The organism is Pseudooceanicola aestuarii (genome assembly GCF_010614805.1).
GTDB lineage: Bacteria > Pseudomonadota > Alphaproteobacteria > Rhodobacterales > Rhodobacteraceae > Pseudooceanicola > Pseudooceanicola aestuarii.
This window is the reverse complement of sequence record NZ_JAAFZC010000001.1, coordinates 2,326,846-2,382,201: the sequence shown is the minus strand read 5'-3', so window position 1 is coordinate 2,382,201 and position 55,356 is coordinate 2,326,846. Positions and strand designations below refer to the sequence as shown.

The following is a 55,356-nucleotide window of genomic DNA, read 5'->3' as shown; positions in this document are numbered from 1 at the left end:
GCCGTTGAAGGTCAGCGCGGAATAGCGGAAGAGGACCACCGCATCGCCCCGGACATGGTGCCGTTCGGCGCCCTGCGGGGCGGGCGGCGGGTTCGGTGAACCGGCGGAGGAGCCGCGGTAAACGATGTCCTGTCGTTCCTCCACCGCCAGCCCCTGCGCATCGGAAATCCGGTGCCGCAGGGTGACAAAACACAGCGGCCCGGTTCGACCGTCCTTCAGCACCACGTCCTCGATCACCGAGTGGCGCGTGACCTCGGCGCCAAGGGTCAGATCGCGGTGAAACAGCATCTCCCCGCCCGCCCACATCCGGTTCGGCAGGGCCACCGGCGGCAGGAAACCGCCGCGCGCCGGGTGCCCGTCGGGGCCCAGCTCCGCATTGGGCACGGCCGGTGGAGACAGGCACAGGTGGATCATCTGCGGCGGCGCCTCCCCCGGCAGGGGGGCCGGCAGGTCGGTCACCGCGCGGAACCGGTCCGCCAAACCCGGTGTCAGCCAGTCCCTGGCCGTTTCCTCCCTCCCGATCCACTGGCGCAGATGGTCGATATCAATAACGTCACGCATCTTTGCCCTCCGTCGTATCGACCAATACGGCCAGCATCAGCGCCGTCTCGTCACCGATGTTTTCCCAGGCATGGCTGGTCTCCCTCTGGATGACGACGTCGAAGGGTCCGAGAATCGTTTCCTCCGCATCCAGGATCAGTTTCACGCGCCCTTGCAGGCAGACAATGTAGTCGATGGATTGCGTGCGGTGCATGTTGGGATGACGCGCGCCGGCCACATGCACGGAAGGGTCGCCCATCGCCGCAAAAGCCGCCGCCCCGTCGCCCGCCGTTGCAGTGGCGGCAGGCGGAAGCTGGAAGAACCGGAAGACGTTGCCGCCCAGAGCTGGCGACAGGACGATAGGGCGATCGGCGCCGTCGGTGGTCTGCCGGTCGGGTTGTCCGGCCATGGCCCAAAGGTCGATCAACCCCCGATCCGGCGCTGATTCGACCATATGCGGCGTCGCGGCATCGCTGAGAATGCGAGACTGCCCATCCGCGCCATTGGTGGTCACGATCCGCCTGACCTGTTGCAACATCTGCTGTACCCTCCCTTGCGGGCCAGACCGGCCCGGTTGGGCAGCAGATTGGTCCTCCGGCCGGTGGAGAGCAAGGGGCGCCGTGGCTTGACCCCCTGCATGCCGCGGCATACCAGATGATGGGGCCGCGCATCGCCCCCCCGGAGATAGGAGCGCCCCTTGCCCATGTTGCCCCGCCTCATGTCCCGCACACAGGTTCTGACCGGCCTGGCGGTGACCGGGCTGGGACTGGCGGGCGGGCTGCTGGCCCGGATGCTGGGATTGCCCCTGCCCTTCGTGCTGGGGCCATTGGTGGCCACCAGCCTGCTGGCGATCCTGCGCGCGGACCTTCTGCCGACCGGGTTCCGTTACCCCGATGCGTGGCGCGCGGCGGCGATCGCGGTGATCGGTGTCACCATCGGTGCGCGCGTCACCTGGGAGGTGCTGGCCGCCCTGCCCCAGGCGGCGTTTTCCTTCGCGGCGCTCACGCTGTTTGTGCCGTTGGTACAGGTAATGAATTACCAGATCTTTACCCGAATCGGGAAATATGACCGGGTCACCGCCTTTTTTGCCGCCGCCCCCGGGGGCCTGATCGAGGCCATGGTCATGGGCGAAGCCGCAGGCGCCGATGCGCGGTTGCTGACCGTGCAGCAATTCATGCGCATCATCTGCGTGCTGACCCTGCTGCCGGTAGGGTTGTCGCTGTGGTACGGGGCGCCGATCGGGTCCGGCGCGGGGATCAGCCTGGCCAGGGCGGATGCCGGGATCACCCACCTGCCGGAGGTGGCGTTGTTGGGCTTGCTCGGCCTGGGGCTGGGCCATGTGCTGCGATTGCCGGCAGGGCAATTGCTGGGGCCGATGCTTCTGGGTGGGGCGGCGAACCTGTCGGGCCTTGCGGTGGTGGAGATACCGCAATGGCTGATCTCCATGGCGCAGCTGATTATCGGCGCCTCGCTTGGCCTGCGCTTCGCCGGAGTCAATTTCGCGATGTTGCTGCGCGCGGTCGGCCTGGGAGTGTTGTCCGTAGCGGGGATGTTGCTGATCGGGGGGGGCCTGGCGCTGGCAATCGCGCCCCTGGCGGGGGAGCATTTCGACGTGCTGCTGATTTCATTTGCCCCCGGCGGGGTGACGGAGATGGCACTTGTCGCGCTGAGCCTGAACGCGAACCCGGCCTTCGTGACGATCCATCACCTGTACCGGATCATCCTGACGGTCGTGATGCTGGTCTGGGCCGCGCGCCGGTGGCAACCGCGGGCGTGATGGGCCGCACGCCGGTGGCGCGGCCGCAAGGGATCGCAGTGACGGACGTCCCGCACGTGCCAGTGCAAACCTGCCGGGGCGCGGCCCTGGGCCGGTGGATGCGGGCTACTCCGCCTGGGCCTTGTCTTCCAGCGTCAGCCATTCTTCTTCGGCTGCAGCAAGGGCCTGCTGACGCTCTGCCAGCGCCTCTGTCCCCTTGGTGAACTTGACCGGCTCCCGGCTGTAAAGGTCCGGCTGAGCCAGGTATTCCTCCAGCTTGGCAATCTCTGCCTCCAGCCGTTCAAGGACAGCAGGCAGCGCCTCCAGCCGATGTTTCTCCGTAAAGCTGAGCCCGGATTTCGCCGCCTTGGGGGCCGGTTTGGCCTCCCCCTTGTCGGGTTTCGCGCTGGTGGCACCGCCGGTGCGGACCTTGCCTGACGCCTCGCCATCGTCGGCCCGCTGGGCACGGTAGTCGGACCAGCCACCGGCATAGACGGTGGCGCGGCCGTTGCCCTCCATCGCGATGGTGGTGGTGGCGACGCGGTCCAGGAAGTCGCGGTCGTGGCTGACCAGCAGCACGGTGCCATCGTAATCGTCCAGCAATTCCTGCAACAGGTCCAGCGTCTCGACATCCAGGTCGTTGGTCGGTTCGTCCAGCACCAACAGGTTGCTTTCCCGCGCCATCAGCTTGGCCAGCAGCAGGCGCGCCTTTTCCCCGCCGGAAAGCGCCCGGACGGGGCCGCGCGCCTGCTGATCGTCGAACAGAAAATCCTTGAGATAGCTGACCACGTGGCGCGGCGTGCCCCGCACCATCACCTGATCGGCCTGACCAGAGACGCGCATGTCCTTGTCCCCGGTCATGTTCTCCCACAGGCTGGCGTCCGGCATCAGCGCGGCGCGGTTCTGGTCGAAGATCGCCGGCACCAGGTTGGTGCCCAGCCGGACCTGTCCCGCATCTGGTTCAACTTCACCCATCAACATCTTGATCAGCGTGGTTTTTCCCACGCCGTTGGGCCCGACAAAGGCAACCCTGTCGCCGCGATTCACCTTGATATCAAAACCCGAGACGATGGACTTCCCACCCCAGGCCTTGGCCAGGCCGGTCGCCTCGATCACCTTGCGCCCCGATTGCGGGCCGCTGTCCAGTTGCAGGGCAGCTGTGCCCTGGCGGCGGATCTGCGCGGCGCGGTCGCGGCGCATGTCCTGTAGCGCACGCAGGCGGCCCTGGTTGCGTTTGCGCCGGGCCGAGATGCCTTCGACGGCCCAGCGACCTTCGGCCATGATCTTGCGATCCAGCTTGTGCCGGGCCTGGTCTTCTTCGTCCCAGATCTTGTCGCGCCAGGCCTCGAACCCGTCGAACCCCCGTTCCTGGCGTCGCACCTGGCCCCGGTCGATCCACAGGGTGGCGCGGGTCAGGTTGCGCAGAAAGGCGCGGTCGTGGGAAATCAGCACGAAGGCGGTGCGGGTGCGGGCCAGCTCCGCCTCCAGCCAGGCGATCGCCTCGATATCCAGATGGTTGGTCGGCTCGTCCAGCAGCATCAGTTCCGGCGCCTCGGCCATCAGCTTGGCCAGCGCGGCGCGGCGGCGTTCCCCGCCCGACGCTGTGTCGACGGGCCGGGCGGGGTCCAGTTTCAGCCCCTCGGCCACCATATCCACGCGGTAGCTTTCACCCGGTTCCAGCCCGGAGGCGGCGAAATCGCCCAGGGTGGCGAAACCGGACATGTCCGGCTCCTGCTCCATGTAGCCGACGGATGTGACGGGGGCCATGACCCGCGCGCCGGCATCCGGTTCGACCAGGCCGGCCATCACCTTCATCAGGGTGGATTTGCCGGATCCGTTGCGGCCGACAAGGGCGACGCGGTCGCCCTCCTGCACCACAAGGGAGAGGTCTGCGAATACGGGATCTCCGCCAAAGGTCAGGGAGATGTCGGAAAGCTGAAGAAGGGGTACACGGGCCATCAGCGGCAGCTAATCGGCCCGGCGCCGAGCGTCAAGACAGCAGGCGGCGCCAGCCCGCCGCCACAGGCCCCAGACCCTGCCGTGCGCCTGTCCCATTCAGCCTGTCGTGGCCCGCAGCAGCCGTTTGCGCGCTGGCGGAATCGCGTTTATTTCCAAGCCGGTAAAGACATGCAGCGTGTTCATCTGCGCATCCACCACGGCGTGATCGCTGACCCAGCCGCCCATCATCAGGTAAGTGCGCAGCAGCGGCGGCATCCGCAGCATGGCCAGTTTCGCATCCGGTTTGCGCCGCAACTTGCGGGCAAAAGGGAAGACGCGCGGCGCCTTGACCCGGGGCAGCCAGCGTTTCGGCGCCAGGTGCCGCTCCTTCAGCATGGCAAAGGCGTCCAGGTATTGATCCGCGTCGATCCCCTTGAACGAGGAACAGCCGAACAGCAATTCGACCCCGTTGCGGTCCACGTAGGCGGTCATCGCCCCCCAGGCCACGCGCAGGATATCGGGGTCTTTCACGTCCGGATGGATGCAGAACCGGCCCATCTCCACCATCGGGCCTTCGAACTGCTCCAGGCTGGACAATTCGTAATAGCGGGCGGAATAGCTGCGCCCGATCTCCTGCCCCCCTGTCAGCGGCAATATGCGGAAACAGCAGACCAGCCGGCCGTCGCGCGTGTCCTCCACCAGGATATGCGCACAAATCGCATCGAATTCGTCGGCATCCCGCCGATCTCCGCCGGCATGACCCAGAAAGGCCAGAGTGCGCAGGTCCTGCGCGGCGCGGATATCTTCGGGCCCCTCGGCCAGGCGGGCGACGTAACGCCCTTTCTTCAGGTTCAACATGCGCGGCCTCCACGACCTTGCCAGGGCGTTTGAGATACGCCCTTAGATCGAAGATATGACGCGTTGATGACGCAATCCAGTGGGGAAACGCGCGGGCCAGCCCGACCGGGGATGTGGAAGCCCCCCGTTCCGCCCGCATTGGACAAGTGATTTCAGCCGGTTATATGCGGCGCCCGACGCTCGGGCCGGGCGCCGAATGGATCAGCCGCCCAGTACGTTCTCGGCGGAGAAGCGGCCCAGGTTGCCCAGCAGCTGGCGCAGGAAGCCCTTGTTCGCGGTCGAGGAGGAGGTCACGCGGCGGGCGATCGGCACGACCTTGCCGTCTTCCAGTCCGAACCGCTCGACGTTGGAGACCTGCCCCGCCGGGGTAAAGCTGACGGCGACGACTTCGCGTTCCACCACTTCCGGGCGGAAGAAGGCATAGCGTTTCACCCGGCTGCGCACGTAGTACAGGCTGCTGTCTTCCAACACGCCCGACGTCGCCGGGGTACCCAGTTTTTCCAGAACCGAGTCGCGATCTTCGCCCAGTTCCACGGTCTGAACGTCATCCTCGGGCGGCAGGTACCCGTGGTTTCGGTACTGCGCCGTGCAGGCGGTCAGCGTCAGCGCCACCAGGAGGATCAGCGCGCCCCGCGCGCCTCGAATACCCAATTGCCCCATCGTCACCCTCTTGTCTTGGCCAGTCCCGGCTTTTATCTCGCTTACAGAAGGAACGCCCGGCGTTCAAGAAAGGATGCCATGACAGCCCGACCCACGACCGCCCTGCGGATCACCGCCCTGTCGCAAAAGAAACCCACGCGGTTCCGACTGGACCCGGATGGCGCCGCCCTCGCCGCGCTGGCCGAACGGCTGGACCTGCTGGACCTGCGCAAGCTCAGCTTTCACGGTGAGATCCGGGCCCAGGGACGCAGCGACTGGCGGCTGACGGGCCATCTGGGGGCCACCGTGGTGCAGCCCTGCGCCGTCACGCTGGACCCGGTGACCACCCGGATCGAGGAAGACGTCGAACGCCGGTTCACCCCGCACATGCCGGACGCGGTGCTGGACGAGGAAGGCGCCGTGGAAATGCCGGAGGACGAGACGCTGGAGCCCTTGGGCGACGCGATCGATCCCGCCCGCGTGATGGAGGAGGCGCTGGCCCTCGCCCTGCCCCTGCATCCGCGCAAGCCCGACGCGGCATTGTCGCAGACCGCCTTTGCCGAGCCGGGGACCAGGCCATTGACCGATGCGGACGTGAAACCGTTTGCGGGGCTTGCGGATCTGAAGGCAAAGCTTGAAAAGGGCGGGGAGTGAGTCGGACGGGGCGCTGACCAAGGAATCGCTTGCACTTGGCGGTTTTGGAAGTATTTTCGCGCCCTCATCCGAATTTTGGGTTGAATGACGGCACCGGGTCCGCCTAAGAGCCGTGCATTCAATGGAAACCGGGCCCTGCGCCCCACAAGTTAAGAATAGGTTGTGACATGGCTGTCCAACAGAACAAAGTCTCCAAGTCGCGCCGCAACAATCGCCGTGCGCACGACTCGCTGAGCGCTGCCAACCCCAACGAATGCCCGTCCTGCGGCGAGCTGAAGCGCCCGCATCACGTGTGCCCGTCCTGCGGCCATTATGCGGATCGCGAAGTCATTGCCATGGCCGACGAGGTCGACCTGGACGAAGACGCGGCGTAAGTTTCGGGCGGGGTCGTCTCGGTCATGACCGCGAACAGCAGTTCCAGCCCGCAGGCCACCGCCCCCGTCTCTGACGGACGCAAGATCATTCTATCCATCGATGCCATGGGTGGCGATCGCGGGCCGGCGACGGTTGTCGCCGGCATTGCGCGCTCTGCCCGGAAGAATGCCGATCTCGGCTTTATCCTGCACGGCCCCCGGGCCGAACTGGAAAAGCTGGTCGGTCGCCGCCGCGGCCTGGCCGAGCGTTGCGAAATCCGCGATGCCGCCGATGTGGTGACGATGGAGGACAAGCCCAGCCATGTCATGCGGCATGGCAAGCAGACCTCCATGTGGTCGGCGCTGGAATCGGTTCGCAACGGGGAGGCCAGCGCCTGTGTCTCCTGCGGCAATACCGGCGCGCTGATGGCGCTGTCCATGATCCGGCTGCGCAAGATGCCCGGCGTCAACCGGCCCGCGATCTCGGTCCTGTGGCCGTCGCGCAACCCGCAGGGGTTCAACGTGCTGCTCGATGCCGGCGCCGATATCCGTGCCGATCAGGAAGACCTGCTGCAATATGCGCTGATGGGCGCCTCCTATGCCCGCAACGGGCTGGGGCTGGACCGTCCGCGCGTCGGCCTGCTGAACGTCGGGACCGAAGAACACAAGGGCCGCCCCGAATTGCGCGACGCCCATGACATGATCGAACAGGCCGCCGATGGCGCGAATTTCGATTTCGTCGGCTTCGTCGAAGGGCGCGACATCGTCGATGACACCTGCGACGTCATCGTCACCGACGGTTTTACCGGCAATGTCGCGCTGAAAACGGGTGAGGGCACCGCCGGGCTGGTGGGAGAGCTTCTGAAGGAAGCGTTCAAATACTCCCCCCTCTCCCGCTTTGCCGCTCTGCTGGCGCTGACCTCGCTGCGGCGCCTGCGCAAGAGGATCGACCCCCGGCGCGTCAATGGCGGCGTGTTCCTGGGGCTGAACGGAACAGTGGTGAAATCTCACGGTTCGGCAGATGCCACCGGCGTGTCAGCCGCGGTCAAGCTGGCCTACCGGCTGGCTCTCTCCGGCTTTGACGAGAAAATCGCCGCGCGGGTTGCATCTGCCGCAACCGTCGCACAGGATGCCGCCGAACGGGAGGCAGGGAATACATGAACTTGCGCGCAGTAGCGACCGGAATCGGGCATTATCTGCCCGAACGGATTGTCCCCAATTCCGAATTCGAAAAGACGCTGGACACTACGGACGAATGGATTCGCACCCGCTCGGGCATCGAGCGGCGCCATTTCGCCGCCGAGGGGGAGACCACCTCGCAAATGGCCGTCCACGCCGCGCATCGCGCGCTGGAAATGGCCGAATTGGGTGTTGATGACATTGACGCGGTGATTGTCGCGACCTCCACGCCCGATCTGACTTTCCCCTCTGTCGCCACGATGGTGCAGGAGGGGCTGGGGATGACCCGTGGCTTTGGATATGACGTACAGGCGGTCTGCGCCGGTTTCATCTTCGCGCTGGCCAATGCCAATGGCATGATCCTGTCCGGCCAGGCCGAAAAGGTGCTGGTCATCGGGGCCGAGACGTTTTCCCGCATCATGGACTGGACCGACCGGTCCACCTGCGTGCTGTTCGGCGACGGCGCCGGCGCGCTGGTGCTGGAGGCCCGCACCGGCAGCGGGTCGGCCGAGGATCGCGGCATCCTCGCCAGCGACCTGAATTCCGACGGCCGCTACCGCGATATGCTATATGTCGATGGCGGCGTGTCCTCCACCGGCACGACGGGCAAGCTGCGGATGCAGGGAAACCCCTTGTTCCGCCAAGCGGTTGGCAAGCTTGCCGCGACCGCTGACGCTGCGTTGGGAAAGGCGGGCCTGACCTCCGATGCGGTCGATTGGATCGTGCCCCATCAGGCCAATATCCGCATCATTCAGGGCACTGCCAAGAAGATGGGCCTGCCAATGGACAAGGTCGTCGTCACCGTCCAGGATCACGGCAACACCTCTGCCGCGTCGATTCCGCTGGCCCTGTCGGTGGGCGTGGCCCGTGGTCAGATCAAGCCGGGCGACCTGCTGGTGGCAGAGGCGATCGGCGGCGGCCTGGCCTGGGGCGCGGTGGTTCTGCGCTGGTAGAACGGCGGAAATCCCCTGCTTCCCTTCTGGGGCATGGGGAAATTAGACTTCCGAAAGAAACCCTTATATTGACTCGGAAAATTGGACCCGCCTAATGTGGACGGGCCTGCACAAGATCGGCCGTGGTGCCGGACAGCTGACAAAAAGGGGCCAGGGATGAGCGAAAAAACTCTCACGCGGATGGATCTGAGCGAAGCCGTATTCCGTGAGGTTGGCCTATCCCGCAACGATTCGGCGCAATTGGTCGAGGCGGTATTGAACCACATGTCGGATTCGCTCGTGCGTGGCGAACAGGTCAAGATTTCGTCTTTCGGCACTTTCTCCGTTCGGGACAAGGCCGCCCGCGTCGGCCGCAATCCCAAGACCGGCGAAGAGGTTCCGATCAATCCGCGCCGCGTTCTGACCTTCCGGCCCTCGCACCTGATGAAGGACCGGGTCGCCGCAGGCAACCGCAAGTAAGGAGACCGCGCGGCGATGACCAAAAGCGCCGACGCTTTCCGTACCATCAGCGAAGTGGCGGACTGGCTGGATACGCCGGCCCACGTGCTGCGGTTCTGGGAAAGCAAGTTCAGCCAGGTAAAACCGGTCAAGCGGGCCGGAGGGCGGCGCTATTACCGGCCCGCCGATATGGTTCTGCTGGGCGGGATCAAACGCCTGCTGCATGACGAGGGGCTGACCATCAAGGGTGTGCAGAAGATCCTGCGTGACAAGGGCGCTGCCCATGTCAGCAGCCTGTCGCAGCCCGTGGACCTGCCCCAGCCGGAATATCGCGAGGCGGAAATCGTCGAACTGCGCCCGGTGCAATCCCCGCCCCTCCCCCCGGCCCAGCCTGCGGCGGAGCGGGAAACGTTGGTTCCCCCCCAGGCGCCCGCCACGCCGGCACCCTCCGCACCCGAGGCGGAAGACGGGCCGCCCGCCTCCTCCGCGACGCCGGGCGGCACCGCACCGAACGGCACATTTCCCCCGGCGCCAACTCTGCCCGCGCCCTTGCCTCCGGCGACCAGCGCCCCCGAGACGCAGCACTCCGTGACCACGCACTGGGAAGAGACCCCGGCAGCCGGCGGCCCGACCCACACGCCCCGGACCGAGCCCCCCCAGGACACACCGCCCACGCCCATCTCGCCGCGTGACGTGCCAGTGACGGCCCCGCACAGGTCCGCCCGGGAGGCAGACGCCCCCCGCCAACCGGCCCAACCCGCAGCCCTGGGCCCGGAGGACAGCCCGGCGGCGGCGGGGCCCACTGTGTTGGCGCAGCTTCTTCTGCGCCCCACCGCCCTGCCCCGGCAGCAGCAGCAGCGCGCGCAGGATCTGGCCGACCGTCTGGTGGCACTGCACGGCTGATCGCCAACCCCGCGCGGGAGATCTTCGATTGCCCCAGCGTCGCCCAAAAACCTTTCCGGAGAATTACCTGGAACCCGGATTTACCCCTTGCCACCGCAGGCAAATCGAGTATTTAGGCCGGACCGTCGGGCTATAGCGCAGCCTGGTAGCGCGTCCGTCTGGGGGACGGAAGGTCGCAGGTTCGAGTCCTGCTAGCCCGACCATTGAATTCCGCACGGTACACATCAACAGGCCGCAGCCCATCGGGGCCTGCGGCCGTTGGTGTTCCCCCACCGTTCAGGCGCTGCGCGTGACGTCGCGCACCCAGCTCCAGGCGGCGTCTTCTTCGTCCAGCCGGAACAGGCGGAACTCTGCCTTGGACATGGAATTCATCAGCGCCAGCATAGGCTTGATCCACATGTGGTCCGAAACGACGGCGTAGCGGTCCATGTGTTTGGCCACTTCCCATTTCGTCCCGATCAGCGAGCGATCGAATAGCAATTCGGGATCGAATCCCCCCAAACGCGTGATCTTGGCCAGGACGTTGAACCGTCCCGGCTGGGCCATGCGGGCGCGAAACGGAGCCGAGACAGCCTCCGCCTCGTCGTCATCGACATATCCATCAACCTCGAACGCGATCAGATCGGGCGAGCCGCTGTCCAGAAACCGGATACCTGGTCCGGTCTGGCGTGGCTTCGGAACGTCGCGTGCGAATTCAACTGCTTGTGCCCTGTCAGAGGCCGCGAACCCCCGCAGTTCGGCATGCGGCAGCAGCGGGCTGACCCAGCTGGCCACCGCACGCAGGGCGCCCATGTCGGTCAGGATGGAAATTCTGGGCATCTTGTCCAGATCGTCGAGCAGCCGCAATTCCCGAGAGATGTCCGCCATCAGCGCCTCGCCGCTGATATCCTCGAACCCGGTCATGTCGACCAGCAGCCCGGCGGGGGCATGGGCCTCAAGTGCAGGGCGGAAGCTCTTGTAGAACTTCACGATTTCCGCGCGATCCAGATGCCCCTTGATGGTGACGCGCAGCAGCGGCGCGTCGTCGGTCGAAAAGGTGATCATGGCAACCTCCTGTCTCTGGGGGCCTCGGATGCCCCCCATTCGACATGGGAAGCGCGCACCCCCCGCGCAAGGTTCCCGCCCCGCGACGAATCCGCGTCAGATCAGCTTCAGATCAGCGTCGCAAAGAGCATTCGCGCCCCGCCCTGCACCGGGTCGAAGACGATGCGGGCGCGTTTTCCGATGGCCAGCCCGGCATGGTCTTCCGGTCGGAAACAGACGTAGACGCGCGGCCCCTCGTCCAGGGTCAGGTAGCCCAGGGCAAAGGGGCCCTTCGGCGATTTGCGCATTACCGTCCAGGTGTAGATCTCTCCCTCGCCGGGGCTTTCGACCCAGTCGGTTTCGGCCTGATGGCAGATCGGGCACAGGCTGCGCGGGTAGAAATGCGCCGTACCGCAGGCGGGACAGCGGCGGATCAGGAAAGTGCCGCGGGCCGCGGCCTCCCAGAATGGTCGGGATTCGGGAGTGATGTCGGGGGCGGGGAAATCGTCATGCATCGGCACGCTCCAGAATGCAGGTGGCGGCGGAATGGCGCAGGCCCAGCATGCCGCCGATTCCGGTGACCAGGGCCAGGTCGCAATCCGGGACCTGGACCTTGGGATGCGCGGCGCCGCGCAACTGGCGGACGGCTTCGATGACCTTCGTCATGCCGCCCCGATTGATCGGGTGGTTGTTGCACAGCCCGCCGCCATCGGTGTTCCAGGGCAGCCGGCCCTGGCCGGAAATCAGGCCACCGTCGCGAACGAACTGTCCGCCCTGCCCCTTTTCGCAAAAGCCGAGATCTTCGAGCTGCATGATCACGGTGATGGTGAAACTGTCGTAGATCGAGGCATATTTGATATCCCGCACGGTAACGCCGGCTTCCTCCAGCGCGCGCGGACCGCTGAGCGCGGCGGCGGACCACGTCAGGTCCACGCGGCCGCCCATCTGGCCCTTGAACGCATGGGCCGCACCCCGCACCATCACCGGGGTGACATTCAGCTCCCGGGCGATTTCCGGCGTGGTGATGACAAAGGCGCCACCGCCATCGGTTACCACGCAGCAATCCAGCCGATGCAGCGGATCAGCCACCATGGGGCTGTCGAGGACGTCCTCCACTGTCACCACGTCGCGCAGCAGCGCGTTTTCATTCCATTGCGCATGGTGGCTGGCCGCGACCTTCACCCAGGCCAGGTCTTCGGCGGTGGTGCCGAATTCATGCATGTGCCGCTGCGCCACCATGGCATAGCTGTTGGGCGGAGAGCCGCCATAGGGCAGTTCGAACCCACCCTCCGCCCCATTGGGGCGAGGTTGCGGTTTCTCTTGCCGGGGCCGCCCGGCCAGCGTGACCAGCGCGACACGGCATTTGCCCAGGGCGATGGCCTGCGCGGCCTTGTCCACCGCGGCAATATAGGAAGCGCCGCCCATCTCGCTGCCATCCATGACGGACAGATCCCCCAGGCCAAGGTAATCCACCATGCCCATCAGTGACGGCGCGTCGCCGGCACAGAAATATCCGTCCACATCCGCAAAGCCGAGCCCCGCATCTGCCAATGCGCCCCTTGCGACCTCCGCATGAAGCTGCGGAGTGGAGTGATCCGGTGCCTTGCGCAACGGATGCTCGTAAATCCCTACGATTGCAGCCTTATTTCTGATGCTCACCGATGTGCCTCCTCTATGGCAGCAAATGCTTAGCGAACGGTAAATGGATGTCCAGAGAAGTAAGTTGCTTTTCCGCGTCCCAACCGGCACCTATCGGCCTGAAGTCGGAGAGCAGAATGACCGGAATCCTTGCCAGCCAACACATCACGCACCTGATCACCCAGGGCGCGATCACCGCCACGCCCGAGGTGCGCCCAGAACAGGTGCAGCCGGCCAGCCTGGACCTGCGGCTGGGCACGCGGGCCTGGCGGGTGCGGGCGTCGTTCCTGGCCGGTGAGGGCCGCAGCGTCGCCGAACGGCTTGCGGAATTCGAGATGCACCAGGTCGATCTGACCCAGGGCGCCGTGCTGGAAAAGGGCTGCGTCTACGTCGTGCCGCTGATGGAGGGGCTGGACCTGCCCGCCGACATCGCCGCCATGGCCAACGCCAAGAGCAGCACCGGCAGGCTGGATCTGCTGACCCGCACGATCACCGATGGCGGTACCGAGTTCGACCGGATTCCCGCCGGCTATTCCGGGCCGCTCTATGCGGAGATCTGCCCGCGCAGTTTCTCTGTCCTGGTGCGTCCGGGTATGCGCCTGAACCAGATCCGGTTCCGGCGCGGCCAGGCGGTCCTGCCCGATGACGAATTGCGTGCCCTGAACGACCGCACGCCGCTGGTCAGCGGCCCGGCGGTGATCGAACAGGGCCTGGGCTTTTCCGTCGACCTGAAGCCGGGCACGGACCGGCTGGTCGGCTACCGGGCCAAGCCGCATACCGGCGTGATCGACCTTGACCGGATCGGCCAGTACGACGCCCAGGAGTTCTGGGAAAAGGTGCGCACCGACCAGCGCCGGATCATCCTGGATCCCGGCGCTTTCTACATCCTGGTCAGCCGGGAGGCGGTGACCATCCCGCCCGATTTCGCGGCCGAGATGGCGCCCTATCTGGCCATGGTGGGGGAGTTCCGGGTGCATTACGCGGGCTTCTTCGATCCCGGTTTCGGTCATGCCGAGGCCGGCGGCGCAGGCTCGCGCGGGGTGCTGGAGGTACGCTGCCACGAGGCGCCCTTCGTCTTGGAGCATGGCCAGATCGTCGGCCGCCTGATATTCGAGCGGATGGCGGCCCGACCAGAGATGCTGTACGGCGCGGGGATTGCCTCCAACTACCAGGGGCAGGGTCTGAAACTGTCCAAGCATTTCAAATAACTGAACAGCATCCTTCATCCATCACATGAAAGCTATTCAATGATCACCCGTCCTGTTGCCCTTTTGACGCTGGCAATCGGCATCGTGGGTGCGAATTCCATGGTGCTGGCCCCCATCACAGCCGCCGTGGCCCGCGACCTGGGCGGCGCGCCTGCCGAGATCGTGCAGGCCGCCGCCGCCTTCGGACTGGCGACTGCGCTGTCGGCGCTGTTGCTGGCGCCGCGCGGCGATGCAATCGGGCCGGACCGCGCCCTGCGGCAGGCGTTGGTGATCCTGCTGGCCTCGCTGCTGGCCTCGGTGCTGGCGCCCAGCAAATGGGCGCTGATCGGGGCCCAGGCCCTGGGTGGGATCGGCGCGGGCATGGCCCTTCCGGCGATCTATTCGCTGGCCCCGCAACTGGCCCCCAAGGGTGAGGAAAAGCGCACGATGGGCATCGTCCTGTCGGGCTGGACACTGGCCTTGGTCGGCGGGGTCGCGGGGTCGGGGTTCCTGGCGGAATGGGCGGGCTGGCGGTCCGTCTACATGGTGCTGGGCGGCGCGATGGCGTTGATCTACCTGTTGATCCTGCGCATGGACCTGCGGGTCGAACGGCTGGCGCAGCGCCCGACATCGCCGGTCACTGCCTTGCGGGTGCCGGGGATCTGGCGCGGATTGTTCGCCGCCGGAGCGCTGATGCTGGGCTTCTACGGCACCTACGCCTTTGTCGGGGCGCATGTGGCGGACCGGATCGGGCTGGGCGCGGCGGGCGCCGCCTATGTGACGCTGTTCTACGGCACCGGGTTCGGCCTATCGACATTTCTGGACAAATACCTGGACCGCCTGCCGCAGAACCGCGCCGGGGCGCTGGCGTTCTCCGGGTTGGCGCTGGTCTATCTGGCGCAGGCAATCTGGGGCGCGGACCTGGCGATGCTGATGGGGATCGCGCTGGCCTGGGGCATCGTGCAGCACCTGGGGCTGAACTTCGTCGTCTCCCGCCTGGCAGAGCTGGACCCGGCGCAGCGTGGCGCGGTGCTGGGGCTGAACTCCGCCGTGACCTACCTGGCGGTCACCGGCGGCGCGCTGCTGTTCCGCCTGCCCTACGAGGCCGGCGGGCTGATGGCCTGCAACCTGGCCTCCGCTGTTTGCGTGGCGTTGGCGGCGATCGAATGCCTGCTGCCGGACCGTCGCACCGGCACGGCCTGAGCGGCGGTCAGAACCGGCCCAGGCGCCGGGCGATACGCTGCGCCTGGTTGGCGCGTTTGCCCATCTGCTGGGCCTGTTTCACGCGCTCCCGCTCCTCGCGGGTTTTCGGCTTTCCGGCAACGCGGTCGATCCCGGCGTTGACGCCACGGTTGACGGCCTTGCGAAAGACCATGCGGAAAACCATGCGCAGCATCTGGTCGATATTCATGAAACGCTCCTTTCGGGGGCGGGAATGGCTCGGCTCCGGGACGAGGGCGTAGCTGACGAAGGCGGCGATTTTACGGCGTCTCGTCCCCTGCCCCGGACGTTGCGCCAGACGTTGCTCCGGCGCCGCGCGATGGCGTGGGGCCATCCGCCTCGAACATCTCCGCCTGGCCCTCGTCCTCGGCCGCATCCTCCGCCGGATCGCCAAGCGCGCCCAACGGCGGACGATTGTCCAGCAACCCGGCGGCGCGCAGCTCTTTCAGCCCCGGCAGATCGCGCGGCGATTCCAACCCGAAATGATCGAGAAAAGCCGGCGTCACCACAAAGGTCACCGGGCGGCCCGGTGTCATCTTGCGACGGCCAAAGCGGATCCACTCCAGGTCCAGCAACAGATCCACCGTCCCCCGAGAGACCGAGACACCGCGTATTTCCTCGATCTCGGCGCGGGTGACGGGCTGGTGGTAGGCGATGATGGCCAGCGTCTCGATCGCCGCCCGCGACAGTTTGCGGGTCTCCACCGTTTCCTTCTGCATCAGGAAGCTCAGGTCCGCCGCCGTACGGATCGCCCAGGCGTCGGCCACGCGCACCACCCGCACTCCGCGTCCCTCGTAGCGTTTGCGCAGCAACTCCACCGCCGCCTTCCCATCGCACCCATGTGGCATCCGAGCGTTCAGATCCGCCACGGTCACCGGCTCTGTCGAGGCAAAGAGAATGGCCTCTACCATGCGTTCCTGTTCGCCCATGGGGGGGGCTTCGAACAGGGTGTCGCGGGGCGGGTTCGGGCCTGGGCGCGCCGGGTCGAAGCCTTCGGACGGTTCTGTCGCTTCAGGCGGATCTGACACGGCCGAGGTGTCAGTCTGACTGGACAGGTCCGATTTTTCGGGCGTTTCACTCATCTCTGCTCTCCTTGCGGCGCAGCTGGATATCGCCGAAGGTCTCCGCCTGGCGCAGCTCCAACCGGCCTTCTTTGGCCAGTTCGAGAGAGGCGGCAAAGGTCGCCGCCGTCACCGACCGGCGCCGCACCGGATCATTGTCCCAGCCGGGCGGCATGTAGGAGACGATATCGGTCCAGCTTCCGGCGAAACCGATCATGCCGCGCATGTGATCCAGCGCCTGCTCCATGGTAAAGACGTTCTCCCGGTCCATGACGAAGGGGCGGAATTCGTCGCGGGTGCGGATGCGCGCATAGGCCTGCATCAGGTCCAGCAGCGTCGCGGAATAACGCAGGCTGCGCGAGCGCGTGACCTGTTCGGGCAGCCCCCGCACGAAGAAATCGCGGCCCTTGCGGTCGCGTGCCATCAGCCGCGCGGCGGCGCTGCGCATCGCCTCCAGTCGTTCGAGTTGAAAGGCCAGGTGGGCGGCCAGTTCCTCCCCCGAGGGGCCATCCTCCGTCGGGTCGGGAGGCAGCAGAAGGCGGGATTTCAGAAAGGCCAGCCAGGCCGCCATGACCAGGTAATCGGCGGCCAGCTCGATCCGCAATTCCCGCGCCTTTTCGACAAAGACCAGGTATTGCTCCGCCAGTTGCAGGATGGAGACGCGGCGCAGATCGACCTTCTGCGTGCGCGACAGCGTCAACAGCAGGTCCAACGGCCCTTCGAACCCGTCGACATCGACGATCAGCGCCTCTGCCGCCAGACGGTCCGAGACCGATTGCGCATCTTCCTGAAAATCATCGGACATGGGGTCAGGCGGTTCGGCCGCGTTCCAGCAAAGCCGAAAGTTTGGCCTGCATGGCCTGAATGTCAACCTCTGCCCGCTGCGGCCGCCGCGCCAGCGCCTGCTCGGCGCGGACCTGGGCGGTGGCGGTCATGCGCCCGGCCGTCTCTGCAACAGCGCGGCGATCGTCGAGCGTGGCATTGCACAACAATACCACGTCGCAGCCCGCCGCCAGCGCACCGGTGGCGGTTTCCGTCAGCGGCGCATCCAGCGCCTTCATGGAAATGTCGTCGGTCATCAGCAGGTTGTCAAAGCCGATGTCGTTGCGGATCACCTGAACCATGCGCGGCGACAGGGTGGCCGGCAGCTCCGGGTCATAGGCGTCGTAGACGATATGCGCCGTCATCGCCATCGGCAGATCGTTGAGCACCTGGAACGGCGCGAAATCCACCTGCAACGCCTCGACGCTGGCGCGCACGCGGGGCAATTCGTGATGGCTGTCGGCCTGGGCGCGGCCATGGCCGGGGATGTGTTTGACCACCGGCAGGCAGCCCCCCGCGGCCAGGCCCGATGCGGCGGCGCGGCCCAGCCGGGCGACGGTGGCGGCCTCGGTCCCGTAGCAGCGTGACCGCAGGAAGGGATGCGTGCCGGCGCCGGCCACGTCGACCAGCGGTGCGCAATCGGTGTCGATGCCAAGGGCGCGCATCTCGGCGGCAATCAGCGCATAGCGCAGGAACATCGCCTCTTCCGCCGCGTCCCCGGCGCGGGCAATGAACGCCTGCGGGTCATCCCAATCCAGGAAATCGCCGCCACGCAGACGCTGCACGCGTCCGCCCTCCTGATCGATCAGGATCGGGGCGTCGCGGCCGACGGCCTCCCGCATGTCCTGACATAGGGCACGAACCTGGTCGGGCGTGTCGATATTGCGGGCAAAGAGGATAAAGCCATAGGGATCGGCCTGCGCGAACAGGGCGCGCTCCTCCGGTGTCAGGCGCAGACCGGACGCGTCCAGGATTGTGGCGCCGAAGGCTGTCACCGGGTCACGACCGGAATGCAATCCGCCTTTTCCGCCTGGAGCGTGGCACAGAACCGCCGCGCATCGGAAAGGTCGGCAAACCCCATGACCCGCAGCCGGTAGAACGTTCGGCCGCCGGAATTGGCCTTTTCGATCACCCGTTGCTTGCCCTCCATGAAATCGCCGAACCGGCCCATGGCGCGGTCCCATTCGGAGCGGGCGACCGCCTCGCTGTCATAGGCGCCGATCTGCGCCAGCCGGGTGCCCGAGGGCACGGCATCGGCGGCGACGTCGATCCCCGGTTGCAATGGGGCGGGCGCGTCGATGGGGCCGCTGGTCACGGCGCCGGCGCGGGGCAGCGCGCCGGTGGTGGCGCTGCTGTTGGAGGCACTGCGGGAAGGGGCGGACAGGCTGGCGGGGCGGATGCGTGGCCGCAGCGACCGACCGATTCCGCCCGATACGGTTTGCACCGCATCCGGACTACGCGTTGCGTCCTGCGCCACCGTCTCCCGCTTGGGCTGGATGCCGGTCAGGGGGGCAACGCCATCCGTCAGTTGGGCGGCCAGTTCCTCGATCCCATCGACCTGCATGGGGGCCTGAACCGGCGCGGGGCTGGCGGTGCGCGGACGCGCACCCTGCCCGTCCCCCTGCCGCGCGGCCAGGGCGACGGCGGGTTGATCTTCGTCCGTCAGCGCAACGGGACGCGGCGCCAGGATCAGCCGGTCGGCGGGCTTTTCCGCCCCGCGATCGGCGGCGACGTTGTTGACCGCCAGGCCCTGGTGATCAGCGAGCTGCCCGCCCGGATCCTCCGGGGCGATCCGCATTTCGCCCTGCATCGCCCGAACCACCGGCACGCCGGAGACGTCGCGCATGACCATGCGATACCCCCAGACCCCGATGGCCACGATCAGCGCCAAAGACGACAGCCCGCCGGCCCAGGTCATGAGTCTGGAAAAGGAAAAATCGCCGGACGGCTCTGAATAGCCGTCAACCTGTCTTGCTGCCATTCGCCTCTCGCCCGCCCGGATGAACCGGGTCTGCCTGCTCTCCCGAGCGGCGGCGCGTTATCGCATCTCTTCCGCCGGGGTTACGCCCAGAATAGCAAGACCTGCGGAAATGACAACGGCTGTGGCACGGACCAGCGCCAGTTTGGACTGGCTCAGCGCGGGGTTGTCCTCCTGAACGAAGCGCAATTGCGTCTCCTCGTTGCCGCGATTGTAGAGCGCGTGCAACTCCGAGGCGAGCTCGTAGAGGTAGAACGCCACCCGGTGCGGTTCGTGGGTGCGGGCCGCGATCTCCACCAGTCGGGGCCATTCGGCCAGTTTCCGCGCCAGCGTCAGCTCTGCCTCGTGGGTGATGGACGACAGGTCGACCCCTTGCAAGGTGGCGTCGTCACAGGCGATCCCCGCCTCTGCCGCCTTGCGCTGCGCAGAGCAGATCCGGGCATGGGCATATTGCACGTAGAAGACGGGATTGTCCTTGGATTGCTCCATCACGCGGTCGAAATCGAAATCCAGCGGCGCATCATTCTTGCGCGTCAGCATGACGAAGCGGGTGACATCGGCACCCACCTGTTCCACCACGTCGCGCAGGGTGATGAAGGTGCCGGCGCGTTTCGACATCTTGAACGGTTCGCCGTTCTTGTACAGCTTCACCAATTGGCACAGCTTGATATCCAGGGGCACGCGGCCGTCGGACAGGGCGGAAACCGCGGCCTTCATCCGTTTGACATAGCCGCCATGATCGGCGCCGAAAATGTCGATCAGCGCGTCGAACCCGCGCGTGACCTTGTCGTGGTGATAGGCGATATCCGGGGCGAAATAGGTCCAGGCGCCGTCGGATTTCATGATCGGCCGGTCCACGTCATCGCCATGTTCGGTGGATTTGAACAGCGTCTGTTCGCGCGGCTCCCAATCCTCGGGCAGCTTGCCCTTGGGCGGCTCCAGCGTGCCGCGATAGATCAGACCCTTGTCGCGCAGCGCCTCGATCGCGGATTCGATCCGACCGGTGCCGTACAGAGACTTCTCGGAGTAGAAGACATCCATCTTCACCCCCAGCAGGGCCAAGTCCTCGCGGATCAGGTCCATCATCTTCGCGGTGGCAAAGCTCCGCACCTCGGCCAGCCAGACATCTTCGGGCTGATCGACATAGGCGTCGCCCACCTTGTCCCTGAGCGCGGCACCGACGGCGATCAGGTAATCGCCGGGATAGGTGCCATCGGCGAATTCGACGTCCCGGCCATGCGCTTCAAGATACCGCAGATAGACCGACCGGGCCAGGACATCGACCTGCGCCCCGCCGTCGTTGATGTAGTATTCCCGCGTCACGTCGTGGCCGGCATATTCCAGCAACGCCGCCAGCGCATCGCCGAAGACCGCGCCGCGCGTATGACCAACATGCAGCGGCCCCGTCGGATTGGCCGAGACGTATTCCACATTGACCTTGCGCCCCTGCCCCAGGGCGGAGCGGCCGTAATCCGCCCCCCGGCCCAACGCGGTGCGCAGCACGTCCTGCCAGCAGGACGGCGCCAGCCGCAGGTTCAAAAAGCCGGGGCCTGCCACCTCGGCCGTGTCGATGCGGTCATCGGCGGCCAGCTTCGTCGCCAGCACATCGGCGATGGCGCGGGGTTTCAGACCGGCGGGTTTCGCCAGGACCATCGCGGCATTGGTCGCCATGTCCCCGTGGGCCGCGTCGCGCGGCGGCTCCACCGTGACATTGGCCATGTCCAGCCCGCCGGGCAGCGCCCCCTCGACCTGCATGGCGGAAAGAGCGTCGAGCACGGTGGCGCGGATATCGGAAAACAGGTTCATCGGACGGTCCTTTGCATCTGCGGCGGGTTTATCACGGGGGCAAGGCGCGTCAACGGGGTCAGGGGTGACGCGGCGCTCCGCTCGCGGCGCTTCCGCCGACGCCCGGCTTGGGGGTGCGCCGGTTCCGCGCGCCCTGGTTCCGGAGGGTTCGCGACCGCCCGCACCGGTTCCGCCGCCCTGCCCCGCGCTGCGCGCAACCACTTACATTCCACCACGGATCAGGTATGACGGTTGCATGACATCCCCGGTCCTCAGAGCGTTCTCCGTCCATTTTCTGACCGCCACAGGCGCCGTTTTTGCGATGCTGGCCCTGCTGGCCGCCGTCGAACAAAGCTGGGGCCGCATGTTCCTGTGGCTGGTTGTCGCCTTCGCCGTCGACGGAATCGACGGACCGCTGGCGCGCCGCTACGACGTGCGCACCCATGCGCCGCATATCGACGGCGCGCTGCTGGACCTGATCATCGACTACCTGACTTACGTGTTCATCCCGGCCTATGCGCTGTTCCAGTCCGGCATCCTGCCCGGCGTCTGGGCCTGGGTCGCGCTGATCGGCATCACCTTTACCAGCGGGCTCTATTTCGCCGGATCCTGGATGAAAACGGATGACAATTCCTTCTTGGGCTTTCCCGGCTGCTGGAACATGCTGGCGCTGGTGCTGTTCGCGCTGACCCCGCCGACCGGGGTGATCATGGTGCTGATCGCGCTGCTGGCGGCGGCCATGTTCGCACCGCTGAAGTTCATCCACCCCGTCCGCACCGCGCGCTGGCGCTGGCTGTCGCTGCCCATGGCGGTAGCCTGGACATGTCTTGCCGCCTGGGCCGCCATGGCCCATTTCGCGCCCGGCCCCGGTGTCAGCCTTGGCCTGATCGTGACCAGCCTCTACCTGCTGGGCGCGGGGATCTGCCAACAGGCGCTGGACCGCCGCGCGGGGTGATCCCGGACGGGTCGGCGCGGGCTGAGGCCTCCTCTTTCGGCTGATCCTTTCCAGAATCGCCGGACTTTGGACGACCTCGAGGCGGGAAGCAGGGCGGGCCTGACGATGGCACGGCCTGATCCGCCCAACCACCGCCCGAATGTCATCGGGGGGGGGGCGAAAGGTTGCAGGGGGCCCAGCTTTGCCGCTATTTGCAGCGCCCCGGGCGCGACGCTGCGGCAGCGTGATCCGTCGAACCTTCGACTCGAATGTCATCGAGGATTGAAACGTGACAGGGGGCGCTGCCCCCTCTTGAGCGCGCCGCGCTCAATTCACCCCCGCGGTATTTCGGCCCGAAGGGGGCCGGGGCTGGGCGCCGGATGGGCCTGCGGCGGCACGGGCGCGCGCGGCCAATGGGGGCATCCGGCGCCTCTGCGGGTCAGACGGCCGAGGTTCCGGCGTCCTTGGGATCGTCCTTGCGGGCCTCCTGCGAGTTCTGTCGCGCCTCGGCGGCGTCCTGGGCGGGAGCGATGTGGATCAGGCGCATGTCGGGCACGCCTTTCAGGTTCTCGCCTGTATGCAGCAGCCGCAGGATCTGGCCGGGACGCTGGGCCCCGACCAGCAGGCTGGCAGGGTTCTCGGCGCGCCAGTCCTCCATCGTGAATTCCTCCGTCAGGCGGGAGAAATGGAAGTGCCAGCCTTCGTAGAGCTTGGTCTCCAACTGGTCATGGGTCAGATCCTGCACCACTGGCTTGCCGCCCAACGTGGCGGGCAGGGCGTGGCGGGTGGTGTTGTCCTTGCTGCGCGCCAGCTGGAACACCGCGTCGCGGCCGAAGTGATGTGCCAGGTCGGTCGCCACCAGGGTGTTGTAGGCATCGTTGTCCGTCGCGGCGAACAGGGTGGCGTAGCTGACCAGATCCAGCCGATGTTCGGCTGCTTCGGCCAGGATGTCACCGTAATAATTGGGCAGGCCCTGCCGCCGCGCGGCGCGCAGCTTGCCATGGTTGGGATCGGCCAGCAGAACGGGAATGTCGTTTTCCTTGAGACAGGCCGCCAGCGCGGTGGTAAAGCGCGAGCCGCCGACGATCAGCAGCCCCGGCGTTTCGGCACCTGTCAGGCCCAGGGCACGGGCCATCGGCCGCAGCGCAAAGCCGTGCACCACGACCGTGACCGCCACCAATGCGAAGGCCAGCGGGCCGACCAGCGCGCCGTCCTCCACCCCCAGGGAGACCAGCCTCTCACCGAACAGCCCCGCCACCGCCACCAGTACCACGCCCCGCGGCCCGGTAAACGCCACCAGCGCGCGTTCGCGCCAGGGCACGCCCGATCCGATCAGCGAGACCAGCACCGTCACCGGTCGGGCGACCAGCATGATCACCCCGACGAAGATCGCCGCGCGCCAGTTCAGCGCCGACAATTCCCCGAAATCGAGGCCCGCGGCCAGCAGGATGAACACCCCCGAGACCAGAAGGATGGTCGCGTGTTCCTTGAACCGGCGCATTTCCTCGAACGAGGGCAGGCCCGCATTGGCGATCACGATGCCCATCACGGTGACGGCCAGCAGGCCGCTTTCGTGCAGAAGCGCATCGCAGAAGGCGAAGACCGCCAGCAGCAGCGCAAAGAGCACCGGCACCTTCATGTATTCCGGCACCCGTCCGCGCCGGAACGCCCAGGCCAATCCGGCCCCGGCCAGGAACCCGGCGACCACGGCGACCACGATGCCCAGGGCCGTTTCCCCGATGGCATGGGCCATGTCCTGCGAAGCGCGGACCACGCTGACCACCTCGAACGCCAGAACGGCGGCAAGGGCACCGATCGGATCGTTGACGATCGCCTCCCATTGCAGGATCTGCGCCGGGCGACGCGACAACCGGGCCGAGCGCAGCAGGGGCGCGATCACCGTCGGGCCGGTGACGATCATGATGCCGCCGAAGACCGCCGCCGTCTCCCAGCCCAGCCCGGCCGCGTAATGCAAGGTCAGCGCCGACAGCAGCCAGCCCAGCGGCGCCCCGACGATGACCAGCCGGCGCACCCCCTTGGCGGCGTCCTGCAAGGATTTGACGTTCAGGGTCAGACCGCCTTCGAACAGGATGATGGCCACGGCCATGGCGATCATCGGTTCCCGCAGCGCGCCGAATTCGCGCGCCGGGTCCAGCAATCCGGTGACCGGGCCGGCCACCACTCCCGCCACCAGCATCAGCACGATGGCGGGCATCCGCAGGCGCCAGGCGATCAGCTGCGCGCCCACCCCCAGCACGCCCACAAGGGCAAAGGCGGTGACGGGGTGCAGGGCCTCGGGGGGAATGGCCATGGAAATCCTTTCAAAGGCTCGGCCGGATCGCGCCGTTCACGCGGGCCGTTCCAGCGGAAATAGCGCAGGCGTGGCGCGGTGCAAATACCCCCGGCCCATTCGGGGGCCGGGTGTGACGGAACTGGGACCAGGAGGGCCAGCGGACGGGCCATGCCATCCGGTCGGGCGATGCGGGCACGGGGCGCGACATCCGCACAGACGGAGGTACAGAGCCGAGGCGGCGGCAGCCGCGCCGAATGGGTGGCCGTGGGGGGGGAAGGACATGCAGGGCCGGCGACCATGGGACGCCGGCGGCAGGGAGTGGCGGCGCGCCAGACGGCAGCGCGCGCGCGCCCTGCCCCGACCCGCTCAGAACGTGCCGGGAGCGGAGCGCAGATGCCCCGGCCCCTGGGCGCGCAGGGCGGGGGCGGGTTCCACACCGGTCAGACGGGCATGTTCGACGATGGCAAAGCGGTCGGTCATCCCGGAGATGTAATCGCACACGATCCGCGCCAGCGCGGTTTCGTCGCCTTCGACATCGGCGACATCCTTGCGCCATTGCCGGGGCAGCAGGCTGGTGTCGGCCATGAACATCGGGAACAGCTCGTGCACGATGGCCGTGACCTTTGCGCGCATCTCCACAACCTCCGGGGCGCGGTACATGCGGTGGAACAGGAATTCGCGGATCACCTTGAGCTTGGTCCAGATATCGGGGGAGAATTGCACCATCATCCGCCCGGCGCCGCGGATATCGGCCACCGATTGCGGGTCCAGCGCGGCCAGGTTGGCGCGGGAAACGGCGATCACGTCCTCCACCAGAATGCCGAAGAACCGGCGCAGCGCCTCGTGGCGGCGACGGTAGTAGTTCAGATCGGGATAGGCGGCGTCCACTTCGGCAAAGCAGCCGCCCAACAGCGGAAGTTCCGCCAGCTCATCGGTCGAGAAGAGTTCCGCCCGCAGGCCATCATGCAGGTCATGGTTGTTATAGGCGATGTCGTCCGACAGCGCCGCCACCTGCGCCTCGGCCGAGGCATGGCTGGACAGTTCAAGATCGTGCTGCGCATCATAGCGGGCCAGCGCATGCGGGATCTCCCCGGTGACCGGGCCGTTGTGCTTGGCAATGCCTTCCAGCGTTTCCCAGGTCAGGTTCAGCCCGTCCCATTCGGCGTAATGCCGTTCCAGAGAGGTGACGATGCGGATCGCCTGCGCGTTGTGATCGAACCCGCCATAGGGCCGCATCAGCGCCTCCAGCGCGTCCTCCCCGGTATGGCCGAAGGGCGGATGGCCCAGGTCATGGGCCAGGGCTACCGCCTCGGTCAGTTCCGCATTCAGGCCAAGCGCCCCTGAAATGGTCCGCGCGACCTGCGCCACCTCGATCGAATGGGTCAGCCGGGTGCGGAAATAATCGCCTTCGTGTTCGATGAAGACCTGTGTCTTGTGCTTCAACCGGCGGAATGCGGAGGCATGGATGATCCGGTCGCGGTCGCGTTGAAAGGGGGAGCGGAAGGTGCTTTCCACCTCCGGATGAAGTCGGCCCCGCGTCGCGGCGGGGTCCGAGGCATAGATCGCGCGCATGTGTCTGGTCCCTTGGGTGGCTTGTCGCCTGTTCTCCCGGCCCCTATATATCACCCGACAGGCTTGGAAAACGTCCGGAGGCCGCAATATGAACCTGCCCCCCAAAGTCACCGATCGCGCATTCGACCGGCTGTCCGAAATCGGCGCCATGGCCCAGGGCCAGGCGCTGCGCATCGCCGTCGAAGGCGGCGGCTGCTCCGGCTTTCAATATGACATCCGGCTGGATGGCGTGGCCGAAGATGACCTGGTCCTTGAAGGCCAGGGGGAGAAAGTCGTGGTGGACAGCACTTCCCTGCCGTTCCTGGCCGGGGCGACGATCGACTTCTCCGAAGAACTGATCGGCGCGCGGTTCGTGATCGAGAACCCGAACGCGTCGTCCTCCTGCGGGTGTGGTACGTCGTTCTCGCTGTAGCAGGCACCCGCAAGGCCGGGCCTATCGCCCTATCGCCCTATCGTCCGGGAAATCCGGCTGAACCGGGCGAGCCGCCAGCCCGCAGGCCGGACCGCCCTCGTCCCTCTGCCGTCACTCGCCGGCGGAGACCACCCGGCGATCCCCGGTCACCAGCCCCGCCATCGGCCGTTCGGCACCGCGCGGCATCACCGATTTTCGCCCCAGCTGGTCACGCACCAGGTACATGCCCGACCCGATCACGATGGCCACGCCCAGGTAGATCTGTACCGGCGGCCATTCCCCGAAGAACAGCGCACCGAAGATCACCATCCACACGAACTGGAAGTTCAGCAGCGGCGTCACGACATAGGCGGCCAGGTTGCGCAGCGCGATCACCAGCACCCAGCGGGCAGAGAACAAGAACCCGGCATAGGCCCCGACCCAGGCCATGTCGATCAGCGGCATGGGTTTGTAGACAAAGGGCAAAATCGCCCCCATCACCAGCATGATCGCCAAGTTGGGATAGAAGACCTGCGCCAGCGAATTGGTGTCATGCCGGCTGATATAGCGGGCCATAACCATGGACAGGGTGCCCGACAGCGTGGCGCCCAGGGCGATGGCATGACCCCATGTGATCGTGTGCAGGCCCTGAGGAAACAGGCAGATCACCCCGATGGCGCAGGCCGCCAGCGCGATCCAGACCGGCAAGCCGATCTTTTCCTTCAGGATCGGACCGGACATCAGCCCTGCCATCACCGGCATCAACCCGATGAAGATGAAGACCTCGGCAAAGGGCAGGAGGCGGAAGGCGTAGAAATAGCAGGTCGCGGCGATCACCGTGGCCCCGGACCGCACCGCCATCGCCACCGGGCGCGACGTCGCCATCCCCTGCCGCTGCCGCCCCGGCGCCCGGTCCATCAACAGGCACAGCGCCGACACCAGCGCCCCGGAGATCGCATAAAGCTGCGGCGCGGCATAGCCGCCGGCGATGAACTTGGTGATTGCGTCGGCCGATGAAATCAGCGCCGTGTAAACCAGCACAAGGAGCACCCCGACAAGGGTCGCCTGGCGAACCGTTTGTGAACTCACGCCAATCTCCTTAGCCCTGTTCTGGCGAACCCGGCAAAAAACGTTTCGAAATCATCACAGGCCACTTCCGCGCTCAGCAATTGCGGGCGGGATTCCTCGGGCAGGTCGTTGATCATCCGGTCGCGCATCCGCGCCCAGTCATCGCTGCGCGCGGCGCCCAGATTCAGCAAGGTCTCGGACATCGGGCGCAGCGGCGCCTGGAACCGGGGGCGCGCGACGAAGCGGGCGTAACCATCGGGGACGCTATGGGGGAACGGCGTTTCGCCACGGGCCGCAAGGGACCAATTGCCCACGAGGTATTCGTGGTAATCGTCCTGGGCCATGTCCCCGTCTCCCTTTTGAACGGTGAACCCGTTCGTCTCTCCGGTCAGCCAATCCTCCCAGGCGACGGGGGGCGGAAAACCTGCAAAGCGCATGGCGACACAGATCTCCGCCAGCAAATCGGCATTTCCGTCAAGGTAGGCGAGAGTTCCGGCAAAGTTAAGGCATTCCTTTGTCCGGCCGGTCAATTCCGGGGATTTGCGTCCATACTCGGACAGGTAGAAAACGGTATGTGTCAATTCGTAAGCCGCCTTCTTGTTCGGCATGACGAATGTGGCGGGGCGTTCGACAAAGGCACGCAGCCGGTCGTCCAGCCCCGGATCATGCGACATCGGATCGATGCCGCGCCGCAGCATGAGGCGCCGGGCCTCGCCGCGTTGCAGGTCCGACAGCTCCGCATCGGCCAGGCCCTGGCGCGCGGCCCAGGCGACCAGCGCGGCGCCCTTGCTGCCCGGCAGGCCCAGGTCTTCGAGGTCCAGACAGATCGACAGGAAGAAGCGGTAATATTGCGGAAAGAACTCGAAACGCTCTTCGATGGTGGCGTAGAATTCCTCATGAGGGGTCAGGGCGCCCTCGGCGACCTCCTGGCCCGAACATTCCAGGATATTCAGGATCTCGGCGTTTTCCTTCATCCAGAACACATCGTCCTGGCTGCGCCGATGGCTGGCAAAAAGGTGGAGCAAGGCCGCCTGCGTGGCGGCCTTGCTTTGAGAGCGGGGGGGGAAAGAGAGTTGAACGACGTTCGACATGGCTGGTCCTCCGGGAATTGTGCAAAGAGGATCGCCCTCTTTCCCTGCCGGTCGCCCGGCGTGACCCGAAGTTTGGCGGATCAGGAGCCGGAGGAAAAGGCGTGACAGGCATCGCCTGCGGCCGTGTCGCTGTCCATCGTGGGCGCGGAGCCGGAGGAGAACGCCTCCACCGCGTCACCCGTCAGGGCGGAAGTCGCAACAGGGGCGGAGCCGGAGGAGAACGCCTCCACCGCGTCACCCGTCAGGGCGGAGGTCGCAACCGGCGCGGAGCCGGAGGAGAACGCCTCCACCGCGTCACCCGTCAGGGCGGAAGTCGCAACCGGCGCGGAGCCGGAGGAGAACGCTTCGACTGCATCACCCGTCAGGGCGGAAGTCGCAACCGGCGCGGAGCCGGAGGAGAACGCTTCGACTGCATCACCCGTCAGGGCGGAGGTCATCATCGGCGCGGAGCCGGAGGAAAACATTTCGACCGCATCGCCCAACAATGCGGAGGACGAAACCGGCGCCGAACCGGAAGAGAACATTTCAAGCGCATCGCCGCTCATCATGTCGTTTTTCGGAGTATTGATTTCGGCGAACGTGGCGGATTTACGCAGTGCAGTCATTTGGCAGTCTCCCAAGGTGTGTCGATAATGTTTGAACGAGTGACCCCCAAACGGTTACACGCATGTCGTTAGCCGCAAACTCTCATTTCGTGTTAAACGTGCGGACTATTGTGTAGGGGAGTCAGGGAGGTGCCATGACATTGTTTACATTATAGAAACTCTCGACTGAGAATCGTAAACAAACTTTTTGCATGACCGCCTTCGCGATAACGAAGACGCGGAATAGGATCATGTGTCGCCGAATCGCAGCGGCCCCAAAGTGGTGTTTCCGGACGCTATTTATGCTTTACCGAACGCTGCGCTGGACCCCGTGACACAGCACCGGTAGCGTGCCCGTCTCGGGTACGTGACAGGAAAGACGCCAATGAAACTGGCCACATTCAATATCAATGGAATCAAGGCGCGGGCAGAATCGCTTCTCAATTGGCTCGACACTGCACAGCCGGATGTCGCCGTTTTGCAGGAAATCAAATCCGTCGACGAGAATTTCCCCCGCGATCTATTCGAAGATCGCGGCTACCAGGTGGAAACGCACGGCCAGAAAAGCTTCAATGGCGTGGCTATCCTGTCGAAACTTCCGCTGGAAGATGTCAGCCGTGGCCTGCCCGGCGATCCGCAGGACGAACAGGCCCGCTGGATCGAGGCGACAGTGGTCGGCAAGACGGCGCTGCGGGTCTGCGGGCTGTACCTGCCCAACGGCAACCCGGTGCCGGGGCCGAAATACGACTACAAGCTTGCCTGGATGGACCGCCTGCACGCCCGCGCGACAGAACTGATGGCGGCGGAGGAACCAGCTGTCATGCTGGGCGATTACAACGTCATTCCCCAGCCGCAGGACGCCGCCCACCCCGAGAAATGGACGCAGGACGCGCTGTTCCTGCCGCAAAGCCGCGCCGCCTGGCAGCGGATCGTCAACCTCGGCTTTACCGAGATCTTCGGCACCCGCCATCCCGAACCGGGGCATTATACCTTCTGGGATTATCAGGCCGGCGCCTGGCAGCGGAACAACGGCATCCGCATCGATCACATGTTGATGACCCCGCAATGCGCCGACCTGGTGACCGATACCGGCATCGACAAGGAGGTGCGCGGCGGGAACAAACCCTCCGATCACGTGCCGCTATGGGCGGTTCTCGACCTCTGAAGGGCAGCGCGGTGCGGGCAGTTGCGTCCCTCCGGTGACATCCAGATCATAGAGCCAACCATAGGGGTTGCCCAGTTGCCGGGGCGCCAGCCGTTGTCCGGCGCGCAGGGCCAGATGCGCGGCCAGCTGCATCGGTGCGCTGCGCAGGTGGTATTTCCACGCGTTGCGATTGGCGGCCGTGATAGCCCGCCGGGCGCGCGGCAGGCGGGCGGCCTCGTACCGGGCCAATGCGGCGGCGGGATCAGGCCCGAGGTGCAACGCCTCCGCCAGAACCCAGGCATCTTCCAGCGCCAGGTTGGCCCCCTGCGCCAGGAAGGGCAGCGTGGGATGCGCGGCATCGCCCAGCAGGGCGGTACGGGCCGTCACCCATCGGCGCGCCACCGGATGGCGGTGCAGCCCCCAGAGGTTCACCGCCTCCACCCTCTCTAGCAGGGCGCGCACCGGCGCGGCAGATCCCCAGAACGCCTGCCGCAGCAGTTGCGGATCCCCGGCCAGGGTCCAGCTGTCGGCGGCCCATTCGCTGCGTTCCTCGACCGCCACGATATTGCGCAACGTTCCCTCGCGCAGCGGATAGGTTACCAGATGACGCCCCGGCCCCATGTAAAGATGCGCCTCCGCCGGGTCGGCCGGATCGCCCGGCACCACGGCGCGCCATGCCACCTGCCCGGTGAACCGGGGCTGCGCCGCTTCAACCAGCGCCGCGCGCAGACGCGAATGCAGCCCATCGGCCCCGATCACCAGGTCGGGGCGCATCTGCGCGCCGGTGCGCAGGTGGATTACCGGGCGATCCTCGGCGGTGCCGGGCGCGATCCGGTCCACCTGCTGCAACAGGCGGATGCGCACCCCGGCCTCACGCGCGCCGGCGGCCAGCAGCGCGATCAGATCGGCACGATGCACGAAGTGGTACCCCTGCCCCGCCGGCAGGTCTGACAGGTTCAGGCACAGGGATTCGGGACCACGATGGGAAAACAGCCGCACCGCCTGCGCCCGTGGCCCGCGCAGCCGATCCGCCAGCCCCAGCCCGCGCAGCACCGCCAGCCCGTTGGGGGTGATCTGCACCCCGGCGCCGACCTCGGTGATGGCCTGCGCCTGTTCCAGCACCGTCACCTCGGCGCCCCGCAGCCGCAGGGCACGGGCCACGGACAGGCCGCCGACGCCCGCGCCGATCACCGCAATCCTCACCCCCGCCAGAGCCATGGCCGGTCCCTTTCGTTCCAAAGCAGACGCCGGAGCCCAGGGGGCCCCGGCGTCAAGTCTTGCACGGCGATGTGTCGCTTAGTCGTCCCGATGCACTTTTTCGCGGCGTTCGTGACGTTCCTGGGCTTCCAGGCTCATGGTGGCGATCGGGCGTGCGTCAAGGCGGCGCAGGCTGATCGGCTCTCCGGTGACTTCGCAATAGCCGTATTCGCCCTCGTCGATGCGCCGCAGGGCGGCGTCGATCTTGGCGACCAGCTTGCGCTGGCGGTCGCGGGTCCGCAATTCCAGTGCCCGGTCCGTCTCTTCGCTCGCGCGATCGGCGGAATCCGGGATATTGCGGGTATTCTCCTGCAGTCCCTCGACGGTGTCGCGACTGTCCGCCAGAAGATCCTGTTTCCATTGCAACAACTTGCGCCGGAAATATTCGACCTGCCGCTCGTTCATGAACGGCTCGTCCTCGGCGGGACGATAATCGTCATCCAGGAAGGTTTCAGCTTTCATATTAGGCTCCCAATCAAGGCCGCCGCCTGACCGGTCTGTCCAACGGTCCATGCGCCGGTTTCCCCTCGGGCCGCTCTTACGCCCTTCGGTCCGTCTTGTCACTACACATTTGCCAATGCGCAACCTGCGTTGCAGTCGATTGCGGAAAACCCTATCGTCCTGCGGAACAAGAAATGACAGGGCACTTCTCTATGAAATTCGAAGGCACGAAGGATTATGTGGCCACCGACGATCTGACGATTGCCGTCAACGCGGCAGTGACGCTGGAACGGCCATTGCTGGTCAAGGGCGAGCCGGGCACTGGCAAGACCGAACTGGCCCGCCAGGTGGCCCAGGCCCTGGGCCTGCCGATGATCGAATGGAACATCAAATCCACCACCAAGGCCCAACAGGGTCTCTATGAGTACGACGCCGTCAGCCGCCTGCGCGACAGCCAGCTGGGCGAGGAACGCGTGCATGACGTCAAGAACTACATCCGCAAGGGCAAGCTGTGGACCGCGTTCGAGGCGGATCAGAAAGTCGTCCTGCTGATCGACGAGATCGACAAGGCCGATATCGAGTTTCCCAACGACCTGTTGCAGGAACTCGACCGGATGGATTTCCACGTCTACGAGACCGGAGAGACGATCAAGGCGCGCCAGCGGCCGATCGTGATCATCACCTCCAACAACGAGAAGGAGCTGCCGGACGCCTTCCTGCGGCGCTGCTTCTTCCATTACATCCGCTTTCCGGACATGGACACGATGCGAAAGATCGTCGAGGTTCACCACCCCGGCATCAAGGCAGAGCTGCTGACCGCCGCACTGACCCAGTTCTTCGAGCTGCGCGAAACCAACGGGCTGAAGAAGAAACCGTCGACCTCCGAAGTGCTCGACTGGTTGAAGCTGCTGCTGGCGGAGGATCTGAGCGCCGAGGATCTGAAACGCGACGGCGCCAATGCGCTGCCCAAGCTGCATGGCGCCCTGCTGAAGAACGAACAGGACGTGCACCTGTTCGAACGCCTGGCCTTTCTGGCACGCGGCCAACGCTGACCACGCGGAGACCCGTGCGCCGACCGTTCCTCCGGCCCTCAGACAGGGGCATCTGGCGGTCGGCGTCAGAATACGGGGAGGGCGCCGGGCCGGTCCCGCGGGACGGCCCGCCCTCTTCCCCCGCCTGCGACTTTGGGGCAGACTTGGCCTGAAACGCGCCGCAGTGCGCGACAGGCAGCCACAGGACAGCCCCATGACCAGCCCCGTCACCATCCGCCCGCTGGAGCCGCGCGACCGCGCCTCCTGGCAAACCCTCTGGACCGCATATCTGGACTTCTACAAGACTTCCGTCCCGGATCAGGTCTATGACGTCTATTTCCAGCGGCTTCTGGGAGACGATCCACGCGATTTCAACGGATTGCTGGCCGAAGTTGATGGACATCCCGTCGGGCTCACCCATTACCTGTTCCACCGCCATGGTCAGCGGGTCGAAGATGTCTGCTACCTTCAGGATCTCTATGCCGACCCGTCGGTTCGGGGTCAGGGTATCGGCCGGGCGTTGATCCAGGCGGTCTATGACCGCGCCGATGCCGCCGGGGCGCCGACCGTCTACTGGCTGACCCAACAGGACAACGCCACCGCGCGGCAATTGTACGACCGGATCGCCGGGGTGACGGATTTCATCAAGTATCAGCGGATCAGCGGGTGACATCGCGCCCCCGCCCCGGCGCCGCGCGATTGCTGGCCGTGCTGGGCCTGGCCCTGCTGGCCGCCTGTGCGCCCGGCCCGCAAGGCGGGTCCATCGCCACGCGCGCCGCGCGCCCGGCTGCCGTCTCGGACCTGCCTCCGATGAAGGTCTTTGCCCAGGCCCGTCCGGCTCCCGTCACGCGGTCCAACAGCGCGCTGGCGCGCGATTTCCTCGACCTCAGCTTCGCGCTGGAATCGGGCCGTGCGCTGGAGACCTTCACCCGGTTCGAAGGACCGATCCGCATTGCTGTCACCGGCCGCGCCACCCAGGGCATGCTGCGCGATCTGGACCTGCTGATCACCCGCATCGCGGAAGAGGCCGGGATCGACATCGCCCGCACCGATGACCGTGCCCGCGCCAATATCGTGATCGAAGGCGTGACCAGCGGCGACATCCGCCGCGAACTGCCGCAGGCCGCCTGTTTCGTCGTGCCCAACATCACGCGCCTGTCCGAATTCCGCCGCGCCGGGCGCAGCGCCGCCTCGGACTGGGCGCAGCTGACCGTTCGCGACCGGCTGGCGATCTTCGTGCCCAACGACGTCTCCCCGCAGGAGATGCGCGATTGCCTGCACGAGGAACTGGCCCAGGCGATCGGCCCGTTGAACGATCTCTACCGGCTGGACGACAGCGTGTTCAACGATGACAACATGCACGCGGTCCTGACCGGGTTCGACATGCTGATGCTGCGCGTCACCTATGCCCCCGAGCTGCGCACCGGCATGAGCCGCGCCGAGGTCGCCGCGCGGCTGCCGGCGATCCTGGCGCGGATCAATCCGCGCGGCAGCGCCGGCATCGACCGCAGGCTGACCGCGACGCCCCGCCCCTGGATCGACGCCATCCAACAGGCGCTTGGCCCTGGCGCGGAAACCCGCGCGCGTGGTCAGGCGGCGGCGCGCGCCGTGCAGATCGCGCGCAATCAGGGCTGGCGCGACCATCGCATGGCCTTTTCCCTCTATATCTACGCCCGGCTGACACAGGCCCGCGATCCGCTGCGGGCCTATGACCACCTGATATCGGCCCGGCGGATCTATGCCGCCGATCCGCGCACCACCATCCATGAGGCCTATGTTACCGCCCAGCTGGCCGCCCACGAAATCGCGCGCGGCGCGGGCGCGCGGGCGCTGGCGCTGCTGGACCCGATGATTCCGCGGGCGGAGGCGCATGAGAATGCCTCCCTCTTGTCGTCTCTGATGATGCTGCGCGCCGAGGCGTTGGATCTGACCGGCCGCGACACCGAGGCGCGGGCCGTGCGGCTGGACAGCATCGGATGGGCGCGATACGGCTTTGGCCCTGATTGGGCGGTGCGGGCCAAGCTGCGCGAGGTGGCGGCGCTCAACCCCGCAAAAGGCAGGAGTTAGGCCATGTTCGTAGTGATCGCGGCGATACTTGGGGCGGTCTTCGGCGGCTGGCGGGCACGGGCGCGCGGCGGCAGGCGCGCGGACATTTTGCAATATGCGGCGGGCCATGCGATCCTGTTCGCCCTCGCCGGGCTGTTCCTGACGCTCATCACCCACCGTATCCTCAGCTGAGGTCCGACCGATGTTCATCCCCTTCTTCGAGAACCTGCGCAGCCATGCGATTCCCGTTTCCCTGCGGGAATACCTGACCTTTCTGGAAGCAATGCGCGCCGATCTGGTGACCTACGATCCAGAGGCGTTCTACTACCTGGCCCGCGCCGCCATGGTGAAGGACGAACGCAACCTCGACAAGTTCGACCGCGCCTTCGCCGCCACCTTCTCCGGGCTGGAACAGATCAATCTGGACCAGGTGCTGGAGGCGGTGGACCTGCCGCAGGACTGGCTGCAATCCATGGCCGAAAAGCACCTGAGCGAGGAAGAAAAGGCGGAGATCGAGGCCCTGGGCGGTTTCGAGAAGCTGATGGAGACGCTGAAGAAGCGGCTGGAAGAACAGAAGGAGCGTCACCAGGGCGGCAGCAAGTGGATCGGCACCGGCGGCACGTCTCCCTTTGGCGCCGATGGCTACAACCCCGAGGGCGTGCGCATCGGGCAGGAGAAATCCCGCCACCAGCGCGCCGTGAAGGTCTGGGACAAGCGCGAGTTCAAGAACCTGGACGATACGGTCGAACTGGGCACCCGCAACATCAAGGTGGCCCTGAAACGGCTGCGAAAATGGGCCCGTGACGGGGCGCATGACGAACTGGACCTGGACGGCACCATCCGCGCCACCGCCGAACATGGCTATCTGGATGTCCAGACCCGGCCGGAACGGCGCAACGCGGTCAAGGTGCTGCTGTTCTTTGATATCGGCGGCTCCATGGATCCGCATATCAAGGTGGTGGAGGAATTGTTCTCCGCCGCCAGGACCGAGTTCAAGCATCTGGAGCATTTCTACTTCCACAATTGCCTTTATGAAGGCGTGTGGAAGGACAATCGCCGCCGCTGGGCTGAACAGACCCCTACCTGGGAGGTGCTGCGCACCTACGGCCCGGATTACAAGTGCATCTTCGTCGGCGACGCCTCCATGTCCCCTTACGAGATCGCCTATCCCGGCGGCGCGAACGAGCATTGGAACGAGGAACCGGGCCAGGTCTGGCTGCAACGCGCCCGCGACCAGTGGAAAAACCACCTGTGGATCAACCCGGTGCCGGAAAAATACTGGGGTTATACCCAGTCGATCCGCATGATCCGCGACGTGTTCGAGGATCGGATGGTGCCGATGACCCTGGCCGGACTGGAGGCCGGGATGCGCGAACTGACGCGCTGACGCCCCCCACCACCCAACCGCGCCCGGTTGGCGTAATCCGGCCCCACCCGCAGGGTGGCCGTTCCACGCCTGCCCGCCACGACCAGCCACCAGGCGCCCCTTGGGCGCTGCGGCTTGCGTCCGCTGCCTGCCGGACATAGGGTCCGCGCAAATTTGAAAGGCCGCTCATGGGACCGAATGCCCGCGCCATCGGAATGATGCTTGTCGCCATCTTCTTCTTCACCACCATGGATGCGACGGCCAAGGCCGTGGCGGAGCGCAGCAATACCTACATGGCGCTGTGGGCACGCTATGCCGGACAGGCGGTTCTGGTTCTGGTGCTGATCGCCCCCCGCCTGCGGGCGACCATGCGCACCAACTTCCCCGTGCTTCAGGCCGCGCGCTCGGTGGTTCTGCTGGGAGCGACCGCTTTCTTCTTCTTCGGCATCGCCCATATCGGCCTGGCAGAGGCGACGGCGATCATGGATGTGAACCCGGTGCTGATCACCCTGGGCGCCGCGCTGTTTCTGGGCGAGGCGATCGGCATCCGCCGCATCCTGGCCATCGGCGTCGCACTGATCGGCGCGTTGATCGTGATCCGTCCGGGAACGGACGTTTTCTCCCTGGCGGCGCTGCTGCCGGTGGGGGCGGCCTGTTGCTACGCCACATATGCGATCATCACCCGGTACATCGGCAATCGGGAAAGCCCGTGGACCTCGCTGTTCTACGGTGCCGTGCTGGGGGCCTTGGCGATGTCGGTGCTGGTGCCGTTCCACTGGCAGACGCCGGACCTGCTGACCGCGCTGATGATGCTGCTACTGGCCGGGGCGGGCACGCTGGGGCAATTGTTCCTGATCCGGGCGTTCTCCTCGGGAGAGGCGGCGATGCTGGCGCCCTTTGCCTATGTCGGGCTGGTCTTCGCGACGTTCTGGGGTATCGTCCTGTTCCAGGAATATCCCGACCGCTGGACCGTGCTGGGGGCGCTGATCATCGTTGGCTCGGGCGTCTATGTCTGGCACCGTGAGGTTCGCGCCGCCCGCGCGCCGGATACCGCGCGCGCCAAACTGCCGCCAGAGGGGGTTTGAACCTTGGCCGCCGAAGATGCCCGCCCGTCCCGCCGCGTGCGGTTGGGTGAATACGCCCTGAACCTGGCCCTCCGCGGGCTGCTGCTGCTGGCGCTGGCGTTGCCCTACCGGCTGCGCGTGCGGTTCATGGGCGGGCTGGTGTCGCGCGTGGTGGCGCCGCTGGCGGGCTGGCGCCGCCGCATCCGCAACAACCTGGCGCTGGTCTGGCCCGACCTGCCCGAAGACGAGATCCGCAAGCTGGAGCAGGCCGTGCCCGACAATGCCGGCCGAACCCTGATCGAGATCTATTCCGGCCGCCAGTTCCGCAATCGCATCCGCGACCTGGTCCCGGAGGGCCCCGGCCTGGCCGCCGTTGATACCGCCCGCGCCGAAGGGCGCGCCGTGCTGTTCGTCTCGGGGCATTTCGGCAATTACGACGCCTTCCGTGCCGCGATGTCGCTGCGCTACGGCGAGGTTGGCGCGCTCTACCGGCCGATGAACAACCGTTATTTCAATCGCCACTACGTCGACGCGATGGAAAGCGTGGCGGAACCGATGTTCGCCCGTGGCCGCAGGGGGCTGGCCGAAATGGTACGGTTCATGCGCGAGGGGCGGGCCTTTGCCATGCTGGGGGATCAGCATTTCGCCTCCGGCGCGCCGCTGGATTTTCTGGGTCAGCCCGCGATGACAGCCCTGTCCGCGGCGGAAATGGCGTTGAAATACAACGCACTGCTTGTGCCGATCTACGGTATTCGCCAGCCCGACGGCCTGACTTTCCGCGTGCTGGTCGAAGACCCGGTGACCCACAGCACCGCCGAAGAGATGACCCAGGCGCTGAACAACAGCCTCGCCCGCATGACCGAAGCTCATCCCGAACAATGGTTCTGGATTCACCGCCGCTGGAAATAACCGCGAGGAAAGGTCGGGGCAATCCCGTCAGATCCCGCCCCGGCCGAACCGCGCAGTGACGGCGCGAAAACGCCGGCGCGGCCCTCTAACCGACACGTCCCCTCCCTCAGGGGGCCAAGCCGACCCGCGCCCTGCGCGCGCCTCAGGGCAGGCGCGCCGCCGCCTCGATCACGCCGGGGCCTTCGCGCTGCACCAGCACCGCGCCGGGGCGGTCCTGCGCGGGAGAGACGGTCAGCTCCAGCGGGGCGGCCCCATCCCAATGGCTCAGCACCTGCCAATGGGTCACGATGTTGGAATAGCCGATCTTTTCTCCCGCATTCTCGCCGGTACGGATCTCCACCAGCTCATGCGGTTCGAAATGCACCAACTGCACGACATAGGGCCCGGTATCGCCGCCATTGCGCAACGCCACGCGGAACGTTCCCTGCCCGGCGGCGGCGATCTTCAGCGACAGGTTCACCTCCCGCTCCCGCTCGACCCGGATCAGGTCGGCGACATCCATCGGATGGGTGCCGACCACGGCCCCTGCCCCGCCAATGATCATCTGCGGCGTGTAAACCATGCGTCGGCCGGCGGCACGGGCGTAGTTTTTCTGGCGCTTGGAATAGGCGGGAGAGGCAAAGACATCCTTCCATCCCAGGTAGTCCCAGTAATCCACATGCAGCGCCAGCGGCAGGACATCGCCGCGATCCGACAATTCGCCCAGCAGGGCGTCGGCCGGCGGGCAGCTGGAACACCCCTGCGAGGTGAACAATTCCACCACGATCGGCCCCCGCTCCCCGGCGGCCAGTGGCATGGCGCCCATCATTCCTGCAAACGCCATCGCGGCCAGTCGCGCCATCATTGCCGTCATACTCCGTTCCCCTTCGGTCGTCAGAATAGGTAGAACCGACAGATTGAAATAACCAATCAAGGTTTTGCGAGACACGCGCCGGTGATCCCGCAGCGATCGGGCGTGATCGGCATGCCCCCCCGGGTTCGCCCCGCCCGCCCGGCGGGTTGCCTTGCCTTCTGTGTACAATGGCATACCTTTTTTGAGAACGCCCCCTTGATTGCATTCCGGCGATGATGCAGAAGCGGGCCAGCAGTACCCTCATTCCATGCCGAAAGGGAGCCACCCCATGCCCATTCAAGTCGGACAAGACACCAGCCGGACGCGCAAGACGCTGACGGTCGGCGATCAAAGCGTCGCCTATTACTCCATCCCCGCAGCCGAAGCGGCCGGGCTGGGCGATTTCGCCAAGCTGCCCGCCGCGCTGAAGGTGGTGCTGGAGAACATGCTTCGTTTTGAGGACGGCAAGACCGTCTCTGTCGAGGATATCAAGGCCTTTTCCGACTGGGGCAAGAACGGCGGCAAGAACCCCGTGGAGATTGCCTACCGCCCCGCCCGCGTCCTGATGCAGGATTTCACCGGCGTCCCGGCGGTGGTCGATCTGGCTGCCATGCGTGACGGGATCAAGGCCCTTGGCGGCGATGCGCAGAAGATCAACCCGCTGAACGCCGTCGACCTGGTCATCGACCATTCCGTCATGATCGACGAATTCGGCAATCCCCGCGCGTTCCAGATGAACGTGGACCGCGAATACGAACGCAACATGGAACGCTACCAGTTCCTGAAATGGGGCCAGGGCGCGTTCGAGAACTTCCGCGTCGTGCCCCCCGGCACCGGCATCTGCCACCAGGTGAACCTGGAATACCTGGCCCAGACCGTCTGGACCGATACCGACCAGAACGGTGAAACGGTGGCCTATCCCGACACTCTGGTGGGCACCGACAGCCACACCACCATGGTCAACGGCCTGGCCGTGCTGGGCTGGGGCGTCGGCGGGATCGAGGCCGAGGCGGCAATGCTGGGGCAACCGATCTCCATGCTGCTGCCCGAAGTCGTCGGCTTTGAGCTGACCGGCAAGATGGTCGAAGGCACCACCGGCACCGACCTGGTGCTGAAGGTTGTCGAAATGCTGCGCGAAAAGGGCGTTGTCGGCAAGTTCGTCGAATTCTACGGTGCCGGGCTGGACAGCCTGCCGCTGGCGGATCGCGCGACCATCGCCAACATGGCCCCTGAATACGGCGCCACCTGCGGCTTCTTCCCGATCGACGGCGAGACCCTGCGCTACATGGAGATGTCCGGCCGCGACAAGGACCGGATCGCGCTGGTCGAAGCCTATGCCAAGGAAAACGGCTTCTGGCGGGATGCGGATTACGCGCCGGTCTACACCGACACGCTGCACCTGGACATGGGCACCATCGTGCCCGCGATCTCCGGCCCGAAACGGCCGCAGGATTACATTGCACTGACCTCGGCATCCACAGAATTCGCCAAGTTCATTAAGGGCCTGCGCGAAGGCAAGGACGCATCGGCCAATGCCGAAGTCCGCTGGGAAGGGGAAGGCGGCGCGCCGGAGCCCAAGGACGTGCCGGGCGACGAGGGCCATCACCGCAAGGGCTGGTACAAGAGCGACGACAACGCCTATCAGCTGCATGACGGCTCCATCGTGATCGCGTCCATCACATCGTGCACCAACACGTCGAACCCCTACGTGATGATCGGCGCCGGCCTGGTCGCGCGCAAGGCCCGTGCCCTGGGCCTGAACCGCAAGCCCTGGGTGAAGACCTCCCTCGCGCCCGGCTCGCAGGTCGTGTCCGCCTATCTTGAGGCCGCGGGCCTGCAAGAGGACCTGGACGCCATCGGGTTCAACCTGGTCGGCTATGGCTGCACCACCTGCATCGGCAATTCCGGCCCGCTGGAGGCGCCGATTTCCAAGGCGATCAACGATTACGATCTGGTCGCGACCTCCGTCCTGTCAGGCAACCGCAACTTCGAGGGCCGGATCAGCCCGGACGTGCGCGCCAACTACCTGGCCTCCCCCCCGCTGGTGGTGGCCTATGCGCTGGTCGGTGACATGAATGTCGATATCGCCAAGGAGCCGCTGGGCACCGACCGCGACGGCAACCCCGTCTACCTCAAGGACATCTGGCCCAGCCAGGCGGAAATCGCCGAGCTGGTGGAAAAGACCGTCACGCGCGAAGCCTTCCAGTCCAAATATGCCGACGTTTTCAAGGGCGACGAGAAGTGGCAGGAGGTGGAGACCACCGACAGCGAGGTCTACGATTGGCCCGCCGGCTCCACCTATGTGCAGAACCCGCCTTATTTCCAGGGCATGTCCCCGGAGGCGGGCACCATCTCCGACGTCAAGGGCGCACGGATGCTGGCCCTGCTGGGCGACATGGTCACCACCGACCACATCTCCCCCGCCGGTTCGTTCAAGGAAAGCTCCCCCGCCGGGCAATACCTGCGCGATCACCAGGTTCCCGTGCGGGAGTTCAACTCCTACGGCTCCCGCCGTGGCAACCACGAGGTGATGATGCGCGGCACCTTCGCCAACATCCGCATCAAGAACGAGATGCTGGACGGGGTCGAAGGCGGCTATTCCAAGGGCCCGGATGGCGCGCAGACCTCGATCTACGAGGCCGCGATGGCCTGGCAGGATCAGGGTGTGCCGCTGGTCGTTGTCGGCGGTGAGCAATACGGCGCCGGCTCCTCCCGCGATTGGGCGGCGAAGGGTACCGCGCTGCTGGGCGTGAAGGCGGTGATCGCTGAGAACTTCGAACGGATCCACCGCTCCAACCTGGTTGGCATGGGCGTGATCCCCTTCGAATTCACCGATGGCGCGACCCGGAAGACGCTGAACCTGACAGGCGAAGAGGTCTTTGACATCACCGGGTTGGAGGGCGACCTTAAACCGCTGTCCAACGTGCCCTGCACCATCACCTATTCCGATGGCACCAAGGCGGAGATCGAGCTGAAGTGCCGGATCGATACGGCCATCGAAAAGGAATACGTCGAGAACGGCGGCGTCCTGCACTACGTGCTGCGCAACCTGGCCAAGGCGTCCTGATCACACGATCACACGCCCGGTTCTGACACCGGCCTTTCGGCCCCTCGTGTTCCGCACGGGGGGCCGTTTCACATTCTGGATGCGCCCTTTCGCAGTCCTGGCGGCCTATGTCACCTTGCAGGCAGGGGCGCGGCACGGTTGGATGGTGCGATGTCCGAAATCTCGCAGCAGATCATCCCGCTATACCGTCGGCACGGGCTTGACTGGAACCGGCTGCGCAGCCGCGCGCTGGTCGAACGGGACTGGCTGGCGGCCTTCGTGGCCGCCCTGCCCGCGCGGGCGGCGGTGCTGGATCTGGGCTGTGGCGCGGGCGATCCGCTGGCGCGGGCGCTATTGGCGCGGGGCGCACGGGTCACCGGGGTAGACACGTCCGCCCCGCTGCTGCGCCTGGCGCGGCAACGGATGCCGGCTGCGCACTGGCACCTGGGGGACATGCGCCGGCTGGCCATGGGCCGGCGGTTTCACGGCATCCTGGCCTGGGACAGCCTGTTCCACCTGGCACCTGCCGATCAACGCCGGCTGATGGCGCGCATCGCGGCCCATGCCGCGCCCGGTGCGGCGCTGATGTTCACCTCTGGTCCGCGCGCGGGAGTGGCCCTTGGGCGGTTCCGGGGGGCGCCGCTGTACCATGCCAGCCTGTCCCCGGAGGAGACCCGCCGCCTGCTGGCCCGCCACGGTTTCGCCCTGCTGCGGCACGGGGAGGAAGACCCGGCCTGCGGCGGGCGCACCGTCTGGCTGGCGCGCCGCGTCGGCCCTATCGCGGCGCGGCAGGGGCCTGGCGCCCGCGTGCCAGGATGAACAGGCCCGAAAGCACGATCAGCCCCGATCCCAGCAGCATCGCCGGGGTCAGCGTCTCGCCGAAGATCTGCACGCCCAGCAGGATGCCGAAGATCAGCCTGGTATAGCGGAAGGGCGTCACGGCAGAAATCTCACCGGTGCGCATCGCCTTCATCAGGCAGGCATAGGCCATTGTCCCCGCCAGCACCGCGCCGGTCAGCGCCGCCAGGTCGGCGCCCCCCGGCCAGACCGGCGGCACCCCCTGCCAGATCGCGTAGCCGACCCCGCCCAGGACATAGGAGGCAAAGCCGTAGAACCCCAGCAGCGCCGTCCCCAGCGCGGCCGGCGCCGCGCGGCTCGCCAGATCCCGGCAGGCGAAGCCCAACATACCCAGGATCGCCAACAACGACAGGGGGGAAAACCCGTCGGTCCCCGGCTGCACGATCACCACGACCCCCAGCAACCCGATGCAGATCGCAGTCCAACGCCGCCAGCCCACCGTCTCCCCAAAGACGAGGGCGGCGCCGGCGACCACCACGATCGGCGTCGCCTGAAGGATCACCGTCGCCGCCGACAAAGGCGTCAGCGAAATCGCCATGAGGTAGAAGATCCGGCCCGTGATCTCGAACAGGACACGCAGACGCATGGGCCGGCAAAACGCCTCCGCCGGAAAGAACCGTTGTCGCGTCGCGGCCATCACCGCGGCAAAGATCAGCGTGCCCCCCAGCCCGAACATCGCCAGGATCTGCCCCACCGGTATCGTGCGGGAGGCGCCTTTCAACAGCGCATCTTCGACGGCGAAGGCCGCCATGGCGGCGATCATCCATAGCGCGCCGCGCAGGTTGTCCGGGCGGGCGGGGGCCAGTTGCGTGTCCATGGGGCGTCCTGTTCGGGAAACGGCGGAAGGCGGCGCCCGACCAGCAGGGGCACCGGGCGGGCATATCAACCACCCCCCCACCGGGCAATCCATCAGGCGCCGCACCCCCGCAATTGCGGCACCTGCGGCAAAAGGCGCTTGTGCCGCCGGGTCGGGCGGGGCCTGATGGCGGCATGTCAGATTCAACCCTCCGCCCCGCCATCCTGGTCATCGGCGCCGCCCGTGGCATCGGCCGCGCCATCGCCGAGGCGCTGATCCCCGATCACCGTGTCGTCATCACCTGGCACAGCGCCCATGCGGAGGCACAGGCGCTAAGCGCGCGCGGCGTCACCTGCATCCGGGCCGATTTCACCGACCCGGACGCCCCGGCCCGCGTGGTCGCGCAGGCGGTGGCCGCCGTAGGGCCGCTGTCGGGGCTGGTCAACAATGCCGGGGCCATCGCCGAAGGCGGCATCGACGGCTTCGACCCCAAGGCGGCGGAGACCGTGATGCGGGTCAACCTGATGGCGCCGTTGGCGCTGGTCGCCGCCGCGCTGGACCAGCTGGCCCCCGGCGCCAGTGTCGTGAACATCACCAGCATGAACGCCCGCTTTCCCGCCGCCGGCGCACTGGCCTATTCCGCCTCCAAGGCGGCGCTGGACAATGCCACCATCGGCCTGGCAAAGGCGCTCGGCCCGCGCGGCATTCGGGTGAACGCCGTCGCCCCCGGCGCGGTGGAGCGCGACCACGCCCCCCGCCCGGCCGAGTTGCAACAGAAGTTCCTGGCGGAAATGGCGCTGGATCACCTGCCCGAAGATCACCAGATTGCCTCCGCCGTCCGCTACCTGCTGTCGCCAGGAGCGGGGGCGATGACCGGCGCGGTCCTGCCGGTAACGGGAGGCTTCCGGCTTTAGCTCCGGTCGCTCTCGGCGGGCGCGCGCGCAGGCAGGCTGACGCCCGCGTCTTTCAGCGCGGGCAGGATGCGGTCGGTCACCACCCGGTCGGTCAGCGGCCCGGCAAAGCGCAGAAGGATCGTGCCGTCGCCATCGACGATATAGGTTTCCGGCACGCCGTAGAGGCCCCAGTTCAACGCCATCCGGCCCTGCGGATCGGCGCCGATCCCGGAATAGGGGTCGCCCAGTTCTTTCAGGAACGCCAATGCCTTGTCCGGCTCGTCCTTGTAATTGACGCCGTAGATCGGCAGCCCGGCCTCCGCCAGTTCGGTCAGGTTGGGATGTTCCACCCGGCAGGGCGCGCACCAGCTGGCCCAGAAGTTCACCAGGGCAACTTCGCCCGCGCGCAACGCCTCGTCGCCGAAGGGCTCCGACGGGCCCAGCTGCGTCAGCACCACTTCGGGCGCCTCCCGCCCTTCAAGGGCCGAGGGCAGCGCATCGGGGTCTTCCCGCTGCATTCCGATGAAGAAAACCGCGGCCAGACCGGCGAAGATCACCGGCGGCGCGATCATGAGCGGAGAGAGCTTAGCCATGTTTCACCTGTTTCTCGACCTCGTCCAGCCGCGCCCGCACGCGCCGTGCGCGCCACAGGCTGATCCCTGTCACCCCCGCCAGAAGCAGCAGCGACAGCCCATAGGCGCTGAGCACCTCGGCGGCGTATTTCCCCAGTTCCGGCATCACGTCATCCGCTCCCGCCGCAGCAGGGCGCGCATCCGCCGGGCGCGGATCTCCGTCTGGGTGCGCAACAGCACCAGCGCCAGGAACAGCAGCACGAAGCCCGCGATGGAGACCAGCAGCGGGTGGTAGAAGACATCGGCCACGTTCTCTTCCTTGTCGAGGCTGAGCGAGGCGCCCTGATGCAGCCCCTGGTTCCAGAAATTCACCGCGTAGCGTGACAGCACCGCAAAGACCGATCCCACCATGCACAGGATGGCGGTCAGGTCGGCGGCGGTATCGTCATCCTCGATCGCGGACCACAGGGCGATGTAGCCCAGGTAGAACAGGAACAGGATCAGAAACGACGTCAGCCGCGGATCCCAGGCCCACCAGGTGCCCCACATCGGCTGCCCCCAGATCGCGCCCGTCACCAGGGCGATCACCGTCATCACCGCCCCCACAGGCGCCGCCGCGCGTGCGGCCAGCGCGCTGACATGGTGGCGCCGCACCAGCCAGATCAACGAGGCGACCAGCATCATCAGCCAGGCGTTGATCGCCATCAGCGCCGCCGGCACATGCAGATAGATGATCTTGACCGTCGCGCCCTGGCGATAATCCTCGGGCGTGAAGAAGAACCCCCAGACCAGCCCCACCGCCAGCGCCACGGCCGCCAGCACCGCCACGACGGGCAGCAGCCGGTCGGCGGTGTCGATGAACTTTTTGGGGTTCGCATATTCCCAGATGGAGGCCATGCCTGTCCCTACCCTATCCCGATCGTGGCGCACATTCACATTATCGCAGGTTGACCCGCAAGACCGCTGCGGCGGCAAACGGCAGCAGCGCCACAGTGCCGCAGGTTATTCCTGCCAACAGCAGCAGTGGCGCCTGAAGGACCATGCCCTCGGCGCCGCGGCGGGCGACTTCGGCGCCGAAGATCAGCACCGGCACATACAGCGGCAGCACCAGCAGCGACAGCAGCAGCCCGCCGCGCTTCAACCCCACGGTCAGCGCAGCACCGAAGGCCCCGATCACGCTCAGCGCCGGGGTGCCCAGCAGCAGCGACAACATCAGCCACCCCTGCCCCGCCGCCGGCAGCGACAGCAGCACCCCCAGCACCGGCGCCGCGCCCACCAGCGGCAGGCCGGTGGTCAGCCAATGGGCCAGCGCCTTGACCGCGACGACCCCCTCCAGCGGCAGCGGCGCGGTGGCCAGCAGGTCCAGCGATCCGTCCTCCCGGTCCAGGGCAAAGATCCGGTCCAGCGACAGCAAACAGGCCAGCAGCGCACCCACCCACAGGATGCCCGGCGCGATCCCGGCCAGCCGTTCGGTCTGCGGCCCCACGCCAAAGGCCACCAGTGCGACCAGGATCAGGTAGAACACCAGCCCCAGGCCAAAGCCGCCCCCGGCGCGCACCGCCAGCCGCAGGTCGCGGATCAGCAGGGCGATCACAGGAAGGCCTCGTCGAAGTCCCGCGTCAGCCGGGGGCGCGCGCGAAAGGGCGCCACGTCCAGAACCTGCGCCTCGGCCAGGCCCAGGTCGATATGGGTGGCGATCACCGCCAGCCCGCCGCCCGCCAGATGCGACCGCACCGCCGCCGTGAACAGCGCGACCGACGCGGTATCGAGCGAGACCGTCGGCTCGTCCAGCACCCAGGCGGGGCGGCCGGTCACCACCAGCCGCGCAAGCCCCAGCCGCCGTGCCTGACCCGCCGACAGGCTGCCCGCCGCACGGTCGCGCAGCGCCCCAAGGTCAAAGGCCGCCAGCGCCGGGGTGATGTCGCGCCGCCCGTGGACCCGCGCCCAGAATTCCAGGTTCTCCGCCACGGTCAGCGCCTGCTTGATCCCGTCGGCATGGCCGGCATAGGCCACGCTTTCGGCCGGGGCGGAGACGTGGCCCGACAGCGGTGGCTGCAGCCCCGCCAGCGTGCGCAGCAGCGTCGTCTTGCCCGCCCCGTTGGGCCCGCGCAGGACCAGCGCCGTCCCGGCGGGCACGGCGAAACCCAGCCCTTCCAGCACCGGCAGGCCGCCACGCGCGACAGCAAGATCCGTGACCCTCAATTCCATGCGCCCCCCATAGCGCGCAGCGGGCGGCGCGGAAACCCCGCGCCGCCCGTCGCTGTGCATCGGCTCTCGTGCTGGCCGGCCCCCATGCCGGTCGGTCGCCCCGACCAGCGGGCGCCGCCGCCATGGGCCCCGGTCAATTGGTGATGATCTCCGGCCCCATCATCAGGATCGGCAACCAGGTGGAGATCGCAGGCACATAGGTGACCAGGATCAGGAACACGAAGAGCACGGCCAGGAAGGGCAGCGCCGCGCGGACCACGCGCATCATCGGCATCCCCGCCACGCCGGAGGTGACGAACAGGTTCAGCCCCACCGGCGGCGTGATCATCCCGATTTCCATGTTCACGACCATGATGATGCCCAGGTGAATGGGATCGATCCCCAGCTGGATCGCGATCGGAAAGACCAGCGGCGCGACGATCACGATCAACCCCGACGGCTCCATGAACTGGCCGCCGATCAGCAGGATGACGTTCACGATCACCAGGAACATGATCGGCCCGAACCCGGCCGCCAGCATGGCCGAGGCGATCTGTTGCGGGATCTGCTCATCCGTCAGCACGTGCTTCAGGATCAGGGCGTTGGCGATGATGAACATCAGGGTGATCGTCAGCTTCCCGGCCTCGAACAGGGTGTCGCGGGTCGCGCGGGAGAACAGGCTGGGAATGGCCCAGATCACGTTCTCCACATTGCCTTTGACCACCAGACCCGCGCCGCGCGCCAGGCTGGTTGCATAGCTGCCACCGACCCCCGCCAGCCCCTGTGCCCCGCGCGACAATGCGAACAGGAACACCGCCGGCGGCAGGCAGCAGACCACCAGCCCGGCCACCGCCATGGCAAGGCCCGGCCAAAGACCCACACCCTGGCCCATGACGGCGCTGGCCATGAACCACAGCCAGGGCAACACGCCCATCACCGCGAAGAGTCCCGTCGCCATGCCGCGCAGGATCCCGCGCCGCGCGGCCAGCGACATCAGCGCCCCGGCCACAATGGCCACGGCAATGAACACCACCCCGATCAGCGCCGCATCCCCGGCATCCAGCGCGTCGGAGACAACGGCGATCATCTGCCACAGGATCGCGTTCACCAGGCTGAACCCGACGACGCGGAACCCCAGCAGATCCGTCGCTTCGCGCCCCTCGGGCAGCCATTTGCGGCGGCTCAGCGGCCCCATGTCGCGATAGATGAAGATCGCCACGAGGAAGGCATAGACCGAGGCGACCGCCGCGGCCTCTGTCGGTGTGAAGATGCCGCCGTAGATGCCCACCAGGATGATCACGATCAGGAACAGGCCCCAGCCCGCCTCCAGCATGGAATCCATGACCTCGCCCCAGCCCAGCCAGTCACCCTTGGGCAGGTTGCGCAGCTTGGCGATGCCGTAGATCGTGGCCATCAGCATCCCGCCCGCGACCAGGCCGGGAATGACCCCCGCCAGGAACATCCGCCCCACCGACACGTCGGTGGCGGAGGCATAGACCACCATGACGATGGAGGGCGGGATCAGGATGCCCAGGGTGCCCGCATTGGCGATGACCCCGGCGGCGAAATCCTTGGAATAGCCGACCTGCTGCATCCCGGCGATGACGATCGTGCCGATGGCCACCACCGTCGCGGGCGACGAACCGGACAGCGCGGCGAACATCATGCAGGCCACCACGCCCGCGATGGCCAGCCCGCCGGGCAGATGCCCCACCAGCGCGATGGAGAACCGGATGATCCGCTGCGCCACCCCGCCGGTGGACATGAAGGAGGAGGCCAGGATGAAGAACGGGATCGCCAGCAGCGTGTAATGCCCCGCCATCGCCTGGTAGAAACTTTGCGCGATGGAGGCCAGCGAGGTGTCGGAAAACATCAGCAGGAACAGGATGGAGCTGAGCCCCAGCGAAATCGCGATCGGCACGCCGATCAGCAGCAGGCCGACGACCATGCCGAAAAGAAGGACAACATCCATGGTTCAGCGCTCCTGGCTGGTGACGGTTTCGGCGTCGCGGGCGGCGACCACATCGGCCAGCGCGTCTTCGGCCTCGTGGCTGACGATCAGCGCCTCGCGGGTACCACGCAGCACGCCGATCGTGGCCTGGATCAGCCGGAACAACAGCAGCGCCACGCCCAGCGGCAGGATCACATAGGGGATCACGCGGGGCAGCTTGTCGTATTCCTCGCCGTAGTTGATCAGGTCTTCGAGAAACCGGAACATCGCCGGCATCGGCACCTGATCGGTAACATAGAAGGCGCGATCCCGCGTACCGTCTGCCAGCCCGGTGGGGAACCAGCGGCCGGTGGTCTGTTCCAGCCCGGCAAAGGGCGCCCAGTAATCCCACGCGCCCTTCATCAGCAGCACCCCGTAAAGAAGGCAGACCGCCGCCGCCAGAAGCGCGGCCGCCCGGCGCCCCCGCCCCGGCAGAAGGGAGATCACGGCATCCACACCCAGATGGGCGGTGACCTTGACCCCGTAGCTGACGCCGAAGATCACCAGCCAGGCAAACAGGATCAACGTGACCTCCAGCCCCCAGATCAGCGATTCGTTGAACCCGTAGCGCAGCACCACGTTGATGAAGGTGACCAGCGTCATCAGGCCCAGAAGCACGGCGATGGCCGTTTCCTCCAACCCGGTGACAATCCGGCCCAGGCGGCCGGTGGCGGCCGTGTCGTTGCGGTGGGTCATCGCGTCTACCCCGTCGATGCGTTCATTGCGCCATTGCGATCCTGCGGGCCCCGTCGCTGGCGGTCCGGGTGGGATCCGGGTGATGCGCGCAAGCGCGCTGCCCGGGGGCCCCGTGTTCTGCCCTGTGAAAAGCCTGGCCCCGCAAGGCCCGGCCCTGAGCCTTCCGGCTCTTGAAAACTCCGGCTCCTGAAGCTCCCGGCCCGGAATGCCCGCCGGCGGATCACGCCATCGGTCCGGCTCCGAGGCCAGGACCGCAAGTTGATCGTTCCTCCGGCCTTCCGTTCGATCCCCGCACCAGTTCAGGCGCAAGGGGCCGGCCACAGACACGCCAGACGATCCGTCCCGGCCTAGGCCCGGTCCCGCGGCCCGGCCCTATCCCCGCAAGCGGGGCCGGGTCGCGGTCCGGTCCGCGCCGGGGGACATCTCGGCCCCCCGGCGCGGTCCCCTACGATCAGTTCTGCGCGTTGATCTCCTGCGCGGCGGCGACGTTCTCCTCGCCCACGTCATCCATGAACTGGTCCCACACGGGTTTCATCGCGTTCACCCACATCTCCCGCTGTTCGGGGGACAGCTGGCGCACGGTGCCGCCGGCCTCGACGATCGCGTTCTTGGCTTCTTCGTTGACGGCAAAGCTTTCCGCGTTGCGGGTTTCCGTCACCTCGGCGAGGATGGTCAGGAACTGATCGCGCGGCTCCGCATCCATGCTGTCCAGCCAATCGACGGAGGCCACGACAAGGTAGTCGATGATGCCGTGGTTCGTTTCCGTCACGCCGTCCTGAACCTCAAAGAACTTCTGTCCGTAGATGTTGGACCAGGTGTTCTCCTGCCCGTCCACCACGCCGGTCTGCAACGCGCCATAGACCTCGGAAAAGGCCATCGGCTGGGGGGAGGCGTCCAGCGCCTCCATCTGGGCGACCAGAACGTCCGAGGGCTGCACGCGGAACTTCAGGCCAGCGGCATCGCCCGGCGCTTCCAGCGGCACATTGGCCGAAAACTGCTTCATCCCGTTGTGCCAGAAGGCCAGCCCTTGCAGGCCCCGGCGCTGCATCGCGTCCTTCATCGCCTGCCCGGTCTCGGAGTTCTGGAAGGCATCGACGGCATCGATGTTCTTGAACATGAAGGGCAGATCGAAGATGCGGTATTGCTTGGTGAAGGTTTCGAATTTCGACAGCGACGGCGCGGCCAGCTGCACGTCGCCCTGCAACATCGCCTCCAGCACCTGATCGTCATTGTAGAGGGTGGAGTTCGGATAGACCTCCATGCAGGCGGTGCCGTTCATCTCCTCGTTGACGCGCTCCGCCAGCAGCGAGGCGGCGATCCCCTTGGGGTGGCGGTCGTTGTTGGTGACATGGCTGAACTTGATCACCATCTCGCCATCGTCGCAGGCGGCGAAACCGGCGGTGGCGGTCACGGACAGGGCCAGCGCGGTGGCGGCCGTGGTCAGGAATTTCATGATATGTCTCCTCCCGAGAGCATTGGTCAGGGGTTGTCCCTTGCGGCTGGCAGCGTCGGCCCTGCACGGCGCGTGATCAAGAGAAAGTGAGCAGGCGATGCTCGAACCCGGTTCTACGCTTTATTTCAAGGGGTTTGGCGGGGAAGTTGATGCGCCCACCCCGGTGCCTGATACCGTCCCGTGCGGATTCTCACACGCCCCGCAACCGCTTTGTGCGGATTTTCGCACAGCGCGCCGAGCGAATCTCCGGCCGCCCGTCAGCCCGCCAGCGCCTCCAGATCCGCCCGGATGGCGCCCCGCAAGGTGGCCATCTCCTCGCGTTCCGCATCGTCGAAATAGTGGAACCCCCAGTCATCGGTGGTGATCCGGTCAAGAACGCCAAGAACGGAAAGGAGGATGGGCGGGAAATAGGAGTGAAATACTATCTTCCCCTCAGGGCCGAAGTGAACGAAGCCGTTCCGCTGCTGCATCAGCGACTTGAGGCATTCGTTCTCATCCTGATCAAGCTTGTAGACCCCTCCGGCATGCTCGTGGCGCTTGTTGCCCTGCAACCTGTCCAAAAGGATGATCCAACCACCGACAAACGGGTCTTGCGGCAGGGGCCCCAAAGGGCCCCCGTCAGCAGGAAAAGCCTCAAAGAACTTATTGATTTCTTCTTTATATTCCCACGCCCCGACCCCGGCGGTTCCAGACAGAATGCAGACACAGCTGGAGGTAAAGGCGCAGGCCATCGCGATCACGGCCCATTTCCACGCCTGATGCTCGCCATCCCGAACCCGTCGCACCTGCAAGGAGACCTCCCGCAGGGAAACCAGAACATCCTGTTGCGGGTCGGTTTCGAAATAGGGGAGATCCATGTCCCCTTCGGCGTCCATTTCCGCGGTCATCGGTACTCCTCCGGTTTCAGGCCATAGCGGGTCAGCTTGTCGTAAAGCGTCTTGCGCGGCAGTTTCAGGGCCTCGGCGGCCTGTGCGGCGCGGCCGCCGGACTTGCGCAGGGCCGCCGCCAGAAGGGAGCGTTCGATGCGCGCCATCTGGTCGGTCAGGCCCAGTTCCTCGGATGGGGAGGCGCTGCCGACGCCCAGCACCAGGCGCATCGCCTCGCTCATCAGGGCGCGGGCGTTGCCGGGCCAGTCGCGGGCCATCAATGCCGCGATCACGTCTTCGGTCACCTCCGGGGCGGGCAGGCCCGATTGCTCGGCCGCCTGCGCGACATATTGGCGGAACATCACGGGAATGTCTTCCGGCCGGGCGGACAGCGCGGGGATATGCACCTCCACCACGGCGAGACGGTAGTAGAGATCGGTGTTGAACGCGCCGCTCTCCGCCGCGCGTTGCAGCGCCTCGGTACTGCCTGCGATCAACCGCGCGCCCAACCCCTGCTCCAGCCGTTCGGCGAGGGCGAATTGCAGGTCTTCGGACAGGCGTTGCACCTCGTCCAGATAGAGTGCCCCGCCCGCCGCTTCCCGGGTGGCCGCCTCGAAATCCTCGCGGGTCAGCCCGGCGGCGGAACGTTTGACAAAGGGGCGCTGCGCGGTCGGCGAGGACAGGTGAATAACCTCCGCCACCTTGGGAATCCCGGCACCCGGCGCACCAGTGACCAGCACCTCCGTCCCGGCGGCGGCGGCGCGGCGGGCCTGGTCGCGCAGGGTCTCCGACCGGGCGGAGGAGCCGAAGATCATCCGCGCCGCCGGATCGCCGGTTTCCAGCTGCGCCTTCAGCCGCCGGTTCTCCAGCACCAGCGCGCGGGTTTTCAGCGCGCGTTCCAGCACGGGCAGCAATTCCGCCGTGGCACAGGGTTTTTCAAGGAACCCGAACGCCCCCTTCTTCATCGCGGAGACGGCCATGGGGATGTCACCCTCTCCGGTCAGCAGGACGACGGGCAATTCGGGATCGCGGCCCAGCACGTAGTCCAGCAGGTGGAACCCGTCGCGGCCGGGCATGCGGATGTCGGACAGGATGACGCCGTCAAATTCGGGCGTCAGCCGGTCCTTGGCCTCCACAAAGGAGGCGGCGGCGATGGCCTCCATCTCGGCCAGCTCCAGCGTTTGCGACAGCGCCTCCCGCACCGCTGCGTCATCATCCACCAGAAGAACCTTGCCCATGCGCATCCCCGCCTCTCTTCGTCACGGCCCGTCGTCCGGGCCTTTCTTCGGCCCCATCATTCGGCCCTGTCGTTCGGCCTAGTCATTCCGGCCAGTCATTCCGGCCGACGTCCGGCCCCTATTCACCCCCCTGTCCGGCCCGTCTTCGGACCCGCCGTCCGGCCCGCGCGCGATGGCGGGCGCCAGTTGCACGGTGAATTCCGCCCCGCCGTCGGGATGGTTGGCGCCCCGGATCGCGCCGCCGAAACTTTGCACCAACCCGTAGGAGATCGACAGTCCGAGGCCCATCCCCTCGGAGGCACCGACCTCCTTGGTGGTGTAGAACGGGTCAAAGATCCGCTCCGGCGCGGCGATGCCGGGACCGGTGTCGCGGATGCGGATGGCCGGGCCTGCGACCTCCGGCTCCCCGCCCGTGGCGTCGGTCAGCAGGATGTCCAGACGTTTGTGCGATTGGCCGGCCATGGCATCGGCCGCATTGGTGATCAGGTTGACCAGTACCTGGCCCAGCCGAACCTCCCCCCCCATCGCCCAGACCGGGCCGGTGGGACGGTTCCATCGCAGCTGCACGCCCTCGCGGCTCAGCCGCGCCTCCGTCATCTCCAGCGCGCTGTCGATCACCGCGACCAGATCGACCCGGCGGACCGGTTCGCTTTCCTGGCGGGCAAAGGCGCGCAGGTTGCGGATGATGCGGCCCATCCGGCCCGACAATTCGGCGATGCGGGTCAGGTTCTGCGCCGCCTGCTCCGGGCGGTCGCGGTCCAGGAACAGGGCGCCGTTCTCCGCGAACTGACGGATCGCCATCAACGGCTGGTTCAGCTCATGGCTCAGCCCGGCGGACATCTGGCCCAGCGCCGACAGCTTGCCCGCCTGCACCAGTTCGGCCTGGGCGCGTTTCAGCGCCTGCTCGGCCTCTTCCCGCTCTGCCACCTCGCGGCGCAGTGCCAGGTTGGCGCCCGACAGCTCTGCCGTGCGGGCGGCCACGCGACTTTCCAGAAGTTGGTTGGCCTGTGCCAGCGCCCGCCGCCGCTCTGCCGCGACCAGAAGCGCGGCGCCGAAAATGACGCAGATCAGCGCGACCACCGCCGCCTGAAGCCCCGCCAGGCGGAAGGCCGGGCCGGCGTCGATCAGCGCCTCCGCCCGCATCCCGATCTGCGGCAGATCCCGCGCCAGGTGCAGGGCACGTCGCGGCAGCCAGACGCTCCAATCCAGCTGCCAGATCTCGTGACCGGCGACCTGGCGGGCGGTCATCCGGGACACGCGGCCACCGGGCGGGTTCAACCCCGCCTCCCCCGCGGCGCGGCGCCAGCCCAGGATCTCGGAGCGGTTGGTGATGAACACCTCCCCTTGCGCATCCACAAACAGCACCGCCGGGCGATCCCCGCGCCAGGCCTGTTCCAGCAGGTCCACGTTCACCACGGCGAACAATACCCCCGTCACCCCGCCATCGGCGGCAAAACTGGGCGCGGCATAGATATAGGCCCGCCCGCCCGTCGCCGGGTCGATCCCGTGAGAGATCCCCAGCGCCCCGGTCATCGCCCGTTCGAAGGCCGGATCGGCGGCGATGTCATCGCGCAACGCGACCGACAGCGGGCGGGCCGCGGCCAGCACCCGCCCGTCGCGCCCCGCATAGATCATGTTCAGCGCGCCGGTGCGGTCGATGGCGGCCAGCAGCAGCGCATCCGCCGCCGCCCCGTCGCCCTGCCCCCGCGCCAGCCGCGCCAGCACAGGGTGATCGGACATCAGCACCGCCAGGTCGCGATACCGTTGCAACTGGCCGTTCAGCCGGTCCACGGCCAGCGCCAGGTCGGCCCG

56 protein-coding genes and 1 tRNA gene (2 of these 57 cut by a window edge) are annotated in these 55,356 nt (G+C 66.6%); 23 read left to right on the top strand and 34 right to left on the bottom strand.

All coding sequences use genetic code 11. The features are described from left to right. On the bottom strand, window positions 1–561 hold the 5' portion of the coding sequence (locus tag G5A46_RS11340) for an HTD2 family dehydratase (RefSeq protein WP_163849494.1). 270 nt of this gene lie to the left of the window's left edge; the window shows 561 of its 831 coding nt (coding positions 1–561); the start codon lies at window positions 559–561; the stop codon falls past the left edge of the window. Beyond that, a complete protein-coding gene (locus G5A46_RS11335) occupies window positions 554–1,078 on the bottom strand; it encodes a cupin domain-containing protein (protein WP_163849493.1) in 525 nt (174 codons plus the stop codon). Before G5A46_RS11335 ends, G5A46_RS11340 begins: the two co-directional genes overlap by 8 nt. 165 nt (window positions 1,079–1,243) lie before the next feature. On the opposite strand from G5A46_RS11335, the gene G5A46_RS11330 reads away from it, so the two are divergent. After that, window positions 1,244–2,317, top strand: a complete 1,074-nt coding sequence (locus G5A46_RS11330) for an AbrB family transcriptional regulator (RefSeq protein ID WP_163849492.1) — start codon at window positions 1,244–1,246, stop codon at window positions 2,315–2,317. A gap of 105 nt (window positions 2,318–2,422) precedes the next feature. On the opposite strand, the gene G5A46_RS11325 is transcribed toward G5A46_RS11330, so the two are convergent. The 3 genes from G5A46_RS11325 to G5A46_RS11315 form a co-directional block, all read right to left on the bottom strand. Next, window positions 2,423–4,255, bottom strand: a complete 1,833-nt coding sequence (locus G5A46_RS11325) for an ABC-F family ATP-binding cassette domain-containing protein (protein ID WP_163849491.1) — start codon at window positions 4,253–4,255, stop codon at window positions 2,423–2,425. Window positions 4,256–4,351: 96 nt separating this feature from the next. Continuing rightward, window positions 4,352–5,092, bottom strand: a complete 741-nt coding sequence (locus tag G5A46_RS11320) for a GNAT family N-acetyltransferase (protein ID WP_163849490.1) — start codon at window positions 5,090–5,092, stop codon at window positions 4,352–4,354. 201 nt (window positions 5,093–5,293) lie between these two features. Next, entirely contained in the window at window positions 5,294–5,752 is a 459-nt protein-coding gene (locus tag G5A46_RS11315) for an outer membrane protein assembly factor BamE (protein ID WP_163849489.1), read from the bottom strand. Window positions 5,753–5,830: 78 nt separating this feature from the next. On the opposite strand from G5A46_RS11315, the gene G5A46_RS11310 reads away from it, so the two are divergent. From G5A46_RS11310 to G5A46_RS11280, 7 genes are all read left to right on the top strand, one after another. Continuing rightward, entirely contained in the window at window positions 5,831–6,385 is a 555-nt protein-coding gene (locus G5A46_RS11310; RefSeq protein WP_204318732.1) for a YceD family protein, read from the top strand. Window positions 6,386–6,552: 167 nt separating this feature from the next. Then, window positions 6,553–6,759, top strand: a complete 207-nt coding sequence (gene rpmF, locus G5A46_RS11305; protein ID WP_163849488.1) for a 50S ribosomal protein L32 — start codon at window positions 6,553–6,555, stop codon at window positions 6,757–6,759. A 24-nt stretch (window positions 6,760–6,783) separates the two neighbouring features. Further along, window positions 6,784–7,899, top strand: a complete 1,116-nt coding sequence (gene plsX / locus G5A46_RS11300) for a phosphate acyltransferase PlsX (RefSeq protein ID WP_163849487.1) — start codon at window positions 6,784–6,786, stop codon at window positions 7,897–7,899. Further along, window positions 7,896–8,870: a beta-ketoacyl-ACP synthase III gene (locus G5A46_RS11295; protein ID WP_163849486.1), complete on the top strand. Its 975-nt coding sequence runs from the start codon at window positions 7,896–7,898 to the stop codon at window positions 8,868–8,870. Before plsX ends, G5A46_RS11295 begins: the two co-directional genes overlap by 4 nt. Before the next feature lie 156 nt (window positions 8,871–9,026). After that, window positions 9,027–9,329: an integration host factor subunit alpha gene (ihfA, locus tag G5A46_RS11290; protein WP_163849485.1), complete on the top strand. Its 303-nt coding sequence runs from the start codon at window positions 9,027–9,029 to the stop codon at window positions 9,327–9,329. Between the two features lie 15 nt (window positions 9,330–9,344). Further along, complete coding sequence (locus tag G5A46_RS11285; protein ID WP_163849484.1) at window positions 9,345–10,211, top strand: MerR family transcriptional regulator; 867 nt, start codon at window positions 9,345–9,347, stop codon at window positions 10,209–10,211. Between the two features lie 126 nt (window positions 10,212–10,337). Next, window positions 10,338–10,414, top strand: a tRNA-Pro gene (locus tag G5A46_RS11280). A 73-nt stretch (window positions 10,415–10,487) separates the two neighbouring features. Here the strand turns inward: G5A46_RS11280 and G5A46_RS11275 are convergent. The 3 genes from G5A46_RS11275 to G5A46_RS11265 form a co-directional block, all read right to left on the bottom strand. Continuing rightward, window positions 10,488–11,255: a SpoIIAA family protein gene (locus tag G5A46_RS11275; RefSeq protein WP_163849483.1), complete on the bottom strand. Its 768-nt coding sequence runs from the start codon at window positions 11,253–11,255 to the stop codon at window positions 10,488–10,490. Between the two features lie 107 nt (window positions 11,256–11,362). Further along, window positions 11,363–11,749: a Zn-ribbon domain-containing OB-fold protein gene (locus tag G5A46_RS11270; RefSeq protein ID WP_163849482.1), complete on the bottom strand. Its 387-nt coding sequence runs from the start codon at window positions 11,747–11,749 to the stop codon at window positions 11,363–11,365. Further along, a complete protein-coding gene (locus tag G5A46_RS11265) occupies window positions 11,742–12,893 on the bottom strand; it encodes a thiolase domain-containing protein (protein WP_163849481.1) in 1,152 nt (383 codons plus the stop codon). Before G5A46_RS11265 ends, G5A46_RS11270 begins: the two co-directional genes overlap by 8 nt. 116 nt (window positions 12,894–13,009) lie before the next feature. On the opposite strand from G5A46_RS11265, the gene G5A46_RS11260 reads away from it, so the two are divergent. Together G5A46_RS11260 and G5A46_RS11255 are read left to right on the top strand one after the other, a co-directional pair. Then, window positions 13,010–14,080 (top strand): 2'-deoxycytidine 5'-triphosphate deaminase, encoded by a 1,071-nt coding sequence (locus G5A46_RS11260; protein WP_163849480.1) that lies wholly within the window; start codon window positions 13,010–13,012, stop codon window positions 14,078–14,080. Between the two features lie 39 nt (window positions 14,081–14,119). Next, window positions 14,120–15,262 carry an MFS transporter gene (locus G5A46_RS11255; RefSeq protein WP_163849479.1) on the top strand — a complete coding sequence of 381 codons (1,143 nt, stop codon included), beginning with the start codon at window positions 14,120–14,122 and terminating at the stop codon, window positions 15,260–15,262. A gap of 7 nt (window positions 15,263–15,269) precedes the next feature. On the opposite strand, the gene G5A46_RS11250 is transcribed toward G5A46_RS11255, so the two are convergent. From G5A46_RS11250 to argS, 6 genes are all read right to left on the bottom strand, one after another. After that, window positions 15,270–15,470: a hypothetical protein gene (locus G5A46_RS11250; RefSeq protein WP_163849478.1), complete on the bottom strand. Its 201-nt coding sequence runs from the start codon at window positions 15,468–15,470 to the stop codon at window positions 15,270–15,272. Window positions 15,471–15,540: 70 nt separating this feature from the next. Beyond that, entirely contained in the window at window positions 15,541–16,209 is a 669-nt protein-coding gene (gene scpB, locus G5A46_RS11245) for an SMC-Scp complex subunit ScpB (RefSeq protein WP_163849994.1), read from the bottom strand. A gap of 145 nt (window positions 16,210–16,354) precedes the next feature. After that, window positions 16,355–17,146, bottom strand: coding sequence for a segregation and condensation protein A (locus G5A46_RS11240; RefSeq protein ID WP_163849477.1), 792 nt, complete (start codon window positions 17,144–17,146; stop codon window positions 16,355–16,357). A 4-nt stretch (window positions 17,147–17,150) separates the two neighbouring features. After that, window positions 17,151–18,179: a beta-N-acetylhexosaminidase gene (gene nagZ, locus G5A46_RS11235; protein ID WP_239520773.1), complete on the bottom strand. Its 1,029-nt coding sequence runs from the start codon at window positions 18,177–18,179 to the stop codon at window positions 17,151–17,153. Continuing rightward, window positions 18,155–19,144, bottom strand: coding sequence for an SPOR domain-containing protein (locus G5A46_RS19750; RefSeq protein ID WP_239520770.1), 990 nt, complete (start codon window positions 19,142–19,144; stop codon window positions 18,155–18,157). The genes nagZ and G5A46_RS19750 overlap by 25 nt, the downstream gene beginning before the upstream one ends. Window positions 19,145–19,201: 57 nt before the next feature. Beyond that, window positions 19,202–20,947 (bottom strand): arginine--tRNA ligase, encoded by a 1,746-nt coding sequence (gene argS, locus G5A46_RS11230; RefSeq protein ID WP_163849475.1) that lies wholly within the window; start codon window positions 20,945–20,947, stop codon window positions 19,202–19,204. 235 nt (window positions 20,948–21,182) lie between these two features. Between argS and G5A46_RS11225 the strand changes: the two genes are divergently transcribed. Then, a complete protein-coding gene (locus G5A46_RS11225) occupies window positions 21,183–21,881 on the top strand; it encodes a CDP-alcohol phosphatidyltransferase family protein (RefSeq protein ID WP_163849474.1) in 699 nt (232 codons plus the stop codon). A 418-nt stretch (window positions 21,882–22,299) separates the two neighbouring features. Here the strand turns inward: G5A46_RS11225 and G5A46_RS11220 are convergent, their stop codons facing one another. Both G5A46_RS11220 and G5A46_RS11215 read right to left on the bottom strand, forming a co-directional pair. Continuing rightward, complete coding sequence (locus G5A46_RS11220) at window positions 22,300–24,171, bottom strand: cation:proton antiporter (protein ID WP_163849473.1); 1,872 nt, start codon at window positions 24,169–24,171, stop codon at window positions 22,300–22,302. A 348-nt stretch (window positions 24,172–24,519) separates the two neighbouring features. Further along, complete coding sequence (locus G5A46_RS11215; protein ID WP_163849472.1) at window positions 24,520–25,725, bottom strand: deoxyguanosinetriphosphate triphosphohydrolase; 1,206 nt, start codon at window positions 25,723–25,725, stop codon at window positions 24,520–24,522. Window positions 25,726–25,813: 88 nt separating this feature from the next. On the opposite strand from G5A46_RS11215, the gene G5A46_RS11210 reads away from it, so the two are divergent. Then, on the top strand, window positions 25,814–26,137 hold the full coding sequence (locus G5A46_RS11210) for a HesB/IscA family protein (RefSeq protein WP_163849471.1): 324 nt from the start codon (window positions 25,814–25,816) through the stop codon (window positions 26,135–26,137). Between the two features lie 111 nt (window positions 26,138–26,248). On the opposite strand, the gene G5A46_RS11205 is transcribed toward G5A46_RS11210, so the two are convergent. The 3 genes from G5A46_RS11205 to G5A46_RS11195 all read right to left on the bottom strand — a co-directional run bounded on the left by G5A46_RS11205 (window position 26,249) and on the right by G5A46_RS11195 (window position 28,880). Continuing rightward, entirely contained in the window at window positions 26,249–27,205 is a 957-nt protein-coding gene (locus G5A46_RS11205; RefSeq protein WP_163849470.1) for a DMT family transporter, read from the bottom strand. Next, complete coding sequence (locus G5A46_RS11200; protein WP_163849469.1) at window positions 27,202–28,275, bottom strand: DUF6902 family protein; 1,074 nt, start codon at window positions 28,273–28,275, stop codon at window positions 27,202–27,204. Before G5A46_RS11200 ends, G5A46_RS11205 begins: the two co-directional genes overlap by 4 nt. Window positions 28,276–28,355: 80 nt before the next feature. Then, a complete protein-coding gene (locus G5A46_RS11195) occupies window positions 28,356–28,880 on the bottom strand; it encodes a DUF6749 family protein (protein WP_163849468.1) in 525 nt (174 codons plus the stop codon). A 364-nt stretch (window positions 28,881–29,244) separates the two neighbouring features. Between G5A46_RS11195 and xth the strand changes: the two genes are divergently transcribed. Continuing rightward, window positions 29,245–30,024, top strand: coding sequence for an exodeoxyribonuclease III (xth, locus tag G5A46_RS11190; protein WP_163849467.1), 780 nt, complete (start codon window positions 29,245–29,247; stop codon window positions 30,022–30,024). On the opposite strand, the gene G5A46_RS11185 is transcribed toward xth, so the two are convergent. Both G5A46_RS11185 and dksA read right to left on the bottom strand, forming a co-directional pair. After that, the gene (locus G5A46_RS11185; RefSeq protein WP_163849466.1) at window positions 30,001–31,221 is read right to left on the bottom strand and encodes an FAD-dependent monooxygenase; all 1,221 of its coding nucleotides are present in this window, start codon (window positions 31,219–31,221) and stop codon (window positions 30,001–30,003) included. The genes xth and G5A46_RS11185 overlap by 24 nt on opposite strands. A gap of 78 nt (window positions 31,222–31,299) precedes the next feature. Continuing rightward, the gene (gene dksA, locus G5A46_RS11180; protein WP_163849465.1) at window positions 31,300–31,722 is read right to left on the bottom strand and encodes an RNA polymerase-binding protein DksA; all 423 of its coding nucleotides are present in this window, start codon (window positions 31,720–31,722) and stop codon (window positions 31,300–31,302) included. A 191-nt stretch (window positions 31,723–31,913) separates the two neighbouring features. On the opposite strand from dksA, the gene G5A46_RS11175 reads away from it, so the two are divergent. The 7 genes from G5A46_RS11175 (at window position 31,914) to G5A46_RS11150 (ending at window position 38,117) form a co-directional block, all read left to right on the top strand. After that, window positions 31,914–32,753, top strand: a complete 840-nt coding sequence (locus G5A46_RS11175) for an AAA family ATPase (RefSeq protein WP_163849464.1) — start codon at window positions 31,914–31,916, stop codon at window positions 32,751–32,753. Window positions 32,754–32,946: 193 nt separating this feature from the next. Further along, window positions 32,947–33,402, top strand: a complete 456-nt coding sequence (locus G5A46_RS11170) for a GNAT family N-acetyltransferase (protein WP_163849463.1) — start codon at window positions 32,947–32,949, stop codon at window positions 33,400–33,402. After that, complete coding sequence (locus G5A46_RS11165) at window positions 33,399–34,799, top strand: DUF2927 domain-containing protein (protein WP_163849462.1); 1,401 nt, start codon at window positions 33,399–33,401, stop codon at window positions 34,797–34,799. Before G5A46_RS11170 ends, G5A46_RS11165 begins: the two co-directional genes overlap by 4 nt. A 3-nt stretch (window positions 34,800–34,802) precedes the next feature. Beyond that, a complete protein-coding gene (locus G5A46_RS19635; RefSeq protein ID WP_204318730.1) occupies window positions 34,803–34,970 on the top strand; it encodes a hypothetical protein in 168 nt (55 codons plus the stop codon). A gap of 10 nt (window positions 34,971–34,980) precedes the next feature. Next, window positions 34,981–36,165 (top strand): vWA domain-containing protein, encoded by a 1,185-nt coding sequence (locus tag G5A46_RS11160; RefSeq protein WP_163849461.1) that lies wholly within the window; start codon window positions 34,981–34,983, stop codon window positions 36,163–36,165. Between the two features lie 167 nt (window positions 36,166–36,332). After that, window positions 36,333–37,229: a DMT family transporter gene (locus G5A46_RS11155; RefSeq protein ID WP_163849460.1), complete on the top strand. Its 897-nt coding sequence runs from the start codon at window positions 36,333–36,335 to the stop codon at window positions 37,227–37,229. 3 nt (window positions 37,230–37,232) lie between these two features. After that, entirely contained in the window at window positions 37,233–38,117 is an 885-nt protein-coding gene (locus G5A46_RS11150; protein WP_204318729.1) for a lysophospholipid acyltransferase family protein, read from the top strand. 142 nt (window positions 38,118–38,259) lie between these two features. Here G5A46_RS11150 and G5A46_RS11145 read toward each other — a convergent pair whose 3' ends face one another. Further along, on the bottom strand, window positions 38,260–38,970 hold the full coding sequence (locus tag G5A46_RS11145; RefSeq protein ID WP_239520769.1) for a DUF1223 domain-containing protein: 711 nt from the start codon (window positions 38,968–38,970) through the stop codon (window positions 38,260–38,262). A 268-nt stretch (window positions 38,971–39,238) separates the two neighbouring features. Here G5A46_RS11145 and acnA point away from each other — a divergent pair, with 268 nt between their 5' ends. Together acnA and G5A46_RS11135 are read left to right on the top strand one after the other, a co-directional pair. Further along, on the top strand, window positions 39,239–42,016 hold the full coding sequence (gene acnA / locus G5A46_RS11140) for an aconitate hydratase AcnA (protein WP_163849459.1): 2,778 nt from the start codon (window positions 39,239–39,241) through the stop codon (window positions 42,014–42,016). A 150-nt stretch (window positions 42,017–42,166) separates the two neighbouring features. After that, entirely contained in the window at window positions 42,167–42,814 is a 648-nt protein-coding gene (locus tag G5A46_RS11135; RefSeq protein ID WP_163849458.1) for a class I SAM-dependent methyltransferase, read from the top strand. On the opposite strand, the gene G5A46_RS11130 is transcribed toward G5A46_RS11135, so the two are convergent. Then, a complete protein-coding gene (locus tag G5A46_RS11130; RefSeq protein WP_239520768.1) occupies window positions 42,771–43,670 on the bottom strand; it encodes a DMT family transporter in 900 nt (299 codons plus the stop codon). The two genes, G5A46_RS11135 and G5A46_RS11130, sit on opposite strands and share 44 nt — an antisense overlap. 173 nt (window positions 43,671–43,843) lie before the next feature. Between G5A46_RS11130 and G5A46_RS11125 the strand changes: the two genes are divergently transcribed. Then, a complete protein-coding gene (locus G5A46_RS11125; protein WP_163849457.1) occupies window positions 43,844–44,563 on the top strand; it encodes an SDR family NAD(P)-dependent oxidoreductase in 720 nt (239 codons plus the stop codon). On the opposite strand, the gene G5A46_RS11120 is transcribed toward G5A46_RS11125, so the two are convergent. From G5A46_RS11120 to G5A46_RS11070, 11 genes are all read right to left on the bottom strand, one after another. Next, entirely contained in the window at window positions 44,560–45,135 is a 576-nt protein-coding gene (locus G5A46_RS11120; RefSeq protein ID WP_163849456.1) for a DsbE family thiol:disulfide interchange protein, read from the bottom strand. The genes G5A46_RS11125 and G5A46_RS11120 overlap by 4 nt on opposite strands. Beyond that, window positions 45,128–45,280, bottom strand: coding sequence for a heme exporter protein CcmD (ccmD, locus tag G5A46_RS11115; protein ID WP_420821357.1), 153 nt, complete (start codon window positions 45,278–45,280; stop codon window positions 45,128–45,130). Before ccmD ends, G5A46_RS11120 begins: the two co-directional genes overlap by 8 nt. After that, window positions 45,280–46,011, bottom strand: a complete 732-nt coding sequence (locus tag G5A46_RS11110; RefSeq protein ID WP_163849454.1) for a heme ABC transporter permease — start codon at window positions 46,009–46,011, stop codon at window positions 45,280–45,282. Before G5A46_RS11110 ends, ccmD begins: the two co-directional genes overlap by 1 nt. 40 nt (window positions 46,012–46,051) lie before the next feature. Next, the gene (gene ccmB, locus G5A46_RS11105) at window positions 46,052–46,708 is read right to left on the bottom strand and encodes a heme exporter protein CcmB (protein ID WP_163849453.1); all 657 of its coding nucleotides are present in this window, start codon (window positions 46,706–46,708) and stop codon (window positions 46,052–46,054) included. After that, window positions 46,705–47,322, bottom strand: coding sequence for a heme ABC exporter ATP-binding protein CcmA (gene ccmA / locus G5A46_RS11100; protein ID WP_163849452.1), 618 nt, complete (start codon window positions 47,320–47,322; stop codon window positions 46,705–46,707). Before ccmA ends, ccmB begins: the two co-directional genes overlap by 4 nt. 133 nt (window positions 47,323–47,455) lie before the next feature. After that, a complete protein-coding gene (locus G5A46_RS11095; RefSeq protein ID WP_163849451.1) occupies window positions 47,456–49,273 on the bottom strand; it encodes a TRAP transporter large permease in 1,818 nt (605 codons plus the stop codon). A gap of 3 nt (window positions 49,274–49,276) precedes the next feature. Then, window positions 49,277–49,987, bottom strand: a complete 711-nt coding sequence (locus tag G5A46_RS11090) for a TRAP transporter small permease (RefSeq protein ID WP_163849450.1) — start codon at window positions 49,985–49,987, stop codon at window positions 49,277–49,279. Between the two features lie 451 nt (window positions 49,988–50,438). Further along, window positions 50,439–51,440: a DctP family TRAP transporter solute-binding subunit gene (locus tag G5A46_RS11085; RefSeq protein WP_163849449.1), complete on the bottom strand. Its 1,002-nt coding sequence runs from the start codon at window positions 51,438–51,440 to the stop codon at window positions 50,439–50,441. A 257-nt stretch (window positions 51,441–51,697) separates the two neighbouring features. Next, window positions 51,698–52,327, bottom strand: coding sequence for a hypothetical protein (locus tag G5A46_RS11080; protein WP_163849448.1), 630 nt, complete (start codon window positions 52,325–52,327; stop codon window positions 51,698–51,700). Beyond that, window positions 52,324–53,550, bottom strand: a complete 1,227-nt coding sequence (locus tag G5A46_RS11075) for a sigma-54-dependent transcriptional regulator (RefSeq protein WP_420821356.1) — start codon at window positions 53,548–53,550, stop codon at window positions 52,324–52,326. The genes G5A46_RS11080 and G5A46_RS11075 overlap by 4 nt, the downstream gene beginning before the upstream one ends. Before the next feature lie 72 nt (window positions 53,551–53,622). After that, window positions 53,623–55,356, bottom strand: partial view of a sensor histidine kinase gene (locus tag G5A46_RS11070; RefSeq protein ID WP_163849446.1) — the 3' portion only. Its footprint extends 114 nt past the window's final position; 1,734 of the gene's 1,848 nt are visible here — the last part of the coding sequence; its start codon lies beyond the right edge, outside the window; it ends in the stop codon at window positions 53,623–53,625.

Bases quoted from the DNA above. Each gene is read 5' to 3' on its own strand.
- G5A46_RS11335 (WP_163849493.1), bottom strand. From the start codon at position 1,078: ATGTTGCAACAGGTCAGGCGGATCGTGACCACCAATGGCGCGGATGGG.
- G5A46_RS11330 (WP_163849492.1), top strand. From the start codon at position 1,244: ATGTTGCCCCGCCTCATGTCCCGCACACAGGTTCTGACCGGCCTGGCG.
- G5A46_RS11325 (WP_163849491.1), bottom strand. From the start codon at position 4,255: ATGGCCCGTGTACCCCTTCTTCAGCTTTCCGACATCTCCCTGACCTTT.
- G5A46_RS11320 (WP_163849490.1), bottom strand. From the start codon at position 5,092: ATGTTGAACCTGAAGAAAGGGCGTTACGTCGCCCGCCTGGCCGAGGGG.
- G5A46_RS11315 (WP_163849489.1), bottom strand. From the start codon at position 5,752: ATGGGGCAATTGGGTATTCGAGGCGCGCGGGGCGCGCTGATCCTCCTG.
- G5A46_RS11310 (WP_204318732.1), top strand. From the start codon at position 5,831: ATGACAGCCCGACCCACGACCGCCCTGCGGATCACCGCCCTGTCGCAA.
- rpmF (WP_163849488.1), top strand. From the start codon at position 6,553: ATGGCTGTCCAACAGAACAAAGTCTCCAAGTCGCGCCGCAACAATCGC.
- plsX (WP_163849487.1), top strand. From the start codon at position 6,784: ATGACCGCGAACAGCAGTTCCAGCCCGCAGGCCACCGCCCCCGTCTCT.
- G5A46_RS11295 (WP_163849486.1), top strand. From the start codon at position 7,896: ATGAACTTGCGCGCAGTAGCGACCGGAATCGGGCATTATCTGCCCGAA.
- ihfA (WP_163849485.1), top strand. From the start codon at position 9,027: ATGAGCGAAAAAACTCTCACGCGGATGGATCTGAGCGAAGCCGTATTC.
- G5A46_RS11285 (WP_163849484.1), top strand. From the start codon at position 9,345: ATGACCAAAAGCGCCGACGCTTTCCGTACCATCAGCGAAGTGGCGGAC.
- G5A46_RS11275 (WP_163849483.1), bottom strand. From the start codon at position 11,255: ATGATCACCTTTTCGACCGACGACGCGCCGCTGCTGCGCGTCACCATC.
- G5A46_RS11270 (WP_163849482.1), bottom strand. From the start codon at position 11,749: ATGCATGACGATTTCCCCGCCCCCGACATCACTCCCGAATCCCGACCA.
- G5A46_RS11260 (WP_163849480.1), top strand. From the start codon at position 13,010: ATGACCGGAATCCTTGCCAGCCAACACATCACGCACCTGATCACCCAG.
- G5A46_RS11255 (WP_163849479.1), top strand. From the start codon at position 14,120: ATGATCACCCGTCCTGTTGCCCTTTTGACGCTGGCAATCGGCATCGTG.
- G5A46_RS11250 (WP_163849478.1), bottom strand. From the start codon at position 15,470: ATGAATATCGACCAGATGCTGCGCATGGTTTTCCGCATGGTCTTTCGC.
- scpB (WP_163849994.1), bottom strand. From the start codon at position 16,209: ATGGGCGAACAGGAACGCATGGTAGAGGCCATTCTCTTTGCCTCGACA.
- G5A46_RS11240 (WP_163849477.1), bottom strand. From the start codon at position 17,146: ATGTCCGATGATTTTCAGGAAGATGCGCAATCGGTCTCGGACCGTCTG.
- G5A46_RS19750 (WP_239520770.1), bottom strand. From the start codon at position 19,144: ATGGCAGCAAGACAGGTTGACGGCTATTCAGAGCCGTCCGGCGATTTT.
- argS (WP_163849475.1), bottom strand. From the start codon at position 20,947: ATGAACCTGTTTTCCGATATCCGCGCCACCGTGCTCGACGCTCTTTCC.
- G5A46_RS11225 (WP_163849474.1), top strand. From the start codon at position 21,183: ATGACATCCCCGGTCCTCAGAGCGTTCTCCGTCCATTTTCTGACCGCC.
- G5A46_RS11220 (WP_163849473.1), bottom strand. From the start codon at position 24,171: ATGGCCATTCCCCCCGAGGCCCTGCACCCCGTCACCGCCTTTGCCCTT.
- G5A46_RS11215 (WP_163849472.1), bottom strand. From the start codon at position 25,725: ATGCGCGCGATCTATGCCTCGGACCCCGCCGCGACGCGGGGCCGACTT.
- G5A46_RS11210 (WP_163849471.1), top strand. From the start codon at position 25,814: ATGAACCTGCCCCCCAAAGTCACCGATCGCGCATTCGACCGGCTGTCC.
- G5A46_RS11200 (WP_163849469.1), bottom strand. From the start codon at position 28,275: ATGTCGAACGTCGTTCAACTCTCTTTCCCCCCCCGCTCTCAAAGCAAG.
- G5A46_RS11195 (WP_163849468.1), bottom strand. From the start codon at position 28,880: ATGACTGCACTGCGTAAATCCGCCACGTTCGCCGAAATCAATACTCCG.
- xth (WP_163849467.1), top strand. From the start codon at position 29,245: ATGAAACTGGCCACATTCAATATCAATGGAATCAAGGCGCGGGCAGAA.
- G5A46_RS11185 (WP_163849466.1), bottom strand. From the start codon at position 31,221: ATGGCTCTGGCGGGGGTGAGGATTGCGGTGATCGGCGCGGGCGTCGGC.
- dksA (WP_163849465.1), bottom strand. From the start codon at position 31,722: ATGAAAGCTGAAACCTTCCTGGATGACGATTATCGTCCCGCCGAGGAC.
- G5A46_RS11175 (WP_163849464.1), top strand. From the start codon at position 31,914: ATGAAATTCGAAGGCACGAAGGATTATGTGGCCACCGACGATCTGACG.
- G5A46_RS11170 (WP_163849463.1), top strand. From the start codon at position 32,947: ATGACCAGCCCCGTCACCATCCGCCCGCTGGAGCCGCGCGACCGCGCC.
- G5A46_RS19635 (WP_204318730.1), top strand. From the start codon at position 34,803: ATGTTCGTAGTGATCGCGGCGATACTTGGGGCGGTCTTCGGCGGCTGG.
- G5A46_RS11160 (WP_163849461.1), top strand. From the start codon at position 34,981: ATGTTCATCCCCTTCTTCGAGAACCTGCGCAGCCATGCGATTCCCGTT.
- G5A46_RS11155 (WP_163849460.1), top strand. From the start codon at position 36,333: ATGGGACCGAATGCCCGCGCCATCGGAATGATGCTTGTCGCCATCTTC.
- G5A46_RS11145 (WP_239520769.1), bottom strand. From the start codon at position 38,970: ATGACGGCAATGATGGCGCGACTGGCCGCGATGGCGTTTGCAGGAATG.
- acnA (WP_163849459.1), top strand. From the start codon at position 39,239: ATGCCCATTCAAGTCGGACAAGACACCAGCCGGACGCGCAAGACGCTG.
- G5A46_RS11135 (WP_163849458.1), top strand. From the start codon at position 42,167: ATGTCCGAAATCTCGCAGCAGATCATCCCGCTATACCGTCGGCACGGG.
- G5A46_RS11130 (WP_239520768.1), bottom strand. From the start codon at position 43,670: ATGGACACGCAACTGGCCCCCGCCCGCCCGGACAACCTGCGCGGCGCG.
- G5A46_RS11125 (WP_163849457.1), top strand. From the start codon at position 43,844: ATGTCAGATTCAACCCTCCGCCCCGCCATCCTGGTCATCGGCGCCGCC.
- G5A46_RS11120 (WP_163849456.1), bottom strand. From the start codon at position 45,135: ATGGCTAAGCTCTCTCCGCTCATGATCGCGCCGCCGGTGATCTTCGCC.
- ccmD (WP_420821357.1), bottom strand. From the start codon at position 45,280: ATGCCGGAACTGGGGAAATACGCCGCCGAGGTGCTCAGCGCCTATGGG.
- G5A46_RS11110 (WP_163849454.1), bottom strand. From the start codon at position 46,011: ATGGCCTCCATCTGGGAATATGCGAACCCCAAAAAGTTCATCGACACC.
- ccmA (WP_163849452.1), bottom strand. From the start codon at position 47,322: ATGGAATTGAGGGTCACGGATCTTGCTGTCGCGCGTGGCGGCCTGCCG.
- G5A46_RS11095 (WP_163849451.1), bottom strand. From the start codon at position 49,273: ATGGATGTTGTCCTTCTTTTCGGCATGGTCGTCGGCCTGCTGCTGATC.
- G5A46_RS11090 (WP_163849450.1), bottom strand. From the start codon at position 49,987: ATGACCCACCGCAACGACACGGCCGCCACCGGCCGCCTGGGCCGGATT.
- G5A46_RS11085 (WP_163849449.1), bottom strand. From the start codon at position 51,440: ATGAAATTCCTGACCACGGCCGCCACCGCGCTGGCCCTGTCCGTGACC.
- G5A46_RS11080 (WP_163849448.1), bottom strand. From the start codon at position 52,327: ATGACCGCGGAAATGGACGCCGAAGGGGACATGGATCTCCCCTATTTC.
- G5A46_RS11075 (WP_420821356.1), bottom strand. From the start codon at position 53,550: ATGCGCATGGGCAAGGTTCTTCTGGTGGATGATGACGCAGCGGTGCGG.